Source organism: Paenibacillus cineris (genome assembly GCF_018333335.1).
GTDB lineage: Bacteria > Bacillota > Bacilli > Paenibacillales > Paenibacillaceae > Paenibacillus_AQ > Paenibacillus_AQ favisporus.
In genome coordinates this window covers 4,143,714-4,201,384 of record NZ_BORU01000001.1, presented here as the reverse complement: position 1 = coordinate 4,201,384, position 57,671 = coordinate 4,143,714, and the positions used below count along the sequence as shown (strand labels likewise).

Sequence of the window (57,671 nt, the reverse complement as noted above, 5' to 3'; positions counted from 1 at the left end):
TTTGGACCTTCCGACTTGAAACATAGTGACAGCGAATAAGCTGCACGATCTATTGGAATACACACATATAAAACCTGGGGCCCCATCTTCGGCGGCGGTGAGCATCATGTTGTGCCGCGGTACGAAGAATGCGGGCCCTGATGGTCTTCCTGCTTAAGGAAGCATTATAGGAGGGTAATGACTTACATGGCGAAACCGTCATTCAAATCAGGCTTTGTAGCCATTATTGGCAGACCGAACGTGGGGAAATCGACGCTGATGAATCAAGTCATCGGCCAGAAAATCGCCATCATGTCGGATAAACCGCAAACGACGCGCAACAAAATTCACGGCGTATATACGACGGATCACTCCCAAATCGTGTTTCTTGATACGCCGGGTATTCACAAGCGCCAGTCCAAGCTTGGCGATTTCATGAACAATACCGCGCTGAATACACTGCAGGAGGTGGAGGCCGTACTGTTCCTGGCCGATACGTCCGAAGGTTTCGGCGGCGGGGACCGCTTTATTATCGAGCAGCTGAAGAAGGTGAAGACGCCGGTCATTCTCGTGCTCAACAAGATTGACAAAATCGAACCTCCGGCGCTGCTTCCGATTATCGAGGAGTACCGCAAGCTGCATGATTTCGCCGAAATCGTGCCGATTTCGGCCATGCTGGGCAATAACGTGAACACCTTGCTCGAGCAGGTGGAGAAGTATTTGCCCGAAGGGCCGCAGTACTATCCGGAAGATCAGGTCACGGACCATCCCGAGCAGTTCGTCTGCGCGGAGCTGATCCGGGAGAAAATTTTGCATATGACCCGCGAAGAGGTTCCGCATTCCATCGCGGTCACGATCGAGGATATGCGCGTGCAGGACAACGGCGTCGTGTATATTTCGGCGGTGATTTTCGTGGAACGGGATTCGCAGAAGGGTATCATTATCGGCAAGCAGGGCTCGCTGCTGAAGGAAGTCGGCAAGCAGGCGCGGCAGGATATCCAAAACCTGCTTGGCTCGAAAATTTTCCTCGAGCTGTGGGTAAAAGTGAAAAAAGACTGGCGCAACCAAGAGCGGGTTCTTCGCGATCTGGGCTTTAACCGCGACTAGTGAGCATCCGATGCCAGGCGGGGGGAATCCCGGCTTGGCAGGAATTGCAACACATAGTTTCACGGCTTTCGTAACATCCTATTTTTTGAAGATGCAGACGCCATTTCCGAAGAAAGGATGAATACGAATGCGAGATTTTTCGTGGAAGTATTTTGCGATGACTGGAGATGTGGATGCTTACTTGCTCTATAAACAGGCCGCCGGCATGACGGCGGATGAAGCGGAGACGGCGGCTGCTACGCAGCTGCTGGATGAGACGGATACCTATGAAGAGAACGAATGATCTTTGGCTGCTCCGGGAATGGCTGGGGGAAGAAGCATGCTATACAGGGTGGAAGGGATCGTCATCCGCAGCATGGACTACGGCGAAGGGAACAAAATCATTACGATTTGCACCGAAAACGCGGGTAAAGTAGGCGTACTTGTCCGTGGCGCCAAAAAGGTGAAAAGCCGCCATGCTGCACTGACACAGCTGTTTACGACAGCGGAATACGTATTTTTCAGAAACGGCACGGGACTCGGCACGCTGAATGCAGGGGAAATTATGCAGTCCCATCACGTGCTGCGCGAGGACATCGTTCTTGCCGCTTATGCCTCCTACGCCTGCGAGCTGCTTGACCGCGTGCTTCAGGACGAGGAGACGGGGAGCTTCTGGTTCCAGCAGCTTAAGGCGTGTCTAGATGCGCTGGAAGATGGCAAAGACCCCGCCGTCATTATCAACTTGTATGAGATGAAAATATTGCAGACTGCAGGATACGGTCCCGAACTGTCATCCTGCATTTCTTGTGGAAGGGATATTTCACCACAGGAGGAACGGTATTGGGTGAGTCCGCGGCTCGGAGGCGTACTGTGCCGGGCGTGCAAGCACCTGGATTCTCAGGCCATGGGGATTTCGCCCCGGACGATGAAGCTGCTGCGTCTGTTTGCCCAGCTCGATTTGCGGCGCCTCGGCCACGTCGATGTGAAGGAAGAGACCAAGGCGGAGCTGAAAGCCGTCATGCGGGCATTTATGGATATGCAGCTGGGGCTGAATTTGAAGTCGCGGGGTTTCCTCGATCAGATGGAGAAGTACGGGCTGTAGGATCTGTTACAGTAGATCTTGACTATCGGAATCATTTCCTGTAGTATATATTAAGTTTCTAATTAAATTGTCTGACACGCAATGATCGAAGAAGTAGTGGGTCTTCCATTCCTGTTAGCGAGCCGGGGAGGGTGCAAGCCTGGCGGAAGGAATCCATGAATCGGCACTTCGGGAGTGTGAAATGAAATCGGAAAAGTGGGTTGTTCCTAGCTCAAGCGAGGGGCAGCCAAGTAGGGTGGAACCGCGGGATCAGCTCTCGTCCCTATGTCTGTACAACAGGCATAGGGCGGGAGCTTTTTGTTGTACAGAAATGTGATCATTATTGACGGGTATCCGTCCATTCCCCCCAATTTTCAATGAAGGAGAGTCGTATATGAACTTTCAGCAGATGATTCTGACGCTGCAGCAGTTCTGGGCCAATCAGAATTGCATTATCGTGAATCCCTATGATACGGAAAAAGGGGCCGGCACGATGAACCCGATGACGTTTTTGCGTTCTCTCGGACCGGAACCCTGGAAGGTAGCGTATGTAGAACCTTCCCGCCGGCCATCGGACGGCCGTTACGGGGAGAACCCGAACCGGCTCTATCAGCATCACCAGTTCCAGGTGATCATCAAGCCGAGCCCGGACAACATTCAGGAGCTGTATCTCGACAGCCTGAAGGCGCTCGGAGTGGATGCGCTCGACCACGATATCCGCTTTGTCGAGGACAACTGGGAGAACCCTTCGCTAGGATGCGCGGGTCTCGGCTGGGAAGTATGGCTGGACGGTATGGAAATTACCCAGTTCACATACTTCCAGCAGGTGGGCGGTATCGAAACGAACCCGGTCGCCGTGGAAATTACCTACGGGATGGAGCGCCTGGCTTCCTACATTCAGGAGAAGGAGAACGTATTTGACCTGGAGTGGGTTGACGGCATTTCTTACGGTGATGTGTTCCATCAAGCGGAAGTGGAGCATTCCACGTATACGTTTGAAGTGTCCGACGTGAAAATGCTGTTTACGCTGTTCAACATGTACGAGCAGGAAGCAGGCAAGGCGATGGAGCGGAATCTCGTATTTCCGGCATACGACTACGTCCTGAAATGCTCGCACACGTTCAACCTTCTCGACGCAAGGGGAGCCATCAGCGTTACGGAGCGTACCGGCTATATTACGCGGGTGCGCAATCTGGCCCGCCAGGTGGCGGCAACCTACATGGAGGAGCGCGAGAAGCTCGGCTTCCCGCTGCTGAAGAAAGGAGGCGACCTGAATGTCTAAGGACCTGTTGTTTGAAATCGGCCTGGAGGAAGTGCCGGCACGGTTTTTACGTGCAGCGATGGAGCAATTGGAAGAACGCATGGTGAAATGGCTGGAGCAGTCCCGGATCGCCTACGGCGAAGTTCACTCCTACGCAACCCCCCGCCGCTTGGCCGTGCTTGTTAAATCGGTTGCGGAGAAGCAGGAGGACGTGCAGGAGGAAGTGAAGGGCCCGTCCCGCAAAATCGCCCTCGACGAGAACGGCAACTGGAGCAAAGCCGCGCTTGGCTTCGCCCGCGGACAAGGCGTAGATCCCGAGCAGTTTACGTTCAAAGAGCTGAACGGCGTGGAATACATTTACGTCACGAAGAGCAGCAACGGTGTTGAGACTTCTGCGCTGCTGTCTGAGGCACTGCTCGGCATTCTCTCTTCGATGACATTCCCTAAGCATATGCGCTGGGGCAGCTATGAATATAAATTTATCCGTCCGATCCGCTGGATTACAGCCCTGTTCGGCACAGACGTCATTGATTTGGAAGTGACCGGCGTGAAGTCGGGCAACGTGACCCGCGGCCACCGTTTCCTCGGAACGGAAGCCGTTCTGCCGGAAGCCGGTGCTTATCAGGAAGTATTGCGCGGCCAGCACGTCATCGTAGACGTGAAGGAACGCGAAGGCATGATTCTGGAGCAGATCGAGTCGCTTGCTGCAGAGAAAAACTGGACCATTGCGGTCAAGGACGATCTGCTGGAAGAAGTGCTGTTTCTGGTGGAAACCCCGACGGTGCTTTTCGGAACATTCGATCCGGCTTTCTTGAACATTCCACAGGAAGTACTGATCACTTCCATGCGGGAGCATCAGCGTTACTTCCCTGTTCTGGATGGCCAGGGGCAGCTGCTGCCGTTCTTCGTAACGGTGCGCAACGGCGACAAGCGGTCGCTTGACGTGATCGCCAAAGGGAACGAAAAGGTGCTTCGCGCCCGCCTGTCGGACGCCAAGTTCTTCTATGAGGAAGACCAGAAGCTGGAGATCAAGGACGCGCTCTCCAAACTGGAAAGCATCGTCTTCCACGAGGAAATCGGCACGGTTGGCGATAAGGTCCGCCGGATCCGCCGTATCGCCGACCAGATCGGAGAAGCGCTGCAAATTTCCGGCACGGACAGTGAATCGGTAAGCCGCGCTGCGGACATCTGCAAGTTCGACCTCGTTACGCAAATGGTGTATGAATTCCCTGAACTGCAAGGGGTCATGGGCGAAGACTATGCCCGCAAAGCCGGCGAACGGGAAGACGTCGCGAAAGCGGTATTCGAGCATTACCAGCCGCGTTCGGCATCGGACGACGTTCCATCCAGCCTGGTGGGTTCCATCGTCAGCATTGCGGACAAAATCGACACGATCGTCGGCTGCTTCTCGATCGGTATCATCCCGACCGGCTCCCAGGACCCTTATGCACTGAGACGTCAGTCCCAGGGCATCGTGCAGATTTTGCTGGCTAAGCAGATGCCGCTCACGCTGTCCCAGCTGTTCGGCATCGCGCTCGGCGTGCATGCAGAGCTTCGCAGCTTGGACCGCCAGCCGGACGACATCCGCAAGGATCTGGCCGAGTTCTTCAGCCTTCGCGTGAAGAAACTGCTCTCCGAGACGCTCCGCTACGACGTGGTGGACGCGGTCATTTCCGCCGGCTTCGACGATGTCATCTCCGTTGTATCCCGCGGGGAAGCGCTGATGCAGGCGGTTAACAGCGGAGACGACTTCAAGACGACGGTTGAATCCTTCAACCGGGTCAGCAATCTGGCAGCCAAAGCGGAAAAGGCAGAAGTTCAGGAGCCACTCTTCGTGGAAGAGGCCGAGTCTAATCTGTTCCGCGCATGGCAGTCCATCACCGCCGATTACCATGCAGCGCTGTCGGAGCGGGATGGCGCCAAAGCCCTTGCGCTTCTTGCAGACATTAAGGAAGCCGTTACGAAGTTTTTCGATTCCGTCATGGTCATGGCCGAGGATGAGCGGGTGCGGGCTAACCGTCTGGGTCTATTGGCATCGATCGACCGCGATTTGAAGCAGTTTGCCGATTTTAACAAGCTGGTGTGGTAAACCTGTAAAGGTTTCGGGTAAAAGAATACGGAAGCGGGACGAAACAAATCGGTCCCGTTTTCGTATCTTTTTCATGTATATAGATTGAACTGAAGTTTTTCATTCAGCTTCCTGTTTTATTTTTCTTTAGTTCATTCTATGCACCCAAAAGTTTCCTGCAGCACTGTCAGAAGTTGTAATGTCCGTCCCGGAAGGATTTTTATAGGACAGGCTCGTATATAATAGTACGGAATACCAAGAATGACAGGTGGGCTCGAATCGGCTATGGATGACAGACAAATCGTTGTGGACGGCGATGCCTGTCCGGTGAAACAGGAGATTGCCGCAGCGGCTAAGGCTTTGGGCGTTCCCGTGCTGATGGTCTCTTCGTTCGATCACTTGATCCAGGCCGGGGAGGGTGTGCGGACCGTTCAGGTGGACCGGAGCGATCAAAGCGCCGACCTATACATCGCCAATCATATCCGCCGGGGGGACGTTGTGATTACCCAGGACTACGGACTGGCCGCCTTGGCCTTGTCGAAACATTGCTATGTGCTCTCCTTTCGGGGCATGGAGTTTCATAACGAGGACATCGAGTTTATGCTCGACCGCAGGCACCATCAGGCCAAAGCGCGTAGGAGCGGCAAGCATTCCAAAGGTCCGAAACCGATCACGGCGGAGGATAAAAGAATTTTTCAACAGAAACTGACAAAACTTTTGCAGGATTTGCAGGAGAACGTATAACGATAGCGAATTATATTTTACGTGCAAAAAGAGATGAAGGTGGTTATGATGAGTGCCGGACATGGAAGCATTCCGGAGAAGGTCATCGACGCGGTGCTGGAGCAGCATGATATCGTCGATACGGTAAGCAGGTACGTTCATCTGACCAAGCAGGGGAAATACATGAAAGGCCTCTGCCCGTTTCATTCGGAGAAAACACCGTCTTTCACGGTCACGCCTGAGCGGCAAATCTTTTACTGCTACGGCTGCGGCAAGGGTGGAAATGCCATCAAATTCAGGATGGAAATCGAAGGATTATCTTTTCCCGAAGCCGTTAAAGTCATGGCGGAAGAGAGCCACATCGCGGTACCGGAAGGGCTGGGGGGACCGGCGCATCAGCCGAATCCCGAGAGAGACCGCCTGCTTCAGGCCTACGAATGGACAGCGAAGTTTTATCACTATTTACTGAAAAATACGGAGCATGGCAAGGCAGCCATGGATTATTTGCGGCAGCGGGGCTTCACTGACAAGATGATCGATTTGTTCCAGATCGGGTATGCTCCGGATACGTGGAATACGCTGGTCCAGTTTCTGTCCAGGCGCTCCTTTGATCTCGAAGAGGCGGAGAAGGGCGGATTGCTGACCAAGCGCAGTGACGGCGGGGATTACTTGGACCGTTTCCGGGACCGGATCATGTTTCCGATCCATGACCGCAGCGGCAAGGTGATCGCTTTCGCCGGCAGGATTCTTGGCGAAGGGCAGCCGAAGTATTTGAATTCGCCTGAGAGCAAGCTCTTTAACAAAAGCCGGACGCTGTACAACCTGCATCAGGCCAGACCGTCCATTCGCAAATCGCGGCAGATCGTTCTTTTTGAAGGATACGGGGACGTGATCTCGGCATGGGAAGCAGGGGTTCAGAACGGCGTAGCCACGATGGGCACGTCCTTAACGGAGAATCACGCCTCTCTGATGAAGACGATGGCAGACGAAGTGCTGGTGTGCTACGACGGAGACCGGGCTGGACAAGCCGCGGCAATGAAGGTGATTCCACTGCTTGAAAACGTGGGGCTGAACATCAGGATCGCGGTGCTCAGCGATGGGCTGGATCCTGACGAATTCATCCGTAAATACGGGGCGGAACGGTTCATGCGGCAGATTATCGAGGGCGCCGTTTCAACTACAAAATTTAAGCTTATATATCTGAAAAAAAACCATATACTCCTAGAAGAAGATGGAAAAATCGCCTACACGAAGGAAGTCCTGCCCATCATCGCGGTGCTGCCTTCTTCCACCGAACGGGAAGTATATTTAAGGGAATTATCTTCAGAATTGCAGCTTTCCTTTGACAGCTTGAAGCAGGATTGCAACGAGATCCGCCAGTCGATGCAAAAAAACATGCCGGATGGGGATAATAACGACAAAAGGTGGAATAATGGTAGGCATAAAAAAGGGCATGTTCCCGCCCCGACATTACTGCCGGCTTATCATACCGGAGAACGTCGCCTTTTAGCCATGATGCTGCAGGATGCCGAGGCCGCCCGCTACGTGGAAGAACGGCTTGGGGACGCGTTTAACATTGATGATCATGCAGCGATTGCTGCTTATCTATATGCCTATTATGCACAGGGCAAATCACCGGATATCAGCCGGTTTATGTCGTCGCTCCACGACGATCGCCTCGAGAAAACCGTCAGCTCCATCTCCATGATGGATATGCCGCGGGAGTGGAGCGTGCAAGAGCTGGATGATTGCATTCGGGAGGTACAAAAGGTCCCGCAACAACGGAAAATAGAGCAGAAGAAAGAAGAAATGATATCTGCCGAACGGTCCGGAGACTTTTTGCGTGCTGCACAAATTGCAAGTGAGATTATAGCCCTAGAGAGACAGTAATCGTTGGCTTCGATGGTTTCTAGGGAGGAGGGAGTCGAAATATGGCGAATGATCAGCATACTGAACTAGAGACAGAATTTACGCTTGATCAGGTAAAGGATCAGCTGATTGAGCAGGGTAAAAAGAGATCGTCACTGAATTACAAAGATATTATGGAAAAACTATCGCCGTTCGACCAAGACCCTGAACAGATGGATGAGTTCTATGAGCATCTGGGCGATTTGGGTATTGAAGTGGTCAATGAGAATGACGAGGAAGTCAGCAATTTGCGCCAAGGCGACGACCATGAAGGTAGCGACAACGACGACTTTAATTTTGACGATGACCTGTCTTTGCCGCCAGGCATTAAGATCAACGATCCCGTACGGATGTATCTCAAGGAAATCGGCCGGGTGCCTCTCTTGTCCGCTGACGATGAGGTGGAACTGGCTAAGCGGATTATGAACGGGGACGAGGAAGCGAAGCGCCGGCTGGCTGAAGCGAACCTGCGTCTCGTTGTCAGTATCGCCAAACGCTACGTCGGCCGCGGCATGCTCTTCCTTGATTTGATTCAAGAAGGCAACATGGGCCTGATCAAGGCCGTTGAGAAATTTGACCATAATAAAGGGTTCAAATTCAGTACGTATGCCACTTGGTGGATTCGCCAGGCCATTACGCGCGCGATCGCGGACCAAGCGAGAACGATCCGGATTCCGGTTCATATGGTGGAAACGATCAACAAGCTGATCCGGGTATCCCGTCAGCTGCTGCAGGAATTGGGGCGCGAACCAACGCCGGAAGAAATCGCGGCCGAGATGGAACTCAGCGTGGAGAAGGTCCGGGAAATCATGAAGATTGCCCAAGAGCCGGTGTCGCTTGAGACGCCGATCGGGGAAGAGGATGATTCCCACCTGGGGGATTTTATCGAGGATCAGGAGGCGCTTGCTCCTGCGGATGCGGCGGCCTACGAGCTGCTGAAGGAACAGCTGGAAGACGTGCTCGATACGCTGACTGAACGTGAGGAGAATGTGCTCCGGCTTCGTTTCGGTCTGGATGACGGCCGGACCCGGACGCTTGAGGAAGTGGGCAAAGTGTTTGGCGTTACCCGTGAACGGATTCGCCAAATCGAAGCCAAAGCGCTCCGGAAGCTTCGCCATCCAAGCCGCAGCAAACGGCTTAAGGATTTTCTCGAATAGCGAAACCAACTTGGACCTTCTGCGGCGTGCCGCCAGCAAGGTCCTTTTTTTAGATATAAGATTGGATATAAGCATTGGAGGTTGGGCTTTCTTATATCGCAGCGAGCAGGCTATGTATTTCTTAGGCTTCGGCCGGACAGCCTGCTTGTAAGTTTTGTTTTCTTTTAGAATTATTTCCTTAATTTGTTTTTATTTTAGCGCTTTTAACGAGCCAATGCAAATGATCTGGACATTTATCCAAAGATTGGAAGTGTGTATTGCAGGGGGCCGCTTCCGCCTCTGCCGCTGCCGATTTGCAGAAAGGACCTGCCGTTTGGTAGGGTAAAGGAAGGGATAAAAATAACTGATGGTGACGGTGGACATATGAAATTATCAAGAAGATTACAGCTTATTATGGAGCAGATTCCCGATGGAAGCCGCCTCGCGGATATTGGCTCGGACCACGCGCTTCTGCCGGTAGCAGCCGTTGAGGCGGGGCGAGCTATAAAGGCCGTGGCGGGAGAAGTCAATCAAGGCCCGCTACAGGCGGCGGCCAAGCAGGTAGCCGAAGCTGGACGGGGCGAGGACATTTCGGTGCGGCTCGGAGACGGTCTGGCGGTCATTTCGCCGGGGGAAGTGGATGTGATTACGATCGCCGGCATGGGCGGGAGCCTGATCGCGAGCATTTTAAACGAGGGGCAGGACAAACTGTCCGGGGTGAAGCGGCTCATCCTGCAGCCGAACGTCGGCGAAGATTTGCTGCGCCGGTGGCTGCTCGATCATGCCTGGGTGCTGGTGTCCGAGAGGATTATCGAGGAAGACGGCAAAATATATGAGATTTTGACAGCTGTACCGGAGCATTCATCACCTGTACGGTCGAATGAAGATTTGTACCGGGAGCGCTCGTGGAAGGGCGGGGAAGCCAGCGGGGACGTAATCCTTTCGAGGGAGCTGTTGATCCGCATGGGTCCTTGGCTGCTGGAGCAGCCAAATGAAGTGTTTGTGGCCAAATGGCAGGGCGAACTGGTGAAGATGGAAGGCATTCTGAAGTCCGTGTCGTCCTCCAAGCTGCCTTCTGCCGCAGCCAAGGCCAGAGAACTGACCGAGGAAATGAAACAAATCAGGGAGGTGCTTGCATGTTTGCAAAAGGACAAACGGTAATTCAATATATGGAGCAGCTGGCCCCCAAGCACTTGGCGGTGCCGGACGACCGGATCGGGCTGCAGCTGGGCAGCCTGCAGAAGGAGATCCGGAGCGTGCTGGTGACGCTGGATGTCAATGACGAGGTGGTCGAGGAGGCTATTGCGATGGGCGCGGATTTGATCGTAGCGCATCACGCCATCATTTTCCGTCCGCTCAAACAGCTTCAGACCGACACCCCGATGGGAAAAATGTATGAGAAGCTGATCAAGCATGACATCGCCGTCTATATCAGCCACACCAATCTCGATATTGCCGAGGGAGGCATGAATGACTGGATGGCTGAAGCGCTTGGCATTGCGGACGGCGTACCGCTGGATGAGGTGCATGCTGAGAAGCTGTACAAGCTGGTCGTGTTTGTTCCGGCCGCCAATGCAGAGAAGGTCCGGACCGCCATGCTGGACGCAGGAGCCGGTGCTATCGGTAATTACAGCCACTGCAGCTTTAACGTGCAGGGCACGGGCACCTTTTTGCCACAGGAAGGAACGGAACCTTATATCGGCAAGCCTGGGAAGCTGGAGCAGGTGGAAGAGGTTCGGATCGAGACCATCGTCCCCCAGGGGATCCGAAACAAGATCGTTCAGGCGATGATCAAGGCGCATCCTTATGAAGAGGTGGCTTACGATCTGTATCCGGTTGACTTGAAAGGGCGCAGTTACGGGCTTGGCCGGGTAGGAAAGCTTCGGGAACCGGTGACGCTGGCCGAATTCGTCGACGTGGTCAAGGAAAAGCTGGATGTGCCGCATGTCCGGGTCGTTGGCGACTTGAACCGTAAGATCGGCAAGGCCGCCGTTCTTGGCGGATCTGGCAGCCGCTACGTGAATTCCGCGATATTCCGGGGGGCTGACGTGCTCGTGACCGGAGACATCGATTATCACACCGCACAGGATGCGCTGATGGCCGGGATTGCCCTGATCGATCCGGGGCACAATGCCGAGAAAATCATGAAGGCCAAAACAGCCGAATGGCTGCAGGCCAAGCTGTCGGACAGCCGCTATGATACGAAAGTCGCCGCGTCCCAAATCAACACCGAGCCGTTCCGCTTTATGTAAAAACGGTAATTTTCGTTAAATTAATAGGCATTTGCCATTGTGTCCGGCGGCAATTCCTAGTATAATATTTTTTGTTGTCCGGAAAGTTTGACAGACAATCGCTGGCGGCGCGTAAGGCGCCGCGAGAGGAAAGTCCGGGCTCCGTAGGGCAGGGTGCTGGATAACGTCCAGTCAGCGCGAGTTGAAGGATAGTGCCACAGAAATGGACCGCCGATGGCTGCTGCTTGCAGCAGCACAGGCAAGGATGGAACCGAGGTGTAAGAGACCCCGAGGAGCGTTGGTGACTTCGTTCCTGGTAAACCCCACCTGGAGCAAGACCTAATGGAACGCAGCTTCCTCGAGAAGCAGCCTTTGCCCGAGGCGCGTTCGGGTTGGTCGCTGGAGCCAATCAGTAATGGTTGGCCTAGATAGATGATTGTCGCTTATCCGTGGGAGGGTAGTTCCCGAATGCACCACGACGAGCACAGAACCCGGCTTACGTAAAACTTTCCTAACTGCCAACAGTTCTTATTAGGATGACGTAATCAAGGCGGTATCCCGTAATTTTACGGGATACCGCCTTTTTGCTGTCCGGTCACCGGGCCAAGCCTGTTTTAGACGGATACCTTTCAGCTAAGGACAAACGTACAATCCCGATTAGGATCTCCATAATAGACTATATTAAATTTATGAAGGGAGATGCTTATCGAATGAGCCACTGCTTTAATTGTCCTCCTGCAGATCCGGTTTATACCGATCCGACTGTGGTTTATCAAGATTATTACTATCCGCAGGTCGTTCCGATTGTCCACACGGTTGAAATTGTAAAAAGACATCACTGTGTCCCCGTCCCTAAACACTGCTATAACTATGTCGTTCGCGAAGAAAACATTGTAGGTACCGTTTCCGCTTACAGAGGTCCGAAACGTTCAGCCCGCAAGTCGAGAGCCAAACGTACACGGTAACTTCTGCTTTAAAAAAGGCAACCCGCTCCTGAAAGGGGCGGATTGCCTTTTTTTTGCCGGAATTTATTTGGTTTTCATGCTCTCACTGCCCATGATCGAATTCATCTGGTTCTGTACATGTTGCGGCCACAGCTGAAGCGGAGAATTGCCGCCACCTGCTGCCTGCAGCGCTCTATAGATATCAATTTGACCGTTGCCGTAATATTTGTCATGTCCTTTCGGCCCAAGATCAATGGTGCTTTGGCACATAATGTCCATCACTTGTTTATTGGTCAAGTCCGGGTTCCGCGAGCGGATCAGCGCGGCCATGGCAGCGACATGCGGACTGGCCATCGACGTTCCGGACAGGGCGGCGTACTGGTTACCCGGATAGGTGCTGGCAATGCTCGTCCCAGGCGCGGCTACGTCGATATAATCCCCGTAATTGGAATAGGAGGCTTTCTTCATGTTCGCATCGGTCGCAGCAACGGCGAGTACTTCGGGATAGGCCGCAGGGAAGCCCGGCCGCTCGGTGTTGTCGTTCCCTGCCGCGGAAACGAGCACGACGTCCTTGTCGTAGGCGTATCTCACCGCATCGTGCAGGAACTGGGAATCGGCGTAGTTGCCCAAGCTCAGATTAATGACTTTAGCTCCATGATCCGCCGCCCAGATGATGCCTTCCGACACCGAATAGGTCGTGCCCGATCCGGATTTATCGAGCGCCTTCACCGGCAATATTTTGTTATACCAGCTGATACCGGCCACGCCTTCATTATTGTTGACGACGGCCCCGATGATGCCGGCCACATGCGTGCCGTGACCTACATCGTCCAGCGGGTCGCTGCCGGGATCCACGACGTTGTAGCCGGACAGCAGCTGGCCTTGAAGATCCGGATGGTTAATGTCTGCACCGGTGTCCACGATACCGACAATAACATCGTTGCTTCCTTTGGATAAATCCCAGCCCTGGTTCGTTTCGATCGCTGGGAGGTTCCACTGGTACTTCGCAAACAGCAGGTCATTCGGCACGTTTGGAAGGCTGCCTGTTTCCGGAACGGTATCGTTGGTTAAATATAAATAATGCGGTTCTACATAATGAGGATTCCAGTGGTTTAAGAAATATACTTTCAACTGGCTGTAATCCATCGTACTGGAACGGAAGACGTAAGCATATCCGAGTTTTCGGGCGGATTCCGCATTGACGTCACCTTTGATCCGGTTCATCTCGTCCGGAGACGGGTCCTGGCGGAAGCGGACGACGATTTCGTTCTCGTAGAAGTGGCTTGCGTTTTCGTTATCATGTCCCGTCTTGACGGTCAAATCGCGCAGCGTGTCGGCGTGAACCGATTCGACTTTAAATTTGCCCTCTCTCGGGTAAGGGATCAGCCGCAGGTTTTTCTTCTGATGATTTTCCACGTCGAGCAGTATTTTTTGATTCATTAAGGCGATGACGCTCTGATTGCTTTTGGCCGACGGTTCTGCGATGACGAAGTACTGCTTGCCCGCCAATTTGAAGGAGGGGGACTGGTACGACTGGTGATTCTTTACCTGCTGCTTGGCTATACTTAAATAATGATCCAGCCTTTTCCTGTCCTGGGAGGTCCAAGAGTCTTCTTTTTTGGCAAATTTAAGCGGTTGATTCAGCTTAGGATCCTGCCACACCAGCATGGAAATATGGTCATGGGTTTTCTGCAAATTCCGCACATAATCGGTAATCTGCTTTGGCTTTGCGCTGCCCATATTGTTCAGCATCGCCGTCAGATGCTGTCTCGCATCCAGCCGGGTCAAATGGTCGGTTGAAGCGATATCCTGCGCCATCATGCTGTTCTTTAAACGATGCTCCTGATGCGGAGCCGGGACCGGAGGGGATTCGGCGGCCTGCTGCCGGCTGTCCGAGCGCGGGAGCAGCAAAAATAACGCGAGCGCGCCGCAAACGGTTGCCGTTCCGATGCCCACCCATTTTCCTTTCGACATAAAAAGTACCTCCTTGAGAATGATAAGTACCTTTAGCGTGAGAAATGGGAAGCTATTTTATACCCCGGCGGCCGACTCAGGCAAAAACCTGCTCAATTCGTCCAAATCGTGACCAGAAAGGGATACCGTTCCAGTTTGTTTTATGTTAGGATAGTACATGAAAATTGATCCTTGCTTCAAACGATGGTGATGAAATTTCGGATCCTCTCCAGGACCGAAAGGAACAAATTAAGGGGGAGCTAATTAGCTATGTCAGCAGGTAATGTTCAAAAATTGTGTGAGACCACGAAAGAGAAGCTGAAATCCGCGATCGAGAAACTGGAACAATTCCTCAATGAGAATTCGATTCCGCAGCTTGCGCCAGACAATAATGAGGAAACGCTGCAATTTTACAAAGGATTTTTGTCTGACCTGCGGCATCTTCTGGTCTTCTCCGAAGTATCAGCCGAGAAACTGGGAATTGCGTTGCGCCGTGCCAATTTTGACACTGATTTTGCTGAAAAAGCTCTCTATAATGTGTATCATCATTGCGTTAACAACTTCTTTTATCCGAAAAGCGAAAGCTATTCCGAAGATGGGCGTTATGCATACACGGGACAGGACGCTATCCGTTTCCGGGTAAAACCGGTTCGGCCAGTAAGAGACATCATTCTCGATATCACCAAAGTATATGAAGAGCTTCGGGACGATCTGACTTATTACGAAAGCGATTATTTAACGGAGCGCCGGATGCACAACCAGCGTTCGCACGCTTAATCCTTATACGATTACACCAAAGATGCCTGATGATGGCATCTTTTTTTATTTTCCTCATGACGACCATCAACTGACAAGATGCAGCAGGGATACGCCGATATGGAGCAGGGGACAATGAAGCTTGAGGTGATAAATAATGAAGGATCCAAGAACCTATGTAAAATGCAGCGTCAGCAACTGCAGCTACTGGGGTGAAGAGAATGTCTGCAAAGCCGAGCAAATCCTGATCGAAATCGACAAGCACGCCTCCGCCAAGTACAGCGAGGAGTACGGCAGCGAGCTTGGAGAGCACAAAGACCGGGCTGTAAATTCTTCGGCTACCTGCTGTCTGACCTTCAAGCCCAAAACTTCTTAATTCAAGCGCCCGACTCCATTTATGCACTTATCCATCTGTCGTGAGGAGGCTTCTAATCATGGATGAATTCAACAAACGAGAGCAGGAACACAAGACGGACAGCCCATTTGCAGGACAAGGAATCACTCCCGTTTCAACGAATAACGTTTCCCGCACGAATCACCGAGAAGAATATGCAGCTGAAGCGGGTACTACTCCCTCTGCAACCCGGGATAACGAGTTCCGGCAGGCGATCGCCACACGGATCCGTACCGATTACCCGCGCAGGGACGCCCATAAAGAGGAGTATGCCTCAGAGGTAACATCCCCTGAAGTCACAAGCCGTGAGGCCGGATATTCGGTCCGGGACGACCGGAAGGCGGATGTCGCTGTGAAGAGAACGGATTTGTACAAAAAAGACCGCGAGGAGTACGCGGCAGAAGTAGCTCCAGCACCATCGGTCCGCAGGGACGAGGTCCGTACCTCGGATGATGCCGAAAACCGGAACGCCGTTCAAAACTATGGACGTACAGCCGGTTATGTCGGTGTAGGCTTCGGCGTCCTGTCCTTGTTTATGTGGTCCATTATCCTGGGCCCGCTGGCTGCGGTCATTGGCTTTTATGCGTACAGCCAAGGCAGCAAGGTATGGGGCGGATGGGCGATGGGACTCGGCATTTTGGCGACGATCAGCTACTTTGTGCTGGTTCCGTTCGCCCGGTAAATCAAACGGGCATAAAGCGTCTTTGGCCGCTGATGAAGCGGCTGAGGGCGCTTTTTTCATGTCAGCGTTTTTTGGAACAGGTCTGGCGCAAGACGGCGGAATCATGGTAAAATAAATCCAATCCGCATGGACGAGATTATGAGGGAAAATGAGGTTTGAGATGATGCAAATCGATCCGGCTGCAGCGCAGCAGTTGTTGGCAATGCAGGACAACAGCCGTATTCAAAATAGAGACGAGCTTCTCCAGGACATTATCGAGAATGGCAGCACCTCTGATTTTGGTGTTATTCTGAACCAGCTGCTGGATGACTCCAGCGCGGCAGCTGCAGAAATCGATGCTTCCGTACAACCGACGGTGCCCGGCGTATCGTGGAGTGACGGTCTGCTGTGGCAGCAGCTGGGAGAGGCGAATACCTCGCCGGTGGAACACGTTGACGAAGTGTCCAAGCCGGCGCATTCCGATTCCGGCTCCGGCAAATCGACCGCTTACAACGACTTGATTGAACAGGCAAGCCGTAAGTACGGAGTGTCCGAATCGCTAATCAAGGCCGTCATCGAGACGGAGTCCACTTTTAATCCGAATGTCGTATCTTCTGCGGGGGCCAAAGGCCTGATGCAGCTGATGGATGGCACGGCGCAAGGACTCGGGGTCAGCGATCCGTTCGACCCGGCGCAGAACATCGATGCCGGCACGAAATACCTTTCGTATCAGCTGAGCCGCTTCGGTGGGCAGGAAAATATGGCGCTGGCGGCATACAATGCGGGGCCTAACCGGGTGCTCAAACTCGGAGTATCGACCGATGCCGAATTGATGCAACAATTGGACCGGCTTCCTGCAGAAACAAGGAACTATATCCGTAAAATTGCGGATGCCAGGGCAAAATATGAAGGTTAATACCAATCGCATAGCGTTTTAAGTTACGGGATCAAACTCGGGAGAACGGGAAGCGGCTCGATATGAAGCGCTTCTTCCGATGTTTGATCTCTTTATATTGCTTCGGGTGATCCGTGTAAAGGAGGAAAGGTGATGATCTATTGGGACCATGCGGCAAGTACGCCACCCTACGAAGAAGTGATCCAGACGATGGCGGAAGTGATGAGACAGCATTACGGCAATCCTTCATCCATTCACCGGATGGGCGAGGACGCTGCCAAGCTAATCAAGCGTTCCCGGGAAGTATGCGCCGCCGCCCTTGGTGTTAAACCGGCCGAGATCATCTTGACCTCAGGCGCAACGGAAGGCAACAATATGGCCATTAAAGGCACAGCCTTTCAATATGTCGGCAGGGGCAAGCACATCATAACAACTGCAACGGAGCATCCGTCCGTCTACGACAGCTGTTTATATCTTCGGGAACACGGATTCGAGGTAACCTTTCTTGATGTGGACCAGAAAGGCCGGATCAATCCTGACCAGCTGCGCAGCCTCATTAGAAAGGACACCATCCTGGTCAGCATCATGCATGTCAACAATGAGACCGGAGCCGTGCAGCCGCTGGAGGCGGCGGGGCGGATCATTAAACAGTGCAACCCGCTGACGCTGTTCCATGTGGACGGTGTTCAGGGCTTCGGCAAGCTGCCTGTCGACCTGCAGGCGTGGCAGGCAGACTTATATACGTTATCCGCACACAAACTCCGCGGTCCCAAAGGAGCCGGCGTATTATTTCGAAGGGAAGGCGTTCAGCTTCATCCGCTGCTGTCGGGAGGCAAGCAGGAGTCCGGCATGCGCTCGGGGACGGAAAATTATCCGGGGATCGTCGCCATGGCCAAAGCCATGCGGATGGCTAAAGAGCAGTTAGGGACTTTCAGTGAGCAGGTCGGGGGGCTGCGGGACGAATTGCTCGCATTTATCCGAACGATACCGGCCCTTGCGCTGAACAGCGACGAAGACGGGGCGCCGCATATCGTTAACGTGTCTTTTTCCGGAATGAAAGCCGAGGTCCTTCTGCATTCGCTTGAGGAGCACGGCATGCTCGTGTCCACCAAATCGGCCTGCTCTTCCAAGACGGCGGAGCCAAGCCGTGTCCTGCTTGCCATGGGACGGAGCGAGGATGAGGCCTCCAGCGCAATCCGGATCAGCATGGGGCTTACCAACACCAAGAATGATGTAGAGCGGTTGAAGAACGCGCTTCAGGATGCGGTCGAACGGCTGACGCCTTTAATGACAGGAAGGAATGAAATCCATTGAAATATGATATGCTTCTGCTCCGTTATGGAGAAATTACACTCAAGGGAAAAAACCGGGGGCGCTTCGAAAATGCGGTGATCTCGCATATCCGGTCCGTTCTTAAGGATTTTCCCAAAGCGAAAATTCGCAAGGAGTACGGAAGACTGTACGTTGAACTGAACGGGGAAGAGGCGGAACCACTGATCGCCTCGCTCCAAAAAATATTCGGGCTGACGTCGATCAGCCCGGTAGTTGTCAGCTCTACGGAGCTGGATTCTATTTTGGAAGCTTCATCAGCATTTATCGGGCAGATGAACATGGATGAAGAGGTCACCTTTAAGGTTCATGCCCGCAGAGTGTGGAAGGCTTTCCCGCACTCGTCCCATGAGATGAACCATCTGGTGGGTGCGCCGCTGCTGAAGAAGTATCCCCTGTTAAAAGTGAGCATGAAGGATCCCGAGCTCACCCTGAATGTGGAGATCCGCGAGCAGGGAACCTATATATTCTGTCAGACGATTCCCGCCGTCGGCGGATTTCCGCGGGGAAGCAACGGCAAGGCCATGCTGCTCCTCTCCGGCGGAATCGACAGCCCGGTCGCAGGGTGGTCCTCCATGCGCAGAGGGCTGGAAGTGGAGTGCGTTCACTTCTACAGCTACCCGTTTACAAGCCGGCTCGCCAAAGAGAAGGTCATCGAGCTGGCGAAGGTGCTCTCAGGTTATGCAGGTGAGATCAAGATTCATCTGGTGCCGTTTACCGAAGTGCAGACGTCCTTTACGGGCATTGGACAGGACAATTTGATCATTACCCTGATGCGGCGTTCGATGCTCAGAATTGCCGAACTGCTGGCCAAGCGTGAAGGGGCACTTGCGATCGTTACCGGAGACAGCCTTGGGCAGGTCGCCAGCCAAACCCTGCCAAGCATGAACGTGATCGGCCGGGCGACCGAGCTGCCGCTTCTGCGGCCGCTGATCATGATGGATAAAAACGAGATCATCCGGATTTCCAAAGAGATCGGCACATACGAAACCTCGATTCTTCCTTATGAAGACTGCTGCACGCTGTTCGTGCCCAAGTCACCGACGACGAATCCGAATTTGCGGGTTGTCGAGAATGTTGAGGCGTCGATCGAGAAGCTCCCTGAGCTGATCCAAGACGCCTTTGAGCGGACCGAAACTTTGGTGCTCACCAAGGATTATGTGATTGGAGAGGAAGAAGAAGCAGGCGGCGTTAACGAGGATTGGTTCTAAAACTCAGAGGATTAGGAAACAAAAAAAGGAGGCTCTTCATTGAAGAGCCTCCTTTTGTATGACAACAAGCCGGATATGTGTGTTCTAACTATACGAATGTTCATCTTTCCGTTTCTTCATCGACGCGCGTTTCAGGTATCCGAGGGCAAGAATGGCTATGACGACGATCACGATAAACAGCACCCGGAGAACCGGATATTGTTCAAAAAACGGAGCAAACCGCTTTTCTTCCGTAATCATGTTGGATGCCGTGTAACCGAGTACCGCCGAACCAAGGTAAATAATCCATGGAAACTTGTTAATCAGCTTAATAAACAGGGTGCTTCCCCAAACGACAATCGGAACGCTGATAAGCAGTCCGAGAATGACGAGGATGATATTCTGCTCGGCTGCGCCGGCCACGGCGATCACATTGTCCAGGCCCATCGCGGCATCCGCTACGATAATAGTCCGTACAGCTCCCCATAAGGTTTGGCCTGCCTTGATGTCCGTATGATCGTCGTTATCGGCCAGCAGCTTGTAGGCGATCCATACGAGCATGATACCGCCAACGGCAAGCAGCCACGGCACTTTCAGCAGCCAGACGACGACGATCGTCGCAATGATCCGAAGCAGGACTGCGCCTCCGGTTCCATAAAAAATAGCCTTTTTCTGAGTCGAGGGGGCAAGATTCCTCGCAGCAAGGCCAATTACGATGGCGTTATCGCCAGCCAATATTAAATCCAAAAAGACAATTTTGATCAAATTAACTAAAAATTCTGTTACACTGTCCAAGTCAGGTCACTCCTTATTATGACTGTATACGGAGTTCAATAGCAAATCGATTCATTATAGGCTAATTTTTCATGTGAAGTCAAGCATAGCCTGGCCAACTCCCACATAGATGTAGAGTGGGGGTGTTGACCTTTGGAATCGATTTGGCTGCTCATTCAGATCCTGATGATCAATTTGGTCCTAAGCGGCGACAATGCCGTCGTGATTGCTCTGGCGAGCAAGGACCTGCCGGAGAAGCAGCGTAAACAGGCGGTATGGTGGGGAGCGCTCGGCGCTGTTATCCTAAGGTGCTTGTTGACTTTTATTGCGGTCATTCTGCTGAAAATCCCTTATGTTCAGGCGGTCGGCGGGTTCATGCTCATCTGGATCGCCTTAAATCTGCTGATCGAAAACAAGGATGAGCTCCGGCTGCAGGAATCCTCCACCATCTGGAAAGCGGTCAGGACTATTCTTGCGGCGGATTTCATTATGAGCCTCGACAACGTACTGGCCATTGCCGGACTCGCCAACGGCGATCTCGCACTGATCGTGATCGGCATTGCGATCAGCATACCGATCGTCGTCTGGGGCAGCAATTTGATCGTCACCTGGCTTCACCGTTTCCCGGTGCTCGTGTACATCGGGGCGGGCATTCTAGCTTATACAGCCGGTGAGATGCTCCTCCAGGACCACAGGCTGGGGGCTCTCCTCTCCGCATCTCTGCCGGAACTCCACCATCTCATTCCCGGCGTATTGGCCGGCTTGGTGATCGTCTCCGGCGGTATCAAGCAGCTGCTGCTGCGGCCGCGCTCATAAGCAGGACAATCTCGTTAAAAACCGGGCTGAACCCGGTTTTTTTCTTGTTATGGACATAAAAATCGCAAAATATTGGACTCATTCGGGCTTGCGGCAGGACCTTTCCTTTCCGGGGTTATTTTGGCCTGCAGTGCCTAAAAAATTACAGGCGCAATCTGGTTTTTTTCACACGTTTCAGATAAACTAAAGATGAAAATATGTCGTTTTTTGCGTATGGCGTAAGGGACGGCTATAGAGAAGAGGGTGGGAGAATGTCCTCAAGGAACGACTTGAAGCTGGGCCTGTTCATTGTCATTGCTGGGATCGTCATTTTGCTTGGCAAGCTTGGAGTTTTCGGTTTTTTGGGCCGCACGCTGTGGCCGCTGGTCCTTTTGATTCCCGGACTGGTTCTGCATATGCTGTTTTTCGGCAACCGGGCGCGTGCAACGGTGCTTGTACCCGGCGGTATTTTGACGGTGTACGGGCTGCTCTTTTTACTGTGCAGCACGATCAGCTGGGGGCTGATGTCCTACTTGTGGCCCGCCCTTCTGCTCGGGATCGCGGTCGGGTTGTACGAGTATTACCTGTTTGAAAAGCCGCGTCCGTCCTCCTTGCTTCCTGCCTCTGTCATTTTGGGACTGGCTTCGCTGGTACTGTTCTTCATCAGCCTTCTTCATACCGCGGTGATCTATATCCTCGCCGTGCTTCTGATTGCCTTGGGCATTTGGCTGATTGCCGGAAGGGGGAAATCCAGAAACCGGAAGTGGAAGAGCGGCTGGTAAATCAGGCCTTCTATTTTCTGTAAAACACTTGTTTTTTTCTGAAACTTCATTATAATATAAGGGATGTAGAAGCGTCGGCGCTACCGCCTGACGCTTCATTTGTTGAAAGACTTCGTTACGATTTGAAAGGGAAAGGATCTGGATAAAAGCCATGCATTCAAGAGATAAAATTCGCAACATTGCGATTATTGCGCACGTTGACCACGGCAAGACGACCCTGGTTGACCAGTTGCTGCAGCAATCGGGGATATTCGCCAAGCACGAACACCTGCAGGAACGCGCCATGGACTCCAACGATTTGGAGCGCGAACGCGGCATTACCATCCTGGCCAAGAACACGGCCATTACGTATAAAGATTTTCTGATTAACATTGTGGACACCCCGGGACACGCCGACTTCGGCGGCGAGGTGGAACGGATTATGAAGATGGTCGACGGCGTACTGCTCGTCGTTGACGCATATGAAGGCTGCATGCCTCAGACCAAATTCGTGCTCCGCAAAGCGCTTGAGGCGAATCTGACGCCGATCGTCGTCGTCAACAAGATCGACCGTCCGGCAGCCCGTCCGGCCGAAGTTATTGACGAAGTGCTCGACCTCTTTATCGAGCTTGAAGCAAACGACGACCAGCTGAACTTCCCGGTCGTTTACGCTTCGGCGCTGAACGGAACCTCGAGCCTGGATCCGGACAAGCAGGACGACAACATGCTTGCCCTGTATGAAACGATTACCGAGCACATTCCTTCTCCGACAGAGAAGGTTGATGAGCCGCTCCAGTTCCTCGTTACACTGATGGACTACAATGAGTATCTTGGCCGGATTGCGATCGGCCGGGTTAACCGGGGCGTGATCAAGCAAGGCCAAGCCGTTACGGTCATCATGCGCGACGGCAAGAGCAAATCCGCCCGGATCGAGAAGCTGTTCGGCTTCCAAGGACTGAAGCGTGTGGAGCAGGAAGAAGCCGGAGCAGGCGACATCATCGCGATTGCCGGGATCAAGGACATCAATATCGGGGAGACGATCGCCGATCCGAACCATCCTGAAGCACTGCCGGTTCTTAAGATTGACGAGCCGACCCTGCAAATGACCTTCCTGGTCAACAACAGCCCGTTTGCCGGACGCGAGGGCAAGTGGGTTACGTCCCGCAAGCTGCGTGAGCGTCTGATGAAGGAACTGGAGACAGACGTCAGCCTGCGCGTTGAGGAGACGGACAGTCCGGATGCGTTTATCGTGTCGGGACGCGGTGAGCTTCACCTCGGCATCCTGATCGAGAACATGCGCCGCGAAGGGTACGAAATGCAGGTTTCCAAGCCTGAAGTTATCGTCAAGGAAATCGACGGAGCCAAGATGGAGCCGATCGAGCGTCTTCTGATCGATGTGCCTGAAGAGAGCATGGGCGCGGTTATGGAAAGCCTCGGTTCCCGTAAGGCCGAAATGGTGAACATGGTCAACACCGGCAACGGACAGGTGCGTCTGGAGTTCCTGATTCCGGCACGTGGTCTGATCGGTTATCGTACGCACTTCCTGACGCTGACCCGTGGTTATGGCGTCATGAACCATGCGTTTGACAGCTACGGTCCGCTGCACAGCGGCCAAGTCGGCGGACGCCATCAGGGCGTGCTGGTTTCCAGCGAGACCGGAACGAGCACCTTCTACGGCATGATGGGGGTCGAAGACCGGGGGATCCTGTTCCTGGAGCCCGGAACTGAAATTTATGAAGGCATGATCGTCGGCGAGCATACGCGCGATAACGACATCGTCGTAAATATCTGCAAAGAGAAGCAGCTGACAAACGTGCGTTCCGCGACAAAAGATGATACAGTAAAAATGAAGACGCCTCGTCTATTCTCACTTGAACAGGCGCTTGAATATTTGAATGACGACGAGTACTGTGAAATCACGCCGAAATCAGTCCGTCTGCGCAAGAAGATTCTGAACAAGAGTGAGCGCGAACGTGCCGAGAAGCACCGCAAGATGGCCGAAGCCAACATGTAATCCGGGTAAGGTCCTCACCTCATTTCTGGAAGGAGTGAACTGTCCGTGCAAGCTTGGTTAGCAGCGCATCCGATTATCTCCTACATCATCATCTTTGTGCTGATCACCTATGTATACAACAAGGTGTTTCGGGTCAAACAGAAGCTTCCGCTTCTCAAAGAGATTCTGCTGTATATTCTGATGGCCATCGGCTCCGGGATGCTGCTGATTTTTCAGCACGACAAGCTTCCGATCATCCAATGTCTGCTTGTCGCGGTAGCTCTGATGTTCACGGTGCGCATCCGCTATTTCGTGGAAGCGCGGCAGAAGAAGAAAGCCGAAGCGGCTGCCAAGCGGGTGTAATGCGCCCGCTGTGGCCCGGCTCTTTGCAACTTTACGAAGGTCGTCATCGTTTATAGAGAGATTACCTCAAAATAAATGAAAAAGGTGTTTGAGATGAGTCCCAGCAATACGAGTCTACCTCCAAGATCTCATGGCGGCACCCCGAAAGGGAAAGTGCCTCCAAAGAAGAAAAAGAAGAAAAGCGGGTTCAAAACGTTTTTGAAATTCGTATTGATTCTGATTATATTAGCTGTACTCGCCGTAGCGGGATACGCGGGATATTTGTACTATAAAGCGGATCATGGCGTTCTGGACACAGGTGTAGATGCACCGGTCGCTCCTTCCCAATCCGCCAAGGTCAAACCGATTACAATGCTGCTGCTTGGAACGGACTATCGTCCGGAGACGAAGACACACCTGTCTGACGTCATCATGATCGCCGCCTTTAATCCGGATACGAAATCGGCAACGTTAGTGTCTGTTCCGCGCGATACAAAGATCGAGCTGAAGGGCTATCGGGAGAACAAGGCCAATGCCTATTATCCGAATTTCCTGGCCGATGAGAAGCAATCCGGGATCAAGGCGACCGATGAGATGAAGACGATGTTCTCCAAGTATTTGGACATCGATATCGATTACGTGACGGTGCTGAATTTCCAGGCATTCCGTGATGCGGTAGATGCACTGGGCGGCGTTGACGTGACAGTCGACAAGAACATGTGCTACCGGGATAAAGCTGACGGAACGGACATCAACCTGAAGAAGGGTGAGCAGGAACTGAACGGGAAGCAGGCGCTCGATTTTGTGCGCTACCGGAAGTCCAACTGCCGTCCGAGAACGGACGCTTCCGACGATTTTGACCGCAACCGCAGACAGAACGAAGTTCTTCACTCCCTAATCGACAAGATGCAGACGTTCAAGGGCGTTACGAGCCTGGGCGGAGTGCTGGATGCCATGAATAACAACATGGAAACCGACATCGAGAAGGACCAATTGAAGAACATAATTGCAACCTATTGGAAAATTAAAAAAGAAGACGTCAAATTCATGCCGATTACCGGCAACTGGAAAAGTCCTTATGTGTATGTAGACGATGACGAGCTGGATAAAGCAAAGCAGGCATTGAAGGACGAGCTTGCCGGCAAGGCTGCCGTGGAAGCCGGTACTTCAGCGGATGAAAGCTCGAATCCGTAAAGTTGGGTGCAAGTTTTGGGACGACATATAATATACTAGAGTACAATGGAACCTGTACAGGAGGTCAGTGCGATGTCCGAGACGGTTACGAAGTGGACTCCAATATATGAAATGCAACGTCAACCAGCTGTTCATCTCTCTGTGCCGATTTCTGCTGAATCCGGTGTATGTTTTGACGCGCCATGCAAAAAAGCCTAGTGATCTGATCACTGGGCTTTTTTCTTTTTTTGCAAAATTTGTTGATTCGGCTGGTATTTCGCCTGTCCTATACTTTAGCGGGTTGGGCTTGGCGAAGAAGGGCTGTTCTGACGCGATTTGACATCGCGCGGGAGCTGCGGCACAATCCGGCCGACAATATCCGCCAGTTCGGAAGCGAATCCCGATACGGGTTCCCCTTTTTGAATATGCTGACCGATTTCGGCAATCCGGCTGGACAAATCCATATCGGCCGTCACGAGGGCGTTTTTGCCCCGAGGATCCTTTTTGAGTGCTTCGGCAACGGTATATTTGATGGTTCCGACGCGGGAACGCGTCAAATTGCCGTCTACGTCGATGCCCACAACGGCAGTATTGCCTAACACGACTGCATGCGCTTTTTTCACACCGTTCACCTTTTCGGCGATGTTTTCCAAATGGTCTTTTAATGCCAGGTCCGTTGTATCTTCTGCGGAACGCACGGCTGTGTTTCCTGCAGACCGGAGTGAAAGGCGGTGATGGTCGCCGGTTGATGCGGCTGTCGGCCCCTGTTGACTTTGAGGAGAGGGTGATGCAGTGTTCTGATGATTACAACCGCTCAGTAGAGCCATAGTTAACACAACGAGCAAAAACATTCTCATATGTGATCGTCCTTTCCAGGTCATAAATTGGCATGACGGGTTGTAACTTAGGATGTCCATGACGAAATAATTTATGTGTTTATTATGAGTTCAGTGGAGGGAGAAAGTATGAGAAAGATATTTGTACTGGATACCAATGTGCTGCTGCATGATCCCCGGGCAATATTTGCGTTTGATGAACATGAAGTCGTGATTCCGGCCGTCGTACTGGAAGAAATAGACTCCAAGAAACGGAATGCCGACGAAATCGGGAGAAATGCGCGGACGGTGTCCCGCCTGCTGGACGGATTGAGGGAAAACGGCGGCCATTTGCACAGCGGGGTGCTTCTGGAAAACAAAGGCAGCCTGAAAGTGGAGCTGAATCACCGCAGTTTTGTGAAAGTACAAGAAATGTTCGGCGAAATGTCCAATGATAACCGCATTTTGGCAGTCGCCTTAAATTATCATCTGGAGGAGCAGGGCAAGGAGGACCCGACGTCGGTAGTGCTGGTAAGCAAGGACGTGCTCGTTCGCATCAAGGCGGACGTGCTTGGTCTGGTGACCCAGGATTACTTATCCGACCGCACCGTAGGTCCCGGAGATCTGTATACCGGATATTCTACGCTTAAGGTGCATCCTTCCATCATCGACGAGTTTTATTCGTACCGTTTTTTGTCCATCAAGCCGCTGCAGCTGCCATATCCGCTGTATCCGCATGAATTCGTCATCCTAAAGGACGAGATGGGGAGCACGAAATCGGCCTTGCTGAAGGTGAATACGGATGCGCTCCGGCTGGAACCGCTCTTTTTGAGCAATGAGTCCGTATGGGGAATCAGCGCACGCAATGCACAACAGCGCATGGCGCTGGAGCTGCTGCTGAACGACGACATTCCGATCGTAACGATTACCGGAAAGGCTGGTACGGGCAAAACGCTGCTTGCCTTGGCAGCCGGGCTAATGAAGGTCGAAGATGAGCATAAGTACAAAAAGCTGCTGATCGCAAGGCCGGTCGTTCCGATGGGCAAGGATATCGGTTATTTGCCCGGTGAGAAAGAAGAGAAGCTCCGTCCGTGGATGCAGCCGATTTACGACAACCTGGAGTTTTTGTTTGATACGAAAAAGTCGGGCGATATCGATAAAATATTAATGGGTCTGGGCAGCATTCAGGTCGAGGCGCTCACGTATATCCGCGGACGCTCCATCCCCGGCCAGTTTATCATCGTGGACGAAGCCCAGAACCTGTCCCGCCACGAAGTAAAAACGATCGTCTCCAGGGTAGGGGAGGGAAGCAAGATTATTCTGATGGGGGACCCCGAGCAAATCGATCACCCGTATCTGGATGCATCGAGCAACGGCCTGTCATATATCGTGGAGAAATTCAAGCAGGAAGGGATCAGCGGGCACATTACCTTGGAAAAGGGCGAGCGCTCCAAGCTGGCCCAGCTCGCAGCCGATCTGCTGTGATTTCATAAGCGGATACTATTTCCCGAGAAATGATGCCACCACCTGCCAGCACATAAAAAGAAGTCCCCCTTGTCCGGTTCATTGGAACCGGCTGGGGGCTTTTTTAGAGGGGATCAGAACGTATCAGTTTCAGAGCCTCCACTCCTTGATCTCGCAAGGAAATTTCCACTTAAAGCGGTCAGTCTTCTTAGAAGATATGTCGATAGACGTCATTCTTTAGTTTTAACAATTTCAGGCACCGGATCAAATATACTCGAATTACAATAAGGACATTCGCAGGCGTAGATTCGTAGTTAGCCTCATGGTGTGGCTTATCGGCTTATTTCTTGCCCGTCCGTTAAACATTTCCAGAAAAAAATAGGACAAGCGCCCTATGAATTTGCTAAAATATTGTATAAGTATTGTGAAGGGAGGCCTAGAGACTTGAGGCGGAAAAATTACTGGCTTCTGTTTGCCATTTTGCTGCTCTCTTTAACCGCTTTATCCCAGGGGCAGGATTTATCGCAGACTCCATCGGGTCATGAAGAGGAAGATGACGCGTCTCTGTTTCCGCAGCCTTCCACACAAGAGCGAACGTCCCAATCCCCCATCCGGGTCACCGTGCACCTGAGCGATGAGGATTTTAAGCAGCTCGAGGAGCTGAATCATACATATGTCACCGATACCGGGGCCACGGTGGAATTGAACAACATCCCGGATGCCGATGCGTACCTTCAGCTGACGTCCGCTTTGGCCGTAGGGGAAGGCCCCGATGTCATGCTCATCAACAGCTCGTGGGTCCGCCCGATGGCTTCCCGAGGCTACCTGCTGCCAGTCGAATTCTATACAAGCAATCGTGCGGATAGTGATACCATCAACCCGCTTCTGCAAGAGGTGGAATGGAACGGCTACCAGTGGGGAACGCCCGCCGACATGGATCCTTATGTGCTGGCATGGAATATGAAAGCACTGAATTCGCTTGGAGTGACGGATATTCCAGGCGGTATGAGCAGTTGGAAAGAGCTGCTGAGCAAAGCGAAGAACCGAGGACATCAGCAGCTGCTGGAGATTTCGTCCGGGGACGGCTATGATGCTGCAGCTTTGATGGGAGCACTGGGCACCGATCCGTTAAGCCCGAGCCAGGCATCCCTGGAATGGATCGACAAGGCACGCGCATTCATGCAAATCGATCAGACCGAGCAAGGCGCTGACGGAGCCCAGCTTCCGCTAACCATTTCCGCCGTTTCGGAAGCGGCAAAGTCCCAGACAGCAAATACGGAACTGCGGATGCCCGAGCAGCTGTACGCCATCTATCCGTCGCTCCTGCGCAGCCGAAGCTACGCCGTATCGGCGGGATCGCAGCATGCCAAGGAAGCGGCCGAATGGATCGCGTATATGAGCTCGGCAGTCGTTCAGCAGGAATGGTATCAGGCTACAGGTAAACTTCCGGCGCTGAAGAGCCTGTACGACGATACGGTATTCAATCCGGCCGGGCTGCCGTTCCATCTCAACTCCCTGCTTCAGACGGCAGGTACCGATAAGGACACAGGCAGGCTGCAGGCGAAATGGGATGTGTTTGTCAAAGCATCAGGCGATTATATTACAGGCAAATCTGCGGCCGCAGATTACGTTGAGGCTGTAAGAGGGGAAGCCGGAGGAAGCTGATCCGATACTCGCGGGCAGTTCGTCTCCGGCTTTTTTGTGTTACATGGACAGCTTAAGCGTGACATGGAGGTTTTTGTCCGTACTTTTCACCTCGGTCGCCTTCACGAAGGAGACGATTTGCTGCGGATAAAATCCCAAATCGAACTCTTCCTCCATTTGGCGGCATGTCGTATCGGGCAGTTCATAGCCGTTAAATACGAGCTTATCCACATGGAACATGATGGAGTTCTGCGGCTGCTCCTCGACGCTGTAGTGGCCCTGAACTTCAAGGGACAGCGTGCCGCTTTGGCCGGATGCCGTAATCTCGTCTTCGCCAAAGTGGAAGGCAAACTGTTTGAACAGATCGTTTTTGGAGCGGAGGAAAGCGTTCAGATCGTCCTCCTTGATGTCGATATTATAGGTCGTTCCGTTGGTGCGGATCGCTCCGTCCTGATTCTGAATAAACTCCGGGAGGTCGTTCATGGCTGAGGCGAGCGCGTTAAAATAGGTTTTTACCTCGTTAAGCCCGACATTTTCCCAATAAAGCGTAAATTCCTCAATCATTTTCTTGAGCGCTTCCGGATCGCTGCTGGAGGCGATTCCCTGATCGACCTTTTGCTGCAGGGCCGATACCCTTGCCCGCTGCTCAATGAGATTGGACTTCATTTCTTCCAGATCGGCCGTCTTTTTCTCCATGGCCAGCTTCGTGTTTTTAATCTCCTTATACTCCGATTGATACGCATCAAGAACCGTGCGGTCATGCTCCATGATCATATCGTAGACATCATACATATGAATGAGGCTGCCCAAATCTTTGGCGGACAGCACGGCAACGAGCAGGCCTTCCCTTTCCCCCATGTAATAAGAACGAATGACGGCTCCCGCGCGGCTCTGCTGATCCTGGATCTGAAGCAGCTTGTCTTCCAGCTGCCCGGACAGCTTGTTCAGCTCCTGCTGGATGGTCTCCTGCTGCGCGGTGATCCGCTCAATCTCCCGGTCGATTTCCACAACAGACAGGCTGTTCTGCAATATTTCTCGGTCGTCTGTGCTGGCGCCGGCGGACGGGTCGGCCCGAAGTTCTGGTACGGGGCGGAGCAGCGACAGGCAGAGCATCGGCAGAAGCAGGCAGAGGATTCGCAGGCGTCGATTGTAAGGCTTCAATGGATTTGATCCCTCCCCCATGGTTGTCCATTGTAAATATATGATTCAACGGTAAAAAATATCATCTCTCTTGGAGCCTGTCAGATTTGGCAAGCCAAATAACCCCAGCAGGCAGATACAGATTTATGCAGGTGCCCCCGATAAAAGTCGGCAAAAGCGAAAAAAGCGACCCGGCATTGGATGTCGGATCGCTTTCCTTTGGGTTCTCTAATGATCGGATTAAAGCGGTAAGCCCATTTTGAATACTGTCCAATAGCTGAAACCGGTAAACGTCACGATCATATAGCCCCAGAAGAGAAGAATGTAAGTTCTCTCCGTAAATTTCAGATACCCCAAGATGACGAAAAATGCGGTCTGTACGAAGAACAACAGAGCCATCTCGACCATGTTGCCGGCATATGCCATAAGCCCGATTGCGAGCGTAAAGAACCCGAGTACTCGAAACATGCGTGCCACGTTATATCCCCCTCTCCTTATGTACGGTCATAGTTAAGCTACGTATCATTATATCGTTAACCCAAAATTGTGTAAACGAAAAAGTTGCTTTTTATTATTGTGGTCCCATGATGACAAAGTATACATCGCCATGCATCGGCAAATTTCCAATATGAGGGTATGAGCACTTTGCAAATTGGCAATACAATTTAGTATCAAATAGATTCTATGAACTCTATGAGAAGCATAGAAATGAAAATAAGCAGCTGTTATACCTTATTCAGTACCCGGTGAACAATCCGGTTATGGAGACGGGTTATTTTAGGATGTTGTTAGGAGGGTTTTGTTGCATGACAGCAGTTAGACAAGATGCATGGAGCAGCGAGGATGACCTTATTTTGGCGGAAGTAACCTTAAGGCATATCCGGGAAGGAAGCACTCAGCTGGCCGCTTTTGAGGAAGTAGGCGAAAAAATCGGAAGGACGGCGGCAGCCTGCGGATTCCGATGGAACAGCTGTGTCCGTAAAAAGTATGAGGAAGCAATCAGCCTGGCCAAGACACAGCGCCAGAAACGGAGCTACTATAAGAAGCAGCCGGCAAATTCGGGGATCCAGGTGGCCGGTTTAGGTCTGTCCGAAGCTGAGGCGGGTTATTACAAAATGGAGGGAGCCAGTGAAGAGACACTCTCCATCGATGCGGTCATCCGCTTTTTGAAGCAGTGGAAAGGGAGCCTCCAGGAAAACGGACGCCAGCTGAAAATGCTGGAGAAGGAGCTCCGTGAAAAGGAAGAAGAGCTGAACAATTTGAGAAGGATCAACGAGCGGCTCTCCAGGGAAGTCAGTGAAGTCCAAACCGATTACAGGGTCGTTAATGACGACTACAAAGCGCTTATTCAAATTATGGACCGGGCACGGAGGCTTGCCTTTTTGAACGAAGAGGACGAGGAACTGAAGTCGCGGTTCAAGATGGATGCCAACGGCAATCTGGAGCGGATTGAGTAAAAGTCATACGCAACGATGCAATACAGATCCCGTGCGGATGCGTGAAGTTTGCGCAGACCGAACGGGTTTTTTCGTGCGTGTAAGCCTTATGTGATGCCGGATGCGCTATAATAGGGACACGGATAGTAACCATTAGACACGGAGGGCAGGCTAATGCTGATCGATATTGTGGGCGCTGGATCGCTCGGACTGCTGTTTGGGGGAAAATTGGCCGGGTCCGGCAGCCGGGTGCGGATCTGGAGCCGCAGCGCCGGGCAGGCGGAGGAGCTCCGTCATTCCGGTATTCATATCGCCAAAGACGGTGAGAGCGGATTAAAGGTGGACCCCGCGCATTTTCAATCCGGTACGGTCGAACAGCTCGGACAAGCTTGGGAGACGAAGCCGGGAGATTATGTGCTTGTGATGACCAAACAAAAGGATACGGAGGCGGTATGCCGCTATTTATCACAAGTCAGGCTTCCGCAAGGATCCAGCCGGCCGGTCGTCGTTTGTTTTCAAAACGGCTACGGGCATATGGACAGGCTGAAGGCGATACTGCCCGGATGGACTATGCTGGCTGCGGTGACGACTGAAGGTGCAAAGAGAACATCGTATACAGAAGTGTTTCATGCGGGATCCGGGGATACGGTGATCGGCGAGAGCGGTATAGGGCATGTCTCCAACAAGATTGGCGGCCGATGGTTAAATCTTGTTCAGGCCCTAAAACAAGCAGGATTTTACCCGGTATTGTCGAATGACATCGATAACATGATGTTTCGTAAATTGCTGATCAACGCGGTGATCAATCCGCTGACCGCACTCTGGAGGATTCCGAACGGAGAGCTGTTGAAAAGTCCGATGAGGATGAAGCTGATGAAGGAATTATATGAAGAGACCATAGCGGTTTACGACGCATGCGGAATTCGGTATGAGGACGACATGTGGGATCAAATATTGAATGTGTGCAGAGCGACTTCCGGGAACACCTCGTCCATGCTGAAGGATGTGCTTGCCGGTTCGCCGACGGAAATCGGCTGGATTAATGGAAGCATCGCGGACATGGCGCGGAAGGCGGGGGTTCAGGCTCCTGTCAACGAGCTGGTGACCCGGCTCATCGAAGGAATAATCGCAGAGGAGGAGTGAGGAATCTTGGATTTCTTGAGAAATTCATTTATTTTTTTGAGCATCCTTCCGTTTTTCCCGTTTTTGCTCGTGTATTTAGGAGGATATTACTGGCGGAAAAACAGCAGAAACCGCGCGCTGCTGCTGGCCATGGACGTCACTACATTGTTTTTGATCTTTTCCGTTGCGGCGCTGTTCAACAATACGTTCCATACCAGGTTCGGCTTTTATTTGATCCTCTTGTTCATGCTCATCGCGGTGGGGTTGATCGGCGGGGCGCAGAACCGGCTCAAAGGCAGGATTGATGCCAGGAAAATCGCCAAAGTCGTATGGAGAATGTCCTTTATGCTCATGAGTGCAAGCTACATCATCTTTACATTAATCGGTATTTTTAAATACATAATACAGACTGGGGCCTAATATTTTACAATTTTAATCAACAAAATGACTGGAAAAACCCTTGTTTTTGGCCGTTTGTCACAAGAAAGTAAAATTTTCATGTTTTTCTGTGTAGATTTTTTTGACCACTGGTTGTATAATTTCTTACCATACACATAATTAATTTACCTTTAGGGGGAACAGTTAATGAAAAGGAAAAGCCTGCTCATGCTTCTGACGCTGATCCTCGTTGTTGGCACTGTACTTGCTGGGTGCGGTTCCAAGAATGACAATGGCGGAAGCACGGCTAGCGGCGGCGACAAAGGAAGTTCGTCGGCTGCTAAAGAACAAGTACTTCACATTAACCTGAGCGCTGAGCCGCCAACGTTTGACCCGGCGCAAGCCCAGGACACTCAAGCTAACACCGTACTGAAAATGATGTACGAAGGCCTTGTGCGTATTGACAAGGATAACAACCCGATTCCGGGTGTGGCCGAGAAGTGGGATGTTTCCTCCGACGGTCTGAAGTACGTGTTCCATCTGCGTAAAGACGCGAAGTGGAGCAACGGCGACCCTGTAACGGCAAAAGACTTCGTCTTCGCTTGGGAGCGGGTTTTGAATCCGGCTACAAGCCCAGCACCGCCTTATGCATATCAGCTTTATTACATTAAAGGCGCAGAAGACTACAACAGCAAAAAAATTACCGACTTTAACCAAGTTGGCGTAAAAGCGACAGATGACAACACGCTGGAAGTAACCCTGAACAATCCGACTCCTTATTTCCTGGGTCTGACTTCGTTCTACACGTTCTATCCGGTGCATCAATCGGTGAAAGATAACGCCAAATGGGCAACCGATCCGAAGCTGATGGTAACGAACGGACCATTCACGCTCACAACTTGGACAACCGGTCAGAAGATCGAAGTGACCAAAAACGCAAACTACTGGGATAACCAGAACATCAAGCTGACCAAAGTTACGATGTCGCTGTCCAACAGCAGTGCAACGGAACTGTCCAGCTATAAGGCTGGCCAGCTTGACTATGCAGGTAACCCGAACGGAACGATTCCTACGGACCAAATGCCTGCAGTGAAGAACGAGCTGAAGGATGAGCTCGATTTGAAACCGATCGGCAGCATTTACTACTACGTGTTCAACACAACAGCGAAACCGTTTGACAACGTAAAAATCCGTAAGGCGTTCTCGATGGCCATCAGCCGTCAGGATATCGTCGATAAAGTAACGATGAGTGAAGAAACCCCTGCGTTCGGATTCGTGCCGCCAGGCATTTCCGGTGACAAGGGTGAATACCGTACCGAGTTCAAGGACGATTTCTTCACCGAAGATATGGAAGAAGCCAAGAAGCTGCTTGCTGAAGGCATGCAGGAAGAAGGCTACACGACGCTTCCTCCGATCACTTTGATCTACAACTCCGATGACAAGCATAAGAAAATTGCGCTTGCCATTGCAGATATGTGGAAGAAAAATCTTGGCGTTGAAGTGAAAACTGAAAACCAAGAATGGGGCGTGTTCCTCAAGAACCGTCAAAACCTGAACTACCAAATCGCACGTGCCGGCTGGAGCCCGGACTACAACGATCCGATGACTTTCTTCGATCTGTGGACTTCGACCAGCGGCAACAACGATTCCGGCTTCAAAAACAAAGAGTATGATGCTTTGATCAAAGACGCATTCTCTACACCTGACACAGCAAAACGTATGGAAGATTTTAAAAAGGCTGAAACGATGATTATTAAAGATCAGCAGGTCGTGCTGCCAATTTACTACTATACAAACGTTGCCTTGATCAAACCGAATCTTAAAGGCGTTGTTATTGACTATGCCGGTCAAGTAGACTTTACAAGAGCTTATTTCGAATAAATTTCGAATGGTCTAACAAAAGCAGCTTAGCTTGATAAATACTGTTCGGGATATATGTGTGGAGCTTCCATATATATCCCGTTTTTTTTGCTTAGTATATATCTTTACCAAGGATTTCTTCAATTTGAAATATATAGCATGGACAAATAGATTCGGCATTCTTTAAAATTAAAATATGGTCCGCGATGGTTGGTGCCATGTTATATGAAGTTTAGCGGGGAGGGTAAATCGGACATGGTACGTTACGTACTGAGCAAGTTTTTCTATATGCTGGTATCGCTCTTTATTTTGATATCGGCTACATTTTTTCTGATGAAGGCCATTCCTGGTAACCCTTTTATGTCCGAGAAAAATGTACCGCCTGAAATCCAAGCCCGGCTGATGGAACAGTATGGATTGGACAAGCCGGTATATCAGCAATACTTCAAATACTTGGGGGATATTGCAACAGGTGACCTGGGGATTTCCATGAAGCATCAGAACCAGGAGGTAGGGGGCATTATTCTGCAGACCTTCTCTGCATCCCTGAAACTGGGTATCTTCGCCATCGTTATTTCCGTAATTGTCGGTGTGCTCCTCGGCATGCTCGCCGCGCTGTACCACCGAAAGCTTATTGATAATATCGCTATGGTGCTGGCGGTGCTGGGCATCGCCGTTCCGAGCTTCGTGCTGGCATCGCTGATCCAGTATCTGTTTGCGCAGAAGCTGGGCTGGTTCAACGTCATGGGCTTTGACGGCCCGCTTGACTACGTTCTGCCGGTCGCCGCGTTGTCGGCGCAGCCGATTGCCTTTATCGCCCGCTTGACGCGCTCGAGCATGCTCGAAGTGCTGCATGCGGATTACATCAAGACAGCCAAGGCCAAAGGCCTCAACTGGATGACCATTATGTTCAAGCACGTGATCCGTAACGGCATTTTGCCTGTGGTTACTTATATCGGACCGATGACCGCCAACGTCATTACGGGTTCCGTCGTTATCGAGCAGATTTTCGGGATCGGCGGGATTGGTAAAGTGTTCGTCGAATGTATTACCAACCGGGATTACACGATGATTATGGGTGTGACGATTTTCTACGGCGTTCTGCTGATGCTGGCCCGTTTCATCACCGATATCGTATACGTGCTGGTTGATCCGCGCATTAAATTAACCGGCGGGAAGGAGGGCTAACGATGGCTGTACAGGATCCAACCTTGATGAATAACAACGTAGAGCTGACGCCCGAAGACTTCCGGAAAATCGGTACCGATGAGAAAGAGGCTGAAATTATTCAGCGGGAAAGTATTTCGGCGTGGAGAGACGCGTGGCAGCGTCTACGTAAAAATAAACTCGCCATGGCGAGCTTGGTCGTTCTCATCTTGATCATTCTGGCTGCGATTATCGGGCCAATCATTTCGAAATTCGATTCGGCAACCAACGATTTGCTGGCAACGAATCAGCCTCCTTCCAAGGAGCACTGGTTCGGCACCGACGACTTGGGTCGCGACATGTTCGTCCGGACGTGGATGGGCGCCCGTATTTCCTTGGTCGTCGGCCTGGCTGCCGCACTCATTGACCTCTTGATCGGTGTCATTTACGGCGGCATCATGGGGTATTTTGGTGGACGCGTCGACGCCATCATGAACAAGTTTTCCGAAATTTTGTATTCCATTCCTTATATGCTGGTTACGATTCTGCTGCTCGTCGTCTTTGAGCCGAGTATCGGAACGATTATTCTGGCGCTGACCATTACCGGCTGGATTAACATGTCGTGGATCGTCCGCGGTGAAATCATGCAGCTGAAGAACAGGGAATACGTTCTGGCATCCCGCTCCATGGGAGCAGGCTCCGGCCGGCTGCTGTTCCGCCACCTGCTGCCGAATGCGGTTGGTCCGATCATCGTCACTTTGACGCTGTCGGTACCGAACGCGATTTTCTCGGAAGCCTTCCTTAGCTTCCTCGGTCTTGGTGTCCGGGCACCGATCGCTTCGCTCGGTTCGATGGTCAACGACGCACTGACTGGCTGGATGTACTATCCTTGGCGGATGCTGTTCCCGGCCATTCTGATCAGTTTGACAATGCTCGCATTTAACATTTTCGGTGATGGCCTCCGCGATGCGCTCGATCCGAAATTGAAATAACAGGAGGTGAGATCATGGAGCCGATTTTACAAGTAAAAGACCTGCATGTATCCTTTCACGTCAAAGGCGGCGAAGTCAAAGCCGTCCGCGGCATGAATTTTGAAATAGGCAGAGGAGAAACGGTGGCGATCGTCGGTGAGTCCGGCAGTGGTAAGAGTGTGACCGCGCAGACGATCATGCGCTTGATCCCGTCTCCTCCTTCTGACATCAAGAGCGGTCAGATTATTTTCCAGGGCGAAGATATTCTGAAGAAAACCAATAAAGAAATGGAAGCGATCCGCGGGAAAGACATCGGCATGATTTTCCAGGATCCGATGACTTCCCTGAATCCGACGATTAAGGTCGGCAAGCAAATTACCGAGGTTCTGATCAAGCATCAAAAGCTGTCCTCCGCGGAAGCGAAAGAGCGCGGTTTGGAAATGCTGAGACTTGTCGGCATCAAGAACCCGGAAGAACGCTTCAATCAATACCCGCACGAATTCTCCGGCGGGATGCGCCAGCGCGTCATGATTGCAATCGCCTTGGCGTGCCGCCCGGCGCTCCTGATCGCCGACGAACCGACGACAGCGCTGGACGTGACGATCCAGGCGCAGATCATGGACGTCATGAAGGAAATGCAGCAGAAACTCGGAACTTCTATTATCCTGATTACGCATGACCTCGGCGTCGTTGCCGGCATGTGTGACCGCGTTATCGTCATGTACGCCGGTGAAGTGGTAGAGACGGGGACGAAGTGGGAGATTTTTAAAAACCCGCAGCACCCGTACACAAAAGGCCTGCTGCGTTCGATGCCGCGTCTTGACCAGAAGAAGGGCGAGCCGCTCATTCCGATTATCGGTACGCCGCCGGACCTGATTAAACCGCCGGTCGGCTGCGCGTTCTGCGCCCGCTGCGATGAAGCGATGAAAGTATGCGAACGGATCAATCCGGGAGCGACGGTATTCAGCGACACCCAAATGGCGCGCTGCTGGAATCTTCATCCGATGGCCAAGGAGGTTCAATCGTCATGAAAGAGAACCATTTGATCGAAGTCGAAGGCCTCAAGAAATACTTTAACGTCGGCGGCGGCAAGATCGTCAAAGCCGTGGACAACATTAACTTTTTCATCCGCGAAGGCGAAACGCTCGGCATGGTGGGCGAATCGGGCTGCGGCAAGTCGACCGCGGGCCGTACGATTCTCCGCCTGTACGAGCCGACTGCCGGCAGCGTCAAGTTTAACGGAACGGATATTTACAAGCTGTCGCCTTCCAAGATGAAAGCGATGCGCCGCGACATGCAGATGATTTTCCAGGATCCATACGCTTCCTTGAACCCGCGGTTTACCGTGTCGGACATTATCGGCGAAGCGCTGGATATCCACAACCTGGCCGGCAGCCGCAAAGAGCGGAAGAAGCGCGTGGAGGAATTGCTGGATATGGTCGGTCTGAATCCGGACCATGCCACCCGTTATCCACATGAGTTCTCCGGCGGTCAGCGGCAGCGGATCGGGATTGCCCGTGCGCTTGCCGTCAATCCGAAGTTCATTATTTGCGACGAGCCGATCTCGGCGCTGGACGTGTCCATTCAGGCACAGGTCGTCAACCTGCTGAAGGATTTGCAGGACCGGCTTGGGCTGACATATCTGTTCATTGCCCATGACCTGTCGATGGTCAAGCATATCAGTGACCGCGTAGCGGTGATGTACCTGGGCAAAATGGTAGAGCTGGCAGACAGTGAGGAACTGTACGCCAATCCGATTCACCCGTATACAAAAACGCTCCTCTCGGCGATTCCGATCCCGGATCCCGAAGTGGAGGAGAACAAGAAGCGGATCTTGATGAACGACGAAAAGTCGGGTCCGATTCACTCCGCTAAAGGCGGAGATGCAGCGGATCAGGAAGACACGAGACTTGTGGAAGTTTCCAAAGGCCATTGGGTCGCTGCTCCATATGCCTAAGCTATGACAGCTTTACCGCCGGGTGATCCCGGCGGTTTTTTGTTTGCTTTGACGGATACAACAACATTGGTTACAATCAAGAAAGATTGCGGTAGTATAAAGTAAGCACGGAAGTGATTGGGCACAGAATAGGAGGCATACCCATGAATGTGGTTTCCGACTCACTCAAGAGCGGTTCGGCTCTTGCAGATGATTATATAAACCGTTTTAGCGAAGTACAGCCTTTATACGGTGAAGATTTTCGCGATGAAGCAAGCTGGCTGAAACGTGTGGAATGGCTTGACCAATCGGAGTCCGTCCGGGTAAACCGGGGCGAATTGGCAGAAGTTTTACGGCGGTATAACAGCCGGCACAATGACCATCAGGCGGTACATAATGCACTGGATTTGCTGGGGAAGGAAGGAACGCTGGCCGTGGTGGGGGGACAGCAGAGCGGGTTGTTTACCGGTTCGCTGCTGGTGATCTATAAAGCCATGACCATAATCCAGTCGGCGCAAGAAGCGGCCAAGAAATTCAACCGGCCGGTGGTGCCCGTCTTCTGGATCGCGGGTGAGGATCATGACTTCGATGAAGTGAACCATACGTACGTCATGACACCGGAGCTGAAGGTCGCCAAAATCAAGATGGAAGCGAAGCCGGGACCCCGCTCGTCGGTGAGTGCGATTCCGATCGGTCCAAACGAATGGAAGCAGTCCTTCGACCAGCTGGGCAGATGGCTTCCGGACAGTGAAAACAAGCCGGAGATTTTGAAATGGATCCATGAGGCGTCGGAGCAGTCGGATAATCTCAGCGACGCTTTCGCCAAGCTGCTGGGCCGGTTGTTTGGCGAGTACGGCTTGATTCTGCTCGATTCGGCGGATCCTGAACTGCGCAAGCTGGAAGTTCCGGTGTTTGAAAAAATGATCGAGCGCAACGACGGACTGGAGCAGGCTTATCAGCAGGCGGCGGCGTGTATTACCGGCAAAGGCTACTCGCTTCAGGCGGAGGTTGCGGCCGGCGGGGCCAATTTGTTCTATATATATGAAGGAAACCGTCTGCTGCTATATAAACAGGATGGCAAGTTCACTGATCGCAAAGGGATCGTCAGCTTAAGCCAGAGTGAGCTGCTGGAGCAGCTTCGCACTCATCCGGAGCGGTTCAGCAACAATGTGCTGACGCGCCCGATGATGCAGGAATCGCTGTTCCCGGTACTTTGTACCGTGCTTGGCCAAGGGGAAATTTCCTATTGGGCTATTACGAAGCAGGCTTTCGAAATCCTTGGGCTCCGGATGCCGATCCTGCTGCCGCGCATGTCCTTTACCTTGATCGAAGGCGCCTTGCAGAAATACATGGATAAGTTCGGCGTGACCTTCCAGGATGTTCAGCACCGGTTTGCAGAAGCCCGCCAGCAGTGGCTTTCGAGCCAGGAGGAATTCCATATCGAGCCGAAATTCGCCGAGACGCGCCGGGCTTTTGAGCAGCTGTACGAACCGCTGATCCGCGAGCTGGGTACGATTCAGTCCGGTTTGATCCCGCTCAGCGAGAAAAACAAGGGCAAAATTTTGGAGCAAATTTCTTATCTGGAACGCAAAACACGCGAAGCGGTGGAGAAGAAGCATGAAGCCGAGCTGCGGCAGTGGGACCGGATCGGTGTCTCCCTGTTTCCGCTGGGCAAGCCGCAGGAACGGGTGTTTAATATTTTCTACTATTTAAACCGCTACGGCCTCGAATGGATTCATGATTTGATCCGCACCTCGGATCATTTTACGGCGGAGCACCGCATTATCGAATGTTAATCAAAAAGAGGATAGGGAGGCAATGAGATGAGTTCATCTTCACTGCAAAACAGCGTAGTCAAGGATATGGCGCTGGCACCGGAAGGCCATTTGAAAATCGATTGGGTGGAGGCCCATATGCCGGTGTTAAACGAAATCCGCAAGCAGTTTGAAGCGGAGCAGCCGTTTAAGGGGCTGAAGGTCACCATTTCGCTGCATTTGGAGGCCAAGACGGCATACCTGGCTAAAGTGGTAAAGGCCGGCGGTGCGGAAGTAACGATCACAGGCAGCAACCCGTTGTCCACACAGGATGATGTCTGTGCGGCGCTTGTGGAAGACGGTGTGACCGTGCTGGCCAAATACAATCCGGATCCGGTGGAGTACAAGGAATTTCTGATCCGGGCGCTGGAGACCAAACCCGACCTCATTATCGATGACGGTGGAGACCTGGTGACGATCCTTCACTCGGAACGGCCGGACCTGCTGGAGACGATCCGCGGGGGCGCGGAAGAGACAACGACGGGCATTATTCGCTTGAAGGCCTTGGAAAAAGACGGGCTGCTGAAGTTTCCGATGGTGGCCGTTAATGACGCTTACTGCAAGTATTTATTCGATAACCGCTACGGTACGGGACAATCGGTATTCGATGCGATCAACCGTACGACAAACCTCGTCGTAGCCGGCAAAACCGTTGTCGTTGTAGGCTACGGATGGTGCGGCAAAGGCGTAGCGATGCGGGCCAAAGGACTCGGCGCCAAAGTTATCGTGACGGAAGTCAATGCAATCCGCGCGGTGGAAGCACATATGGACGGCTTTGAAGTCATGCCGATGCTGGAAGCGGCGAAGCACGGCGATTTCTTCGTGACCGTGACGGGCAACCGGGACGTCATCACCGGTGAGCATTACGACGTGATGAAGGACGGGGCGATCCTGTCGAATGCCGGCCACTTCGATGTTGAAGTCAACAAACCGGAGCTGGCGGCACGAGCCGAGTCGGTACGCACCGTGCGCCGTAACATCGAAGAATACAAGCTGACGGACGGCCGCAAAATCTACCTTCTGGCCGAAGGCCGCCTTGTCAATCTTGGGGCGGGAGACGGGCATCCGGCGGAAATTATGGATATGACGTTCGCCCTCCAGGCGATGTCTCTGAAATACGTGAATGACAATTATCAAAACCTGGGTGCACAGGTGCTGAACGTGCCGCTCGAAATCGACGAGCAGGTCGCACGCCATAAATTGGCAAGCCTGGGGATTCAGATCGACCGGCTGAGCCAGGAGCAAATCCGGTATTTGGACAGCTGGTCCACCCACGAATAATCGGTAAATTGTGGTTATCCACATGTGGAAAACCCCCTTGATTCTTCGCGAATCAGGGGGTTTTTGCTGTTTTTCCGCGCTGGGCTGGGCTGGAATTATCCACAAAAAAACATGTGGATAAGGCAGGATTTTGATTTTATCCGGCGAATCTAGTATCCTTAAGTGGTGGAAAGTGGTGCAAAGTGGGGATTTGGGGTTAAAGGGGTGAGTGAACGGTGTTTATGGGGGAATATCAACACAGCTTAGACGATAAAGGCCGCGTCACCATCCCTGCCAAATTCCGCGAGTTGCTTGGCTCCTCCTTTGTGGTCACCCGGGGCTTGGACCAATGCCTATTTGTATATCCTATGAATGAATGGCAAATTTTGGAACAAAAGCTGAAGTCACTGTCCCTGATGAAATCCGACGCGCGTGCGTTTACCCGGTTTTTTTTCTCGGGTGCAACGGAATGCGAATGGGATAAACAGGGAAGGGTAAATTTACCGGGGAATCTCCGCCAATACGCAAAGCTGGAGAAAGAATGCGTGGTGCTTGGCGTATCGAACCGGGTGGAGATTTGGAGCAAGGATACTTGGGAGGAATACTTCCAGCAATCCGAAGAGACTTTTAACGATATTGCTGAGAAGCTGGTTGATTTGAATTTTGATTTGTAGAGAGTTTGGAGGGCTGCAGCTTGTTTCATCACATCACGGTGCTTAAAGAAGAAGCGACAGAAGGGCTGCGCGTGAAGAGAGACGGCATATATGTCGATTGCACGCTTGGGGGTGCGGGGCACAGTTCCCTGATCGCGTCCAAGCTGGGGGAATACGGCAGGCTGATCGCGTTGGACCAGGATGACTGGGCGCTCGATAACGCAAAGGAAAGGCTGGCCCCGTACGCAGACCGCGTATCCCTGGTCAAGACGAATTTCCGGCATCTGGAGGAAACCCTCCGGGAGCTGGCTGTTCCGAGCAAGGACGGCATTCCGCAGGTGGACGGCATTTTGTTCGATCTGGGCGTGTCATCTCCCCAGTTTGACGAAGGGGACCGGGGATTCAGCTACAATTACGATGCGCCGCTCGATATGCGGATGGATCAGTCGGCGTCCTTGACGGCTGCCGAAATTGTAAACGAATGGCCTGAGCAGGAAATTGCCCGGATTTTGTTCCAATACGGGGAGGAAAAGTTCTCAAGACGGATTGCCAGAGTGATCAGCGAGCGCAGAGCGCAGAAAGCCATTCAAACAACGGGCGAGTTGGTCGATATTATTAAAGAAGGCATTCCGGCGGCAGCGCGGAGAACAGGCGGCCATCCGGCCAAACGAAGCTTCCAGGCCCTTCGGATCGCGGTGAACGACGAGCTTGGCGCTTTTGAAGAAGCGCTGCATCAAGCGGTGCGCTGTCTTGCTCCCGGCGGAAGGGTATCGGTGATTACGTTCCATTCGCTGGAGGACCGGATATGCAAGCAAATTTTGAACAGCTACGTAGGCAAATGCACCTGCCCGCCGGACTTTCCGATGTGCGTGTGCGGCGGGAAGGGTGAAATGAAACTGGTCAACCGCAAGCCGATCGTGCCGGGTGAAGATGAACTTGCACAGAACCCGCGTGCGCGTTCAGCCAAGCTGAGAGTTGCTGAGAAAATATAACCTAACGCATCTGACACACGATTCATATTTTTGAAGGCAAGGACTCATGTTCAGGGCGTAGAGACTAAGACAAAGGGGAATCAGACATGGCCTATACGCGTGGTAACCTGGCAGTTAAGGAGAAGGTCGCTGAACGAACATCTCCCGGGTACCGGGAGAAAACGAAAGTCGTTACTCACCGTACATATCTGCCGATCAAGGAAAAGCTGCTCTATTTGCTGACGGTTGGAATATGCGTCATGGTGGCGAGCCTGATCATCTGGCAGAACGCCAACATTTACGACCTGAACAAGCAGGGGCAGAAGGTCGACAAGAACATTAAGAACATGAACGTGACGATTAAAGAGCTTAAGGCGGAGAAGCAGCGCCTTGAGGTCGGAATCCGTGAGAAAGCGATCCAGCTTGGTTACCAAGAACCGGGCAAGGAGGCGCTTACCGTTCCGCGTTCCAATACGACAAGTACGGATAACGCCGGAACAGGGTCGGAAACGGCAAAAAAATAGAGCTTGTGAGGGTTGAGCATGGTAAAAAGAATAAAACTTCGCACACTGCTCCTAGGAGGATTCATCACCCTCCTTTTTGTTGTTCTGTTAATTCGGGTATTTGCACTGCAGGTGGTTAACGGGGATGACTGGCATGATCGGGCGGTCGCCCAGTGGACGAAAAAAGTCCCGATTCCGGCATCCCGCGGCACGATTACGGACCGCAATGGCGATATTCTCGCATCCGACGTCCCGGCCTATACCGTTATCGTCAATCCGGCCGTTATCCACGAGAACGGGCTGGAGAACGAAATCATCGAAGGGCTGCACAAGATTTTAGGCAAGGATGAAAGCGAGCTTAAGGAACTTGTAAACGCCAAAGACAAGGACGGGGAATACCTTACCAACCGGGAGGTCCGGAACGAAGGGTGGAAAATTGACGAAACGAAGAAGGCCCGGATCGAAGATCTCAACAAAGAGTTGAAGGCACAGCTTAAAAAAGAAAAAAAGGTGCTTGAAACCGGGCTGGACATGATCAAGGAGCAGAAGCGCTATTATCCGAAGGGGACGCTTGCGGCTCATATTTTGGGTTACACGAACCGGGATGGTGAGGCTGTCGCCGGACTTGAGGCAAGTCTAGATGATTACCTCAAAGGCACCTCAGGACTCATGAAATACGAAAGTGACCGGCAAGGGGACCAGCTTCCCGAAGCGAATATGGTGTACAAGCCGGCTGTCAATGGTAAAAATTTAAAGCTGACGATCGACGACACGATCCAGTATTATATCGAAGACGCGATGAAAGAGACGTACGAAAAGTACCAACCGATCAGCATGACGGTCATTGCGGCCGATCCGAAGACGATGGAAATACTCGGGATGGCCAACCTGCCGACATTCAACCCGAATACGTACTGGAACACGAAGGACCAAAAGGACTTCTTCAACTATGCCGTAAAAGCTACGTACGAGCCGGGCTCCACGTTCAAAATCGTAACGCTGGCAGGGGCGGTGCAGGAAAAGCTGTTTAATCCAAATGCGATTTACCAGTCAGGGCAGATCCAGGTTAAAGGGACTCATACGTACCTTCATGATATCAACCGTTCCGGATGGGGACCGATCACGTTTCTGGAAGGTGTCAAGCGTTCCAGTAACGTTGCCTTCGTCAAGCTGGGCTCGGAAATGCTCGGGAAAGATCGCCTGCTGAAATATATCAACGACTTCGGTTTCGGTAAGAAGACGGGCATCGAGCTTCCCGGCGAAGTAACCACGACGATCAATCTGCCGGGTCCGGTCGAAGTGGCGACCGCTTCCTACGGACACGGTGTGTCCGTGACGCCGATCCAGCAGCTGGCGGCGATCAGCGCGGTGGCGAACGGCGGCAAATTGAAAACACCGCATATCATCAAAGAGATTACCGATCCGGATACAGGCAAAGTTGTATTAGCTCCGGATACGAGCAAGGTCGTCCGTCAGGTTATCTCACCGGAAGCCGCCAAGGAAACGAGCAGCTACCTGGAACAGGTCGTCGCGGACCAGGTAAAAGGTACCGGGCGCAACGCCTACATCGACGGGTACCGCGTTGCCGGTAAAACCGGAACCGCGGTCAAATACGGCGCCGACGGCAAACCGGATTATTCGAAATCCGTCGTCTCCTTTATCGGGTTTGCTCCGGTGAACGATCCGAAGATCGCCCTTATTGTCATTGTGGACCAGCCGAATGACCCTGATGTCGGCGGGGGCACGGTGGCGGCGCCGATCTTTAAGAAAATCGTGTCCCAGGCTTTGCCGTACATGGGCGTGCCGAAGGCCACCACGAAGAAGACGTCGGACGGCAAAACGACAGTGGATCGCCCAGCCGCTCCGACGCTCACGAAGCTGGCCGTGAAGGACGCGAAGCAAAAGCTGCTGAACGCAGGCATTGACTTCGAGACGATCGGCAAGGGTACCTCGGTCATCCGGCAGTATCCGGCAGCAGGAACGCCGATGAGCCCGGGGCAGCGTATCTATCTGCTCACCGAGGAGACCGACAAGATGACCGTGCCGGACCTAAAAGGCGAATCACTGCGTGATGCGCTGGATATTTTGACCTTGCTGAAATGCTCGGTTACCGTCGAAGGCCAAGGATACGTCAGCGAGCAGCTGGTCACGGACAAGAACGGCAAGCGTTCCGTCCAGCTGACGCTGAAGCCTGTCAAGGATGAAGAGGCATCGCAGGATACCTCATCCTCCTCCACGGAGGACAATTCCGGTTCGAAGGATATGTCGGCCGGCGATTCGGCCGACGGCAAGTCCGGCGAAGAAGCCAGCGATAACTGATAAGCGGCAACAGCTTGTTCTATCCCCTGGTTGTCCCGAATATTCATGATATGAACAGTCATGAAGCTGTAGGGAAGCGGGGAGGGATAACAAATGAAAGTTTCAAACGTCACCATGAGGCGGAGGCTGCTGTGGAGCTTGCTGATCCTGTGCCTGTTGTTCGCTGCTCTGATCGTGAGGCTAGCCTATGTGCAGCTAGGAAAGAGCAGCGAATTATCCGCCAAGGCCGAGGAGAACTGGCGCCGGGAAATTCCGTCAACGGCCAAGAGGGGCGAGATTCAGGACCGCAATGGGACGCCCTTGGCTTATAATATAAGCACGCCGACGATCATGGCGATCCCTGTTCAGATCAAGGAGCCCGAGAAAACGGCGAAGACGCTGGCTCCTCTGCTGGGTATGAGCGAAGACAAGATTATGAAGTCTATTACGAAGAAATCAAGGATTGAACGACTGCAACCCGGTGGACGCAAAATTACGATGGAGCTTGCTCAGAAAATTCGTGATTTAGAGCTGCCGGGTATCGTCGTTGCTGAGGACAATAAGCGGTTTTACCCCTACGGCGACCTGGCCGGGCACATTCTGGGCTTTACGGGCATCGACAACCAGGGCTTGACCGGGATCGAGCAGAGATATGACACCAAGCTGCAGGGGATTAACGGCAGCGTCTCCTACTTGTCCGATGCGGGGGGCAGGCTCATGCCGGGATCTTCCGAGAAATACGAGGAGCCCAGAGACGGCCTTAACCTCCAGCTGACGATCGACAAATCGATTCAGTCGATTATGGAGAGGGAGCTGGATCAGGCTATGGTTCAGTACCAGGCCCGAGGCGCCTGGTCGATCGCCATGAACCCGAAAACCGGAGAGATTCTGGGAATGGCCAGCCGTCCGGGATTTGAGCCGGCGAACTATCAGGAATACCCATCCGAAGTGTATAACCGGAACCTGCCGATCTGGATGACGTACGAGCCCGGTTCGACCTTCAAGATCATTACACTGGCGGCCGCCCTTCAGGAGAAGAAGGTGGACCTCAAGAATGAGCAGTTTTTTGATCCGGGATATATCAAGGTCGGGGGAGCCAGCCTGAGGTGCTGGAAGCGGGGCGGCCACGGCAGCGAAACGTTCCTGCAGGTCGTGGAAAACTCCTGTAACCCGGGTTTTGTCGTTCTGGGCCAGCGGTTGGGCAAAGATTCGCTGTTTAACTATATCCGCAATTTCGGATTCGGCTCCAAAACGGGCATCGATCTGAATGGAGAAGAGAACGGCATCCTGTTCAAGCCGTCCCAGGTGGGCCCGGTCGAACTGGCCACGACGGCTTTCGGACAAGGGGTGTCCGTGACGCCGATCCAGCAGGTGGCCGCCGTGTCGGCTGCCGTCAACGGGGGCAAGCTGTTTAAACCTTACGTTGCCAAAGCCTGGATTAATCCGGAGACCGGCGAAACGGTGAGCCAAACGAAGCCGACGCTGGTCAGACAAGTTATATCGGAGGATACGTCCAAGCAGGTGCGCGAAGCGCTGGAGAGCGTAGTGGCCAAAGGGACGGGCAGACCCGCTTTCATCGACGGATACCGAGTCGGCGGCAAGACGGGTACCGCCCAGATCGTCGTCAACGGCCGCTACTCCTCCACGGAGCATATCGTTTCGTTCATCGGCTTTGCACCGGCGGACGACCCGCAAATCGTTGTTTACACCGCGGTGGATAATCCGGCCGGTATTCAATTCGGCGGCGTCGTGGCGGCGCCGATTGTCCAGCACATTCTCGAGGATTCGCTGCATGTGCTGAAGGTGCCGGAGCGCAAGGATCAGCTGCCGAAAACTTATAAATACGGGGATACGCCGATCGACACCGTTCCTGACCTGGTAGGGGCAACGGTTCAAGATTTATATGAGGATCTGAACATGAATTTTACGCTGGCTAAGTCCGGTACCGGGAACACGGTCATCAGCCAGGCGCCCAAACCGGGCAGCCGGGTCGAGCGGGGGTCGACGATCCGGATTTATATGGGAACGGACGCTGACGTGAAGGATCATAGCGATGCGGACGAAGCGCAGGATGATCCGGAAGCGCCTCAGGACGGAACTGGCACACAGCAGAATGATGCCTCAACCCATAATTGATTGCGGCGATATTCGAGACTAATAGAACTAGAGTGAGGGATCAAGAGATGAAACTAAATGAACTGGGATCAGCATTAACGACGGCACAAATTATCGGAGACGGCGACATTACGATTACGAACATCCAGGTGGATTCGCGTAAAGTGGCGCCGGGAGACCTGTTTATCTGCCTCCCGGGCCACACGGTGGACGGTCATGACTATGCCGGCCAGGCTGCGGAACAAGGGGCGGTGGCGCTCGTTGTCGAGCGGAAGCTGGACATTGACCTCCCGCAGATCGTGGTCAAGGACTGCCGTTTTGCCATGGCCGTTCTGGCCGATGCGTTTTTCGGGTCGCCGAGCTCCCATATGAAAATGATTGGCGTGACGGGAACCAACGGCAAGACGACCACAACCTACCTCATCGAAAAAATGATGAGCGACCAAGGGGTCAACACCGGTCTGATCGGCACGATCCAGATGCGCTACGGCGGACGGACCTTCCCGATGTCGGGCACGACGCCGGAAGCGCTGGAGCTTCAGCGTTCCCTGGATGACATGACGGCGAACGGCGTAGAGTGCTGCGTGATGGAGGTTTCCTCCCATGCGCTGGAGCAGGGACGGGTAAAGGGTACCGACTTCCGTACTGCCATTTTCACCAACCTGACGCAGGACCACCTCGATTATCATAAAACGATGGAGGAATACCGCGCGGCCAAAGGCTTGTTTTTCGCCCGCCTGGGCAACAAATTCGCCCATCAGCCGGAGCAGCGCAAGTTTGCCGTGCTGAATGCGGATGATGAAGCATCCTCCTACTTCGCCAAAATTACGGCAGCCGAAGTCATTACATACGGTGTTGAGAACAGTGCGGACGTCCGGGCAACCGGCGTCAAGGTGACGGCGCAGGGAACTTCCTTCCATGTGGACACCTTCCGGGGCAGTGCCGATATCCAGCTGAGAATGGTCGGCAAGTTCAACGTCTACAATGCGCTGGCCGCCATCACCGCCGGCTTGCTGGAAGGCATTGAACTGGACAATATCAAGCGCAGCCTTGAATCGGTACCGGGCGTGGACGGACGGGTCGAATCGGTGGATGCCGGACAGCCTTTTGCCGTTATCGTCGATTACGCGCATACGCCTGACGGTCTGGAGAACGTGCTGAAGACGGTCAACGAATTCGCTGAAGGCCGGGTCATCACCGTGTTTGGCTGCGGCGGAGACCGGGACCGGACCAAACGTCCGATCATGGGCAAAATCGCGGCCAAGTACAGCGACTTCATTTTTGTCACATCCGACAACCCGAGAACGGAAGATCCGGAGCTGATTCTGAAGGACATCGAGCAGGGTCTGAAGGAGGACAGCGTTCCGCAGGAGCGCTACGAGATGATCGTGGACCGGCGGACGGCTATACAAAAGGCTATTGAAATGGCAAGCCCTCAGGATGTAGTATTGATTGCGGGGAAAGGTCATGAGACCTATCAAACCATTGGTACGACGAATTATGACTTCGACGACCGTGAAGTTGCCAAGGAAGCGATAAGGGGATTGGATAAGTGATTACGACGACTTTAGGCCAAATGGCCGCCATGTGCGGAGGAACACTCTCGCAGGAACAACACCGGGAGCTGCCGATTCAAGGCGTGTTTACGGACTCCCGACAAATAAAGCAAGGAAGCCTGTTCGTCCCGCTCGTCGGGGAACGTTTTGACGGACACGCTTATGCCGAATCCGTACTGAAGGACGGAGCGGGCGCGACGCTGTGGCAGCGCGACCGGGGCGAGGCGCCGGCGGGAGCTGTCATTCTTGTCGATGATACGCTTGCGGCGCTGCAGACCCTGGCTGAGGCCTATTTGGCGGAAGTAGGCTGCCGCGTAGTCGGCATTACGGGCAGCAACGGCAAAACGACGACGAAGGATATGGTGTATACCCTTCTGTCTACGACCTATAAAGTTCATAAAACCGGGGGCAATTTCAATAATCATATTGGACTGCCCTTAACCATTTTAGAGATGCCGGCGGATACGGAAATCGCCGTATTGGAGATGGGAATGAGCGGCCGGCATGAGATCGAGCGTCTCTCCCAAATCGCCCGTCCTGATGTGGCGGTCATTACAAATATCGGGGAAGCGCATCTGCTTCAGCTCGGTTCAAGACATGAAATCGCCCGGGCCAAGGTGGAAATTATCAGCGGCATGAAGCCCGGCGGCTTGCTGATCTACCATGGCGACGAGCCGTTGATTCCTACAGTGCTCGGCGAAGCCGAGACGGTGAAACCCGATGGGCTCCGGACCTTTACGTTCGGGTTGGATCAGAGCAACGATGATTACCCCACAGGGATGATGTTCCACAGCAAGGGGATTATTTTTACGTCACTGCTGCATCCGGAGGAGGGGCTGGATCTGCCGCTGCTTGGCCAGCATAACGTCATTAACTGCCTTGCAGCTCTCGCGGTGGCCCGCCATTTCGGCATAACTGAGGAGAACATCCGCACGGGACTGACCGGACTGCATTTGACCGGGATGCGGATCGAGCAAATCGTGGCGCCGAGCGGGCTGACCATTCTGAACGACGCCTACAACGCCAGCCCGACCTCCATGAAGGCCGCGATCGATGCGCTTCATAGTCTCAAAGGTTATCATCACAAGGTAGCCGTGCTGGGGGACATGCTGGAGCTTGGGCCGCAGGAGAAGGAGTTCCATGCCGAGATCGGGCAGTATGCCGCGGCGGACCGGGTGGATGTGCTGTACACGTACGGACCGTTGTCGGAGGAGACCGCTGAAGCGGCCCGGAAGATTCGTCCGGACCTGAGCGTATTTTCTTTTACGGATAAAGCTGAGCTGATCCCTCATCTCATCAAGCGCGTTCATGCCAAAGATGTGGTGCTCGTCAAGGCGTCGCGGGGTATGAAGCTCGAAGAAATTGTGGATGCTCTAGTTAAGGAAAACTTGCAGAAATAGCGCACGAGGGGGTGAATCCATGGACTATCAACTATTGCTGTTAACGATCGGCGTATCTTTTATTCTCGCGGTGATTGCCGCTCCGCTGCTTATTCCGCTGCTCAGGCGTATGAAGTTCGGCCAGCAGGTCCGCGACGACGGGCCGCAAACCCATTTGAAGAAGGCGGGAACGCCGACAATGGGCGGAATCGTCATTATTTTGGCTTTTACGCTTGCTTTTCTGAAATTTTCCGTCATTAATACGGATTTTTACGTGCTGCTCGTAGCCACACTTGGCTTCGGCCTGATCGGATTTCTTGATGATTATATTAAAATCGTGTTCAAGCGTTCGCTCGGACTGACGGCGAAACAGAAGCTTATCCTGCAGCTGCTCTTCGCCGCGATTATGTGTTACCTGCTCATCAAGAACGGCCACAGTACGGCGATCAGCGTGCCGGGAACGTCGTGGTCGTTTGACTGGGGCGGATGGTTTTATTATCCGTTCATCGTCATTATGATGATGGCCGTGACCAACGCGGTTAATTTCACGGACGGGGTCGACGGACTGCTGTCCGGCGTGAGCGCCATCGCTTTTGCCGCATTCGCCATCGTCGCCATGCAGGCGACCTCGCTGTCGGCCGCCGTTTGTGCCGCTGCCATGATCGGGGCGGTGCTCGGGTTTCTTGTATTTAACGCCCACCCGGCCAAAGTATTCATGGGGGATACAGGTTCGCTCGGCATTGGCGGAGCCATCGGCGGCATCGCCATCGTCACCAAAACCGAGCTGCTGTTTATCGTGATCGGCGGCGTGTTCGTCATCGAAATGCTGTCCGTCGTTCTTCAGGTCGCATCATTCAAGACCCGGGGCAAACGCATCTTTAAAATGAGTCCGATTCACCATCACTTCGAGCTGACCGGATGGTCCGAATGGCGGGTTGTCATGACCTTCTGGGCGGTAGGCATCGTGCTCGCGGGACTTGGACTTTACTTGAACAAGGGGTTGTAGAAGATGAAGCATCCAGATTCGTACAGGGGTAAAGAAATCGTAGTGCTCGGGCTTGCCCGAAGCGGCGTGCAGGTCGCCAAAGTACTGCACCAGGCCGGAGCGATTGTTACTGTGAATGATCGAAAGGAAAAGGATCAATGTCCCGAAGCCGGGGAACTGGAGCCCTTGGGAATCACCGTCATTTGCGGTGGTCATCCCGAGGGGCTGGTTCATCCCGGTATTTCTCTGCTCGTCAAAAATCCGGGGATTCCGTACACAGCTCCGCCGGTGCAGGAGGCGCTGAAGCTCGGGATCGAAGTGGTGACCGAGGTGGAAGTCGCCTATCACATCTGCGAGGCGCCGATTATCGGGATCACCGGCTCCAACGGCAAAACGACCACCACGACGTGGGTGGGCAACATGCTGGAAGCGGCCGGTATGCGTCCGATCGTCGCCGGCAACATCGGCACGCCGCTGTGTGAAGCGGCGCAGCATGCCGATGCGGGCAACTGGATGGTGACCGAGCTTAGCAGCTTCCAGCTGAAAGGAACGACGGATTTCCGTCCGCGTATCGGCTGCCTGCTGAACCTGACGGAAACCCATCTTGATTATCATGGCAGCATGGAAGACTATGCTTCTTCCAAAGCGAAAATGTTTGCCAACCAGAAAGAGGATGATACCGCGGTCCTCAATTGGGATGATTCTTACTGCCGCAGCCTGGTACCTTATATAAAGGCCAAGCTGCTTCCGTTCTCGGTGACGGAAGAACTGCAAGTCGGCGTGTATGTGAGCCCGCCTTATATTCCGGACACGGAAGACGACCTAGAGCGCAGCATCGTATACCGCGATTCGGACGGGCGGTCCCAGGTAATCATCCCCGTGAAGGAAATCGGTATTCCCGGCCGGTTTAACGTCGCAAATGCCGCAGCGGCCTGCGCGATCGCGATCGCAGCCGGCGCAGCACCAGACGGGTTGGCCGAACCTCTGGCTTCGTTCCACGGGGTGGAGCACCGCTTGGAGTATGTCAGAGACGTCGGCGGTGCTGCCTATTACAACAATTCCAAAGCGACGAACGCCAAAGCGACAGGAATGGCGCTCGCCTCGTTCCATCAGCCGGTCGTGCTGATTGCCGGCGGTCTGGACCGCGGCTCGGATTACATGGAGCTGATGCCGCTGCTGAGCGAGCACGTCAAGGCGGTTGTGGTGCTCGGCGAAACGGCGGATAAAATCGCGAAAGTTGCCGAAATGGCCGGATTAAAGCATATCCGCAAGGCCGATACTGGTGAGGACGCCGCCGCTGTGCTGCGTTCCGCGGTACAAGAGGCCGCAGCTCTCGCCGAAGCCGGGGATGTCGTTTTGCTCTCGCCTGCCTGCGCGAGCTGGGACATGTTTACCTCATATGAGGAGCGCGGACGCATTTTTAAAGAGGCGGTGCATAATCTTTAAGTAGGGGGGTGGATAAGCCCCTACTTCCTGGCAAAAGGTGGCCTCCTCATGAACAAGACACGACCGGCGCCGGATCTGTGGCTCCTTCTTTGTATTTTGGGCCTGCTGACGATCGGCATGATCATGGTATACAGTGCAGGCTCCGTACTGGGCTTTCACGATTACGGCGACTCATTCTATTTCGTCAAGCGACAGATGCTGTTTGCCGGACTCGGACTGGTCGCGATGTTTTTTACCGCAAATTTGGACTACCATGTATGGAAAAAATACGCCAAGGCGGGACTGATCATCTGCTTCGGGCTGCTCGTCATCGTCCTGATTCCGGGCATCGGCGTTGTGCGCGGGGGTGCACGGAGCTGGCTCGGGATCAGCTCCTTCGGCATTCAGCCCTCGGAATTTATGAAGCTCGGGATGATTCTGTTCCTGTCCAAGTGGCTGAGCAGCGAGAACTTCAACATTACGGCGTTTGGCAAAGGCCTGCTCCCGCCTCTCGGTCTGATTGGACTGGCCTTCGGGCTGATCATGATGCAGCCGGATTTGGGAACCGGTACGGTGATGCTTGGCGCGGCGATGATGATCGTTTTTACGGCAGGGGCCAAGCTGAGCCATCTGGGCTTTCTCGGGCTCGGCGGGGTAGCCGGCTTTGCGGGCCTGATCATTGCCGCGCCCTACCGGCTGAAGCGTATTACCGCTTTTCTTGACCCATGGTCGGATCCGCTCGGCGCCGGCTACCAGATCATCCAGTCGCTGTATGCGATCGGCCCCGGCGGACTCGGGGGGCTCGGACTCGGGATGAGCCGGCAGAAGTACAGCTACGTGCCCGAGCCCCAGACCGACTTTATTTTCTCCATCCTGGCGGAGGAGCTCGGATTTATCGGCGGTCTGATCGTGCTGCTGCTGTTCCTCGTGCTCGTATGGCGGGGGATGCGGGTGGCCATGACGATCCCCGACCGGTTCGGAAGCCTGCTGGCCGTGGGCATCATCGGCATGGTTGCCGTCCAGGTCGTCATTAACATCGGCGTGGTTATCGGCATGATGCCGGTCACCGGAATTACGCTCCCGCTGATCAGTTACGGAGGCTCGTCGTTAACTCTGATGCTGACCGCGCTCGGCATTTTACTTAATCTATCACGTTATGCGAGGTGAATACATTGCGCGTCGTATTATCCGGCGGCGGTACGGGAGGACATATTTACCCGGCCGTCGCTGTCGCGAGACAATGTGAGGCGGAAGATCCTGATTCCGAATTTTTATATATTGGCGGTACCCGGGGGCTGGAGAGCAAGCTCGTCCCCCAAGAAAATCTCCCTTTCGAAGCCATCGACATTACGGGGTTTCGCCGTAAGCTATCGATGGACAATGTGAAAACGGTTATGCGTTTTCTAAAAGGAGTCCAAACATCCAAGAAGCTGCTGAAGGAATTTAAGCCGGACGTTGTCATCGGCACCGGCGGCTATGTCTGCGGTCCCGTGGTTTACGCGGCTGCGAAGCTCGGCATTCCGAGCATCATTCATGAACAGAATGCCATCCCCGGGCTGACGAATCAGTTTCTGAGCCGGTACGTCAGCACGGTCGCCGTAAGCTTTGAAGGTTCCGAAGGCGCCTTTCCCAAAGCTAAACGGGTGATTTACACCGGGAATCCGCGGGCGACGACGGTTCAGACGGCGAACCGGGAAAGAGGTTTTGCCACCCTGGGCATTCCGATGAACAGCTCCGTCGTTCTGATTGTGGGCGGCAGCAGAGGTGCCAAGGCGATTAACGACGCCATGATCGAAATGGCCCCGCGGCTTGAGAAGCTGAAGCATATCCATTTCGTTTACGTGACCGGAGAAACTTATTTTGACCAAACGCGTGAGGATATCAGGAGCCGGCTTGGAAGCCTTCCTAATCATCTTCACGTTTTGCCGTATATTCATAACATGCCGGAAGTGCTTGCGGCGACATCCCTGATCGTCAACCGTGCAGGGGCTTCGTTCCTGGCGGAGATCACATCGCTCGGGATTCCATCCGTTCTCATTCCTTCCCCGAATGTGACCAACAACCATCAGGTGGCCAACGCAAGACAGCTGGAGAAGGCCGGCGCGGCCAAAGTCATCCTGGAGAAAGAACTGACGGGCAAGCGGCTCTATGAGTCCATTGAAGATATCATGATGAATTACAATCTGCAGCAGGAAATGTCCGCAAGCTCCCGGAGCTTGGGCAAACCGGATTCGGCCAAGGTGATCGTTGAAGAAATGCGCCGCCTGTCGCAGGGCCGCTGAAAGCCGTGGGCGATTGTCACACACGCGGTATGTACTACATAAGATACTCTATAATCGTGACAATCACCCATGGAATACCGGCACGGTTCTACGATCGGCCGCAGTATACCGGTCCACACCGCTTCTTTCCCGCTTAACGATAAAGGAGGATGCTTTGCGATGCAGCAGTGGAAGTCCCTACTGTCCGAAGCCCATGTCGGAACGATTCGCTGGAATGAACCTCTGGAGAGCTATACCACCTGGAAAATCGGCGGTCCTGCCGACGCGCTTGTCATCCCGGGCAGCGTGGAGCAGCTGGTAAGCCTGATTTCCCTGCTGCATGCGAATCAAATCCCCTGGCTGCAGATCGGCCGCGGCTCCAACCTGCTCGTTGCCGACAAAGGCTTTCGCGGCGTCGTGATTAAACTGGGCGGGGAGCTCGATCATGCCCATTTTCAGGGAAACCGGGTTACCGCCGGAGGAGGCTTCTCCCTCGTAAAGCTTAGTGTCCTGGCCGGAAAAGAAGGTTTAACAGGCCTCGAGTTTGCGGGAGGGATACCCGGAAGTGCAGGCGGTGCCGTGTATATGAACGCCGGAGCCCACGGATCTGATGTGTCACGCATATTCAAGTCCGCTGAGATTGTACTGGATACAGGAGAATTGGTGACTTACACTGCAGAAGAGATGGCCTTTGCCTATCGTCACTCCATCCTTCATGAGCGCAAAGGGATCGTGGCAAGAGCCGTGTTTGAGCTGCGGCCTGGAGACCGCAAGCAAATTGCGGAAGCGATGGCCCGCTTCAAAGAATACCGGCGCTGCACCCAGCCGCTGCAGATGGCCTGCGCGGGGAGCGTGTTCCGCAATCCTCCAGGCGATCATGCCGCCAGGCTGGTGGAGCATGCCGGTTTGAAGGGCAAACGGATCGGAGGGGCAGAAGTGTCCATGCAGCACGCCAATTTCATTGTAAACACCGGTCAAGCGACAGCAGAGGACGTGCTCACATTAATGCATCACATTCAGGAGACGATTCAAACTGAATACGGCATCGAACTGATGCCGGAAGTGTATGCGGTTGGTGAGCGGTAAACTCGGAGGTGATACATTGG

Annotated in this window: 52 protein-coding genes and 1 other RNA gene (2 of these 53 cut by a window edge); 48 read left to right on the top strand and 5 right to left on the bottom strand. The window is 53.1% G+C overall.

Features of this window, described 5'->3' with window-relative positions; genetic code table 11:
• The 12 genes from KI379_RS19615 to rnpB all read left to right on the top strand — a co-directional run.
• Positions 1-39: the end of a cytidine deaminase gene (locus KI379_RS19615; protein ID WP_373309597.1), read on the top strand. 405 nt of this gene lie to the left of the window's left edge; only the last 39 of its 444 coding nucleotides appear in the window; the start codon falls outside the window, past its left edge; its stop codon occupies positions 37-39.
• Between the two features lie 147 nt (positions 40-186).
• Positions 187-1,086, top strand: coding sequence for a GTPase Era (gene era / locus KI379_RS19610; protein ID WP_076169809.1), 900 nt, complete (start codon positions 187-189; stop codon positions 1,084-1,086).
• A gap of 127 nt (positions 1,087-1,213) precedes the next feature.
• A complete protein-coding gene (locus KI379_RS19605) occupies positions 1,214-1,369 on the top strand; it encodes a YqzL family protein (RefSeq protein WP_076169810.1) in 156 nt (51 codons plus the stop codon).
• A gap of 36 nt (positions 1,370-1,405) precedes the next feature.
• The gene (gene recO / locus KI379_RS19600; protein ID WP_116229508.1) at positions 1,406-2,167 is read left to right on the top strand and encodes a DNA repair protein RecO; all 762 of its coding nucleotides are present in this window, start codon (positions 1,406-1,408) and stop codon (positions 2,165-2,167) included.
• Positions 2,168-2,540: 373 nt separating this feature from the next.
• On the top strand, positions 2,541-3,428 hold the full coding sequence (glyQ, locus tag KI379_RS19595) for a glycine--tRNA ligase subunit alpha (protein WP_076169812.1): 888 nt from the start codon (positions 2,541-2,543) through the stop codon (positions 3,426-3,428).
• Positions 3,421-5,496, top strand: coding sequence for a glycine--tRNA ligase subunit beta (gene glyS / locus KI379_RS19590; protein ID WP_212984455.1), 2,076 nt, complete (start codon positions 3,421-3,423; stop codon positions 5,494-5,496). Before glyQ ends, glyS begins: the two co-directional genes overlap by 8 nt.
• A gap of 264 nt (positions 5,497-5,760) precedes the next feature.
• Entirely contained in the window at positions 5,761-6,219 is a 459-nt protein-coding gene (locus tag KI379_RS19585; protein ID WP_089548207.1) for a YaiI/YqxD family protein, read from the top strand.
• A 48-nt stretch (positions 6,220-6,267) separates the two neighbouring features.
• Positions 6,268-8,088 carry a DNA primase gene (gene dnaG, locus KI379_RS19580; RefSeq protein WP_076170145.1) on the top strand — a complete coding sequence of 607 codons (1,821 nt, stop codon included), beginning with the start codon at positions 6,268-6,270 and terminating at the stop codon, positions 8,086-8,088.
• Positions 8,089-8,129: 41 nt separating this feature from the next.
• On the top strand, positions 8,130-9,263 hold the full coding sequence (gene rpoD, locus KI379_RS19575; RefSeq protein ID WP_076169815.1) for an RNA polymerase sigma factor RpoD: 1,134 nt from the start codon (positions 8,130-8,132) through the stop codon (positions 9,261-9,263).
• Positions 9,264-9,626: 363 nt separating this feature from the next.
• On the top strand, positions 9,627-10,403 hold the full coding sequence (locus tag KI379_RS19570; RefSeq protein WP_212984454.1) for a tRNA (adenine(22)-N(1))-methyltransferase: 777 nt from the start codon (positions 9,627-9,629) through the stop codon (positions 10,401-10,403).
• On the top strand, positions 10,379-11,494 hold the full coding sequence (locus KI379_RS19565) for a Nif3-like dinuclear metal center hexameric protein (RefSeq protein WP_212984453.1): 1,116 nt from the start codon (positions 10,379-10,381) through the stop codon (positions 11,492-11,494). The genes KI379_RS19570 and KI379_RS19565 overlap by 25 nt, the downstream gene beginning before the upstream one ends.
• An 82-nt stretch (positions 11,495-11,576) precedes the next feature.
• An RNA gene (gene rnpB, locus KI379_RS19560) (RNase P RNA component class A) lies at positions 11,577-11,987 on the top strand.
• Between the two features lie 514 nt (positions 11,988-12,501).
• On the opposite strand, the gene KI379_RS19555 is transcribed toward rnpB, so the two are convergent.
• Positions 12,502-14,391, bottom strand: coding sequence for a S8 family peptidase (locus KI379_RS19555; RefSeq protein WP_212984452.1), 1,890 nt, complete (start codon positions 14,389-14,391; stop codon positions 12,502-12,504).
• Positions 14,392-14,640: 249 nt separating this feature from the next.
• Here KI379_RS19555 and KI379_RS19550 point away from each other — a divergent pair, with 249 nt between their 5' ends.
• The 6 genes from KI379_RS19550 to thiI all read left to right on the top strand — a co-directional run bounded on the left by KI379_RS19550 (position 14,641) and on the right by thiI (position 19,616).
• Positions 14,641-15,147: a YpuI family protein gene (locus tag KI379_RS19550; RefSeq protein ID WP_076169820.1), complete on the top strand. Its 507-nt coding sequence runs from the start codon at positions 14,641-14,643 to the stop codon at positions 15,145-15,147.
• 136 nt (positions 15,148-15,283) lie between these two features.
• The gene (locus tag KI379_RS19545) at positions 15,284-15,502 is read left to right on the top strand and encodes a DUF1540 domain-containing protein (RefSeq protein WP_076169821.1); all 219 of its coding nucleotides are present in this window, start codon (positions 15,284-15,286) and stop codon (positions 15,500-15,502) included.
• Positions 15,503-15,560: 58 nt separating this feature from the next.
• On the top strand, positions 15,561-16,202 hold the full coding sequence (locus KI379_RS19540; RefSeq protein ID WP_212984451.1) for a hypothetical protein: 642 nt from the start codon (positions 15,561-15,563) through the stop codon (positions 16,200-16,202).
• A gap of 163 nt (positions 16,203-16,365) precedes the next feature.
• Positions 16,366-17,097 carry a lytic transglycosylase domain-containing protein gene (locus tag KI379_RS19535; protein ID WP_076170147.1) on the top strand — a complete coding sequence of 244 codons (732 nt, stop codon included), beginning with the start codon at positions 16,366-16,368 and terminating at the stop codon, positions 17,095-17,097.
• Between the two features lie 132 nt (positions 17,098-17,229).
• Positions 17,230-18,390, top strand: coding sequence for a cysteine desulfurase family protein (locus tag KI379_RS19530; RefSeq protein ID WP_212984450.1), 1,161 nt, complete (start codon positions 17,230-17,232; stop codon positions 18,388-18,390).
• Positions 18,387-19,616 (top strand): tRNA uracil 4-sulfurtransferase ThiI, encoded by a 1,230-nt coding sequence (gene thiI / locus KI379_RS19525; RefSeq protein ID WP_212984449.1) that lies wholly within the window; start codon positions 18,387-18,389, stop codon positions 19,614-19,616. Before KI379_RS19530 ends, thiI begins: the two co-directional genes overlap by 4 nt.
• 84 nt (positions 19,617-19,700) lie before the next feature.
• On the opposite strand, the gene KI379_RS19520 is transcribed toward thiI, so the two are convergent.
• Positions 19,701-20,390 carry a TerC family protein gene (locus KI379_RS19520; protein ID WP_076169824.1) on the bottom strand — a complete coding sequence of 230 codons (690 nt, stop codon included), beginning with the start codon at positions 20,388-20,390 and terminating at the stop codon, positions 19,701-19,703.
• Positions 20,391-20,522: 132 nt separating this feature from the next.
• Between KI379_RS19520 and KI379_RS19515 the strand changes: the two genes are divergently transcribed.
• The 5 genes from KI379_RS19515 (at position 20,523) to KI379_RS19495 (ending at position 25,454) form a co-directional block, all read left to right on the top strand.
• Positions 20,523-21,185, top strand: a complete 663-nt coding sequence (locus tag KI379_RS19515; RefSeq protein ID WP_076169825.1) for a TerC family protein — start codon at positions 20,523-20,525, stop codon at positions 21,183-21,185.
• Between the two features lie 251 nt (positions 21,186-21,436).
• On the top strand, positions 21,437-21,946 hold the full coding sequence (locus KI379_RS19510; RefSeq protein ID WP_089548200.1) for a hypothetical protein: 510 nt from the start codon (positions 21,437-21,439) through the stop codon (positions 21,944-21,946).
• Positions 21,947-22,097: 151 nt separating this feature from the next.
• Complete coding sequence (gene typA, locus KI379_RS19505) at positions 22,098-23,939, top strand: translational GTPase TypA (protein WP_076169827.1); 1,842 nt, start codon at positions 22,098-22,100, stop codon at positions 23,937-23,939.
• 45 nt (positions 23,940-23,984) lie between these two features.
• Positions 23,985-24,281, top strand: coding sequence for a YlaH-like family protein (locus tag KI379_RS19500; RefSeq protein WP_076169828.1), 297 nt, complete (start codon positions 23,985-23,987; stop codon positions 24,279-24,281).
• 93 nt (positions 24,282-24,374) lie between these two features.
• A complete protein-coding gene (locus tag KI379_RS19495; protein WP_145131701.1) occupies positions 24,375-25,454 on the top strand; it encodes an LCP family protein in 1,080 nt (359 codons plus the stop codon).
• A 272-nt stretch (positions 25,455-25,726) separates the two neighbouring features.
• Here the strand turns inward: KI379_RS19495 and KI379_RS19490 are convergent, their stop codons facing one another.
• The gene (locus tag KI379_RS19490) at positions 25,727-26,284 is read right to left on the bottom strand and encodes a YhcN/YlaJ family sporulation lipoprotein (RefSeq protein ID WP_256993151.1); all 558 of its coding nucleotides are present in this window, start codon (positions 26,282-26,284) and stop codon (positions 25,727-25,729) included.
• A 114-nt stretch (positions 26,285-26,398) separates the two neighbouring features.
• Between KI379_RS19490 and KI379_RS19485 the strand changes: the two genes are divergently transcribed.
• Together KI379_RS19485 and KI379_RS19480 are read left to right on the top strand one after the other, a co-directional pair.
• Positions 26,399-27,733, top strand: coding sequence for a PhoH family protein (locus KI379_RS19485; RefSeq protein WP_076169830.1), 1,335 nt, complete (start codon positions 26,399-26,401; stop codon positions 27,731-27,733).
• Between the two features lie 423 nt (positions 27,734-28,156).
• Positions 28,157-29,377, top strand: coding sequence for an extracellular solute-binding protein (locus tag KI379_RS19480; protein WP_212984448.1), 1,221 nt, complete (start codon positions 28,157-28,159; stop codon positions 29,375-29,377).
• Between the two features lie 39 nt (positions 29,378-29,416).
• On the opposite strand, the gene KI379_RS19475 is transcribed toward KI379_RS19480, so the two are convergent.
• Both KI379_RS19475 and KI379_RS19470 read right to left on the bottom strand, forming a co-directional pair.
• The gene (locus tag KI379_RS19475; protein ID WP_244879332.1) at positions 29,417-30,517 is read right to left on the bottom strand and encodes a coiled-coil domain-containing protein; all 1,101 of its coding nucleotides are present in this window, start codon (positions 30,515-30,517) and stop codon (positions 29,417-29,419) included.
• A gap of 219 nt (positions 30,518-30,736) precedes the next feature.
• Positions 30,737-30,973 carry a DUF2626 domain-containing protein gene (locus KI379_RS19470; protein WP_076169833.1) on the bottom strand — a complete coding sequence of 79 codons (237 nt, stop codon included), beginning with the start codon at positions 30,971-30,973 and terminating at the stop codon, positions 30,737-30,739.
• Positions 30,974-31,302: 329 nt separating this feature from the next.
• Between KI379_RS19470 and KI379_RS19465 the strand changes: the two genes are divergently transcribed.
• From KI379_RS19465 to murA, 23 genes are all read left to right on the top strand, one after another.
• On the top strand, positions 31,303-31,953 hold the full coding sequence (locus KI379_RS19465; protein ID WP_212984446.1) for an RsfA family transcriptional regulator: 651 nt from the start codon (positions 31,303-31,305) through the stop codon (positions 31,951-31,953).
• Positions 31,954-32,106: 153 nt separating this feature from the next.
• Positions 32,107-33,075, top strand: a complete 969-nt coding sequence (locus KI379_RS19460) for a ketopantoate reductase family protein (RefSeq protein WP_212984445.1) — start codon at positions 32,107-32,109, stop codon at positions 33,073-33,075.
• Positions 33,076-33,081: 6 nt separating this feature from the next.
• On the top strand, positions 33,082-33,474 hold the full coding sequence (locus KI379_RS19455) for a DUF3397 domain-containing protein (RefSeq protein ID WP_076169836.1): 393 nt from the start codon (positions 33,082-33,084) through the stop codon (positions 33,472-33,474).
• A 165-nt stretch (positions 33,475-33,639) separates the two neighbouring features.
• Complete coding sequence (locus KI379_RS19450; RefSeq protein ID WP_076169837.1) at positions 33,640-35,313, top strand: peptide ABC transporter substrate-binding protein; 1,674 nt, start codon at positions 33,640-33,642, stop codon at positions 35,311-35,313.
• A gap of 234 nt (positions 35,314-35,547) precedes the next feature.
• Positions 35,548-36,480, top strand: a complete 933-nt coding sequence (locus KI379_RS19445) for an ABC transporter permease (protein WP_076169838.1) — start codon at positions 35,548-35,550, stop codon at positions 36,478-36,480.
• A 2-nt stretch (positions 36,481-36,482) separates the two neighbouring features.
• The gene (locus KI379_RS19440; RefSeq protein ID WP_089548194.1) at positions 36,483-37,430 is read left to right on the top strand and encodes an ABC transporter permease; all 948 of its coding nucleotides are present in this window, start codon (positions 36,483-36,485) and stop codon (positions 37,428-37,430) included.
• A gap of 14 nt (positions 37,431-37,444) precedes the next feature.
• Complete coding sequence (locus tag KI379_RS19435) at positions 37,445-38,440, top strand: ABC transporter ATP-binding protein (protein ID WP_076169840.1); 996 nt, start codon at positions 37,445-37,447, stop codon at positions 38,438-38,440.
• Positions 38,437-39,366 carry an ABC transporter ATP-binding protein gene (locus KI379_RS19430; RefSeq protein WP_076169841.1) on the top strand — a complete coding sequence of 310 codons (930 nt, stop codon included), beginning with the start codon at positions 38,437-38,439 and terminating at the stop codon, positions 39,364-39,366. The genes KI379_RS19435 and KI379_RS19430 overlap by 4 nt, the downstream gene beginning before the upstream one ends.
• A gap of 143 nt (positions 39,367-39,509) precedes the next feature.
• Positions 39,510-41,141, top strand: a complete 1,632-nt coding sequence (gene bshC, locus KI379_RS19425; RefSeq protein ID WP_212984444.1) for a bacillithiol biosynthesis cysteine-adding enzyme BshC — start codon at positions 39,510-39,512, stop codon at positions 41,139-41,141.
• A 27-nt stretch (positions 41,142-41,168) separates the two neighbouring features.
• Positions 41,169-42,440, top strand: a complete 1,272-nt coding sequence (locus KI379_RS19420) for an adenosylhomocysteinase (RefSeq protein ID WP_116229533.1) — start codon at positions 41,169-41,171, stop codon at positions 42,438-42,440.
• 215 nt (positions 42,441-42,655) lie between these two features.
• Positions 42,656-43,093, top strand: coding sequence for a division/cell wall cluster transcriptional repressor MraZ (gene mraZ / locus KI379_RS19415; RefSeq protein ID WP_076169844.1), 438 nt, complete (start codon positions 42,656-42,658; stop codon positions 43,091-43,093).
• 20 nt (positions 43,094-43,113) lie between these two features.
• The gene (rsmH, locus tag KI379_RS19410; RefSeq protein WP_076169845.1) at positions 43,114-44,064 is read left to right on the top strand and encodes a 16S rRNA (cytosine(1402)-N(4))-methyltransferase RsmH; all 951 of its coding nucleotides are present in this window, start codon (positions 43,114-43,116) and stop codon (positions 44,062-44,064) included.
• 86 nt (positions 44,065-44,150) lie between these two features.
• Positions 44,151-44,567 carry a hypothetical protein gene (locus tag KI379_RS19405; protein ID WP_076169846.1) on the top strand — a complete coding sequence of 139 codons (417 nt, stop codon included), beginning with the start codon at positions 44,151-44,153 and terminating at the stop codon, positions 44,565-44,567.
• 18 nt (positions 44,568-44,585) lie between these two features.
• Positions 44,586-46,865 (top strand): penicillin-binding transpeptidase domain-containing protein, encoded by a 2,280-nt coding sequence (locus KI379_RS19400; protein WP_212984443.1) that lies wholly within the window; start codon positions 44,586-44,588, stop codon positions 46,863-46,865.
• A gap of 93 nt (positions 46,866-46,958) precedes the next feature.
• Positions 46,959-48,980 carry a stage V sporulation protein D gene (locus KI379_RS19395; RefSeq protein WP_212984442.1) on the top strand — a complete coding sequence of 674 codons (2,022 nt, stop codon included), beginning with the start codon at positions 46,959-46,961 and terminating at the stop codon, positions 48,978-48,980.
• Between the two features lie 47 nt (positions 48,981-49,027).
• Entirely contained in the window at positions 49,028-50,515 is a 1,488-nt protein-coding gene (locus tag KI379_RS19390) for a UDP-N-acetylmuramoyl-L-alanyl-D-glutamate--2,6-diaminopimelate ligase (protein ID WP_212984441.1), read from the top strand.
• Entirely contained in the window at positions 50,515-51,915 is a 1,401-nt protein-coding gene (locus KI379_RS19385) for a UDP-N-acetylmuramoyl-tripeptide--D-alanyl-D-alanine ligase (protein WP_306433689.1), read from the top strand. The genes KI379_RS19390 and KI379_RS19385 overlap by 1 nt, the downstream gene beginning before the upstream one ends.
• Positions 51,916-51,934: 19 nt before the next feature.
• Positions 51,935-52,900, top strand: coding sequence for a phospho-N-acetylmuramoyl-pentapeptide-transferase (gene mraY, locus KI379_RS19380; protein ID WP_076169850.1), 966 nt, complete (start codon positions 51,935-51,937; stop codon positions 52,898-52,900).
• 3 nt (positions 52,901-52,903) lie between these two features.
• Positions 52,904-54,325, top strand: coding sequence for a UDP-N-acetylmuramoyl-L-alanine--D-glutamate ligase (gene murD, locus KI379_RS19375; RefSeq protein ID WP_212984440.1), 1,422 nt, complete (start codon positions 52,904-52,906; stop codon positions 54,323-54,325).
• A 48-nt stretch (positions 54,326-54,373) separates the two neighbouring features.
• The gene (gene spoVE, locus KI379_RS19370) at positions 54,374-55,471 is read left to right on the top strand and encodes a stage V sporulation protein E (RefSeq protein WP_076169852.1); all 1,098 of its coding nucleotides are present in this window, start codon (positions 54,374-54,376) and stop codon (positions 55,469-55,471) included.
• Positions 55,472-55,476: 5 nt separating this feature from the next.
• On the top strand, positions 55,477-56,586 hold the full coding sequence (gene murG, locus KI379_RS19365; RefSeq protein WP_212984439.1) for an undecaprenyldiphospho-muramoylpentapeptide beta-N-acetylglucosaminyltransferase: 1,110 nt from the start codon (positions 55,477-55,479) through the stop codon (positions 56,584-56,586).
• Between the two features lie 159 nt (positions 56,587-56,745).
• On the top strand, positions 56,746-57,651 hold the full coding sequence (murB, locus tag KI379_RS19360) for a UDP-N-acetylmuramate dehydrogenase (RefSeq protein ID WP_076169854.1): 906 nt from the start codon (positions 56,746-56,748) through the stop codon (positions 57,649-57,651).
• Between the two features lie 16 nt (positions 57,652-57,667).
• A protein-coding gene (gene murA, locus KI379_RS19355; protein WP_076169855.1) for a UDP-N-acetylglucosamine 1-carboxyvinyltransferase crosses the window boundary here: on the top strand, positions 57,668-57,671 show its beginning. Its footprint extends 1,280 nt past the window's final position; only the first 4 of its 1,284 coding nucleotides appear in the window; the start codon lies at positions 57,668-57,670; the stop codon falls past the right edge of the window.

Coding starts and splice junctions, on each gene's coding strand:
- KI379_RS19510 (WP_089548200.1), top strand. CDS start 21,437: ATGTCCTCAAGGAACGACTTGAAGCTGGGCCTGTTCATTGTCATTGCT.
- recO (WP_116229508.1), top strand. CDS start 1,406: ATGCTATACAGGGTGGAAGGGATCGTCATCCGCAGCATGGACTACGGC.
- murD (WP_212984440.1), top strand. CDS start 52,904: ATGAAGCATCCAGATTCGTACAGGGGTAAAGAAATCGTAGTGCTCGGG.
- bshC (WP_212984444.1), top strand. CDS start 39,510: ATGAATGTGGTTTCCGACTCACTCAAGAGCGGTTCGGCTCTTGCAGAT.
- KI379_RS19565 (WP_212984453.1), top strand. CDS start 10,379: ATGTTTGCAAAAGGACAAACGGTAATTCAATATATGGAGCAGCTGGCC.
- KI379_RS19465 (WP_212984446.1), top strand. CDS start 31,303: ATGACAGCAGTTAGACAAGATGCATGGAGCAGCGAGGATGACCTTATT.
- dnaG (WP_076170145.1), top strand. CDS start 6,268: ATGAGTGCCGGACATGGAAGCATTCCGGAGAAGGTCATCGACGCGGTG.
- spoVE (WP_076169852.1), top strand. CDS start 54,374: ATGAACAAGACACGACCGGCGCCGGATCTGTGGCTCCTTCTTTGTATT.
- KI379_RS19585 (WP_089548207.1), top strand. CDS start 5,761: ATGGATGACAGACAAATCGTTGTGGACGGCGATGCCTGTCCGGTGAAA.
- KI379_RS19435 (WP_076169840.1), top strand. CDS start 37,445: ATGGAGCCGATTTTACAAGTAAAAGACCTGCATGTATCCTTTCACGTC.
- KI379_RS19550 (WP_076169820.1), top strand. CDS start 14,641: ATGTCAGCAGGTAATGTTCAAAAATTGTGTGAGACCACGAAAGAGAAG.
- KI379_RS19450 (WP_076169837.1), top strand. CDS start 33,640: ATGAAAAGGAAAAGCCTGCTCATGCTTCTGACGCTGATCCTCGTTGTT.
- KI379_RS19535 (WP_076170147.1), top strand. CDS start 16,366: ATGCAAATCGATCCGGCTGCAGCGCAGCAGTTGTTGGCAATGCAGGAC.
- KI379_RS19485 (WP_076169830.1), top strand. CDS start 26,399: ATGAGAAAGATATTTGTACTGGATACCAATGTGCTGCTGCATGATCCC.
- KI379_RS19555 (WP_212984452.1), bottom strand. CDS start 14,391: ATGTCGAAAGGAAAATGGGTGGGCATCGGAACGGCAACCGTTTGCGGC.
- KI379_RS19445 (WP_076169838.1), top strand. CDS start 35,548: ATGGTACGTTACGTACTGAGCAAGTTTTTCTATATGCTGGTATCGCTC.
- mraY (WP_076169850.1), top strand. CDS start 51,935: ATGGACTATCAACTATTGCTGTTAACGATCGGCGTATCTTTTATTCTC.
- KI379_RS19440 (WP_089548194.1), top strand. CDS start 36,483: ATGGCTGTACAGGATCCAACCTTGATGAATAACAACGTAGAGCTGACG.
- KI379_RS19390 (WP_212984441.1), top strand. CDS start 49,028: ATGAAACTAAATGAACTGGGATCAGCATTAACGACGGCACAAATTATC.
- typA (WP_076169827.1), top strand. CDS start 22,098: ATGCATTCAAGAGATAAAATTCGCAACATTGCGATTATTGCGCACGTT.
- KI379_RS19460 (WP_212984445.1), top strand. CDS start 32,107: ATGCTGATCGATATTGTGGGCGCTGGATCGCTCGGACTGCTGTTTGGG.
- KI379_RS19405 (WP_076169846.1), top strand. CDS start 44,151: ATGGCCTATACGCGTGGTAACCTGGCAGTTAAGGAGAAGGTCGCTGAA.
- KI379_RS19490 (WP_256993151.1), bottom strand. CDS start 26,284: ATGTTTTTGCTCGTTGTGTTAACTATGGCTCTACTGAGCGGTTGTAAT.
- KI379_RS19530 (WP_212984450.1), top strand. CDS start 17,230: ATGATCTATTGGGACCATGCGGCAAGTACGCCACCCTACGAAGAAGTG.
- glyS (WP_212984455.1), top strand. CDS start 3,421: ATGTCTAAGGACCTGTTGTTTGAAATCGGCCTGGAGGAAGTGCCGGCA.
- KI379_RS19545 (WP_076169821.1), top strand. CDS start 15,284: ATGAAGGATCCAAGAACCTATGTAAAATGCAGCGTCAGCAACTGCAGC.
- KI379_RS19570 (WP_212984454.1), top strand. CDS start 9,627: ATGAAATTATCAAGAAGATTACAGCTTATTATGGAGCAGATTCCCGAT.
- glyQ (WP_076169812.1), top strand. CDS start 2,541: ATGAACTTTCAGCAGATGATTCTGACGCTGCAGCAGTTCTGGGCCAAT.
- KI379_RS19420 (WP_116229533.1), top strand. CDS start 41,169: ATGAGTTCATCTTCACTGCAAAACAGCGTAGTCAAGGATATGGCGCTG.
- KI379_RS19540 (WP_212984451.1), top strand. CDS start 15,561: ATGGATGAATTCAACAAACGAGAGCAGGAACACAAGACGGACAGCCCA.
- KI379_RS19395 (WP_212984442.1), top strand. CDS start 46,959: ATGAAAGTTTCAAACGTCACCATGAGGCGGAGGCTGCTGTGGAGCTTG.
- KI379_RS19400 (WP_212984443.1), top strand. CDS start 44,586: ATGGTAAAAAGAATAAAACTTCGCACACTGCTCCTAGGAGGATTCATC.
- era (WP_076169809.1), top strand. CDS start 187: ATGGCGAAACCGTCATTCAAATCAGGCTTTGTAGCCATTATTGGCAGA.
- KI379_RS19495 (WP_145131701.1), top strand. CDS start 24,375: ATGAGTCCCAGCAATACGAGTCTACCTCCAAGATCTCATGGCGGCACC.
- KI379_RS19605 (WP_076169810.1), top strand. CDS start 1,214: ATGCGAGATTTTTCGTGGAAGTATTTTGCGATGACTGGAGATGTGGAT.
- rpoD (WP_076169815.1), top strand. CDS start 8,130: ATGGCGAATGATCAGCATACTGAACTAGAGACAGAATTTACGCTTGAT.
- murB (WP_076169854.1), top strand. CDS start 56,746: ATGCAGCAGTGGAAGTCCCTACTGTCCGAAGCCCATGTCGGAACGATT.
- KI379_RS19430 (WP_076169841.1), top strand. CDS start 38,437: ATGAAAGAGAACCATTTGATCGAAGTCGAAGGCCTCAAGAAATACTTT.